Here is a 54,904-nt window from a genome sequence, read left to right on the forward strand (position 1 = left end):
ACCCGGCCGATCCGGCCGAATCCGGGGGCGGGCACCCCCCGGCTCCCCGGCGTGATCTCGTAGCCGCAGACCCGGGCCTCCAGCCGGGTGGACGCCCCCTGCCAGTCGCCGTCGGTGACCAACACCGTGCACCCCTTGCTGCGGGCCCGCGCCACCACCGCCCGCGCCCGGGTCTGCGGCACCCGGCGGCCGCCCAGGCCGAGGACCACCAGGTCCATACCGTCGACGAGCACCGCGGCCACCTCCACCGGATCGGTTCCGGGATCCGGTATCACCGCCAGCCGGCTCAGATCCGCCCCCATCTCCGCGGCGGCCAGCAATCCGATATCCGGCTGGCCGACGATTGCCACGTTGCCGCCCGCCGCCGTCACCGCGGCCACCACACCCAACAGCAGCGAGCGGGCGCCGGAGAGCACCGCCACCGTTCCGCGTGGCAGGGGCACGGGCAGCGACTCCGCCAGCCACGTCGGCAGGGCCAGTTGGGCTTCCGATTCCGGCAGCAGATCGTCGGCGCGGGCGGGGGCGGGCCCCGGCGCCTTGCCGGTGATCACGGCCATCCGCCGGCGAAGCGATTCGAGCTGCTCAGCGCGGGTTTCCCGGCCGGGATCGGTGGCGAAAGCCGCAGTCATGACGAGCCTCCTCCACCGCTGTTTTCGAAAGTATGTTCGACTGATTGAGAGTTAACACCCACCCTCCGACAACCGTCAAGAAACGTGAGAGGCTGCTTTATGCGGTCGATACTGGTGGGGCTGATGGTGCCTTTTTGCATCACTTTTCTCGCGCCGGCCCACGCCGCGCCCTGCCAACCTGCGGAGCTGTTCGCCGCCGACAACGCCGATCCCCTGTTCGAACCGCAGGCCGACATGACGATCGAGCTACACGGCGCGGCGGTGACGGGGTCGACCCCGCTCGACGGGGTGTACTGGTCGAGCGCGCTGCAGCGAACCACCCACGAGCGCTCGCGGGAATTTCATCTGTGCGGGGTCGACGGCTCGTCGCACACCGCCGCCGAGGCGCTGCGCCGCCAGTTCGACCAGGACGCGGTGCTGACCTTCGACTACCTGCCGCAGAACGCGCCGCGACAGAACGCGATCCTCATCGCCGTGCCGGGCGTCGACGTCGTGCGCCTCGGCGACGCGCTGGCGGCCGACCCGGTCGCCCGCGACCGCATCCGCGGCGGATCCGTCACCACGACCGACCACACCCTGATCCTGGTCGCCGAAGACGGCGACCGCGACATCGCCCGCGGGCTCGTCACCGCGGCCGGCGGAAACTGGGATGCGGCCATGATCACCTATGGCAGGCGTGAATTCGTCGAGTAGCCGCACACTCGCGGACTGGCTACTCCCACTCGATGGTGCCCGGCGGCTTGCTGGTGATGTCCAGCACCACGCGGTTGACCTCGGCCACCTCGTTGGTGATGCGCGTGGAGATGCGCTCCAGCACCTCGTAGGGCACCCGGGTCCAATCGGCCGTCATGGCGTCCTCGCTGGACACCGGCCGCAGCACGATCGGGTGCCCGTAGGTGCGGTTGTCGCCCTGCACTCCGACCGATCGCACGTCGCCCAGCAGCACCACCGGGCATTGCCAGATCAGGTTGTCGAGGCCGGCGGCGGTCAGCTCCTCGCGCGCGATCTCATCGGCCCGCCGCAACGTGTCCAGCCGCTGCGCGGTGACCTCACCGACGATCCGGATGCCCAGCCCGGGCCCCGGAAACGGTTGGCGCGCAACGATTTCCTCCGGCAGGCCGAGCTCACGCCCGACGGCGCGCACCTCGTCCTTGAACAGCAGCCGCAGCGGCTCGACGAGCTTGAACTTCAGGTCGTCGGGCAGGCCGCCGACGTTGTGGTGGCTCTTGATGTTGGCGGTGCCGCTGCCCCCACCGGATTCCACCACGTCCGGATACAGCGTGCCCTGCACCAGGAATTCGACGTCGGAGCCGCTCTCCCCCACGATGTCTCGCACCGCGCCCTCGAACGCCCGGATGAACTGGCGGCCGATGATCTTGCGCTTGCCCTCGGGGTTGGTCACCCCCGACAACGCCTGCAGGAAGGTATCCGCGGCGTCGACCGTGACCAGGTTGGCGCCGGTCGCGGCCACGAAGTCGCGCTGCACCTGATCCCGCTCGCCGGCACGCAGCAGTCCATGGTCGACGAAGACACAGGTCAACCTGTCGCCGATGGCGCGCTGCACCAGCGCGGCGGCCACCGCCGAGTCCACGCCACCGGAGAGCCCGCAGATCGCATGGCCGTCACCGATCTGTTCGCGCACCTGCTCCACCAGCGCGGTGGCGATGTTGGCCGGCGTCCACTCCGCGCCCAGCCCGGCGAAGTCGTGCAGGAAGCGGCTGAGCACCTGCTGCCCGTGCGGGGTGTGCATGACTTCGGGGTGATACTGCACACCGGCCAGTCGGCGGGCCCGGTTCTCGAAGGCGGCCACCGCCGCGCCCGCGCTGCTGGCCACCACGTCGAACCCGTCCGGCGCGGCCGTGACCGCGTCGCCGTGGCTCATCCACACCGGCTGCACGCTCGGCAGCCCCGAATGCAGTTCGCCCCCAGCGACTTTCAACTCGGTGCGGCCGTACTCACTGGTGCCGGTGTGGGCGACGGTCCCGCCGAGGGCCTGCGCCATGGCCTGGAATCCATAGCAGATGCCGAACACGGGCACGCCGAGGTCGAACACCGCCGGGTCGAGTTGCGGAGCGCCGGGCTCGTAGACGCTGGACGGCCCCCCGGAGAGCACCAGCGCCGACGGCTCCCGGGCCTTGATCTCGTCGATCGACGCGGTGTGCGGAATGACCTCGGAGAAGACCCGCGCCTCGCGGACGCGCCGGGCAATCAACTGCGCGTACTGCGCGCCGAAGTCGACGACCAGCACGGGCCGCGGCGGTGCCGCGGGCCCATCGACTTCAGCGGGTTCGGTCACGGCAGTGAGTCTAATAGTGGGCGCCAAACCCGCTGGCGGGCGCATCAGGGGGCTAAAGGTTCGATCCAGCTCCTGGTGTGGCTCAGCCGGGTACCTGCGGTTCCGTTGGTCTCGGGCATCAACTGGAATTCGACCGACATGGTCGGCAGGTGCGGGGCGTACTGCTCCCAGCACAACCGCCAGGGCGGTTCCAACGAGGTCACGCGGCACAGCGCGACGTCGTTGCGGCCGCCACCGTGACGAATCAGCCGAAACGACGTACCCACCTGGAGTCGTTCAACCTCAGCGGCGTGATCGACGGCGTCCCACGTGTCGTACCACTCCGCAATGCTCCTCACCGCGGTGATCAGGCCCCACACCTCGTCGGGCGGTGCGGCGAGGTAAATCGAGTCGGACAGCCTTTGGGTTTTGGGGCGATGGAAGATCATGTTCGCGGGCTTTCGGTGGGCGTCAGAATCGGAACGACTTCGGGCACTCGGGATCTCCGCGCCCGAGGCCGGACGCCTACCCGTCGCGGCCACCAGAACCAGCGTCCGAGCAGGGCGGCGATCGACGGCGTCATCAGTGACCGCACGACGAGCGTGTCGAACAGCAACCCGATGCCGACGGTGGTGCCAAACTGGCCGATGATTTGGAGATCGCTGAACACGAAGGACGACATGGTGAACGCGAACACCAGGCCGGCAGAGGTGACCACGGCCCCCGTTCCGCCCATGGCGCGGATGATGCCGGTTTTGATGCCGGCGCCCATTTCCTCTTTGAACCGCGAGACCAGGAGCAGGTTGTAGTCCGATCCCACGGCCAGCAAGATGATGACCGCCATCGCTATGACCAACCAGTGCAACGGAATACCGAGGATGTCTTGCCAGATGAGGACGGATAATCCAAACGATGCGCCCAGCGAGAGCACCACAGTCCCGATGATGACCAATGCGGCGATCACGCTTCCGGTGATGACCAGCATGATGATCAAGATCAGGCACGCGGCGGAGATCGCCGCGATCAGCACGTCGTATTTGGCCGCGTCGCTCATGTCCTTGTACGTCGCCGCCGTCCCGCCCAGGTATATTCTGGCGTCTTCCAACGGGGTCCCCTTCAGGGCGTGGCGCGCAGCCTTCTTGATCGCGTCGACGTGCGAGATGCCTTGTGGCGTCGCGGGATCCCCGTCGTGGGTGACGATGAGCCGGGCGGCCTTCCCGTCGGGCGAGAGGAACATCGCCAGGCCGCGTTTGAAGTCGGGGTTATCGAACACCTCGGGCGGCAGGTAGAAGGAGTCGTCGTTCTTGGCGCTGTCGAACGCCTGTCCCATCGCGGAGGCGTTCTGCTGCGCGGCGTCCATCTGATCCAGCAGGCCCGCGAAGGTGCTGTACATCGTCAACGTCATCGTGCGCAAGGTCGTCGTGGCGTCGATGATTGGCGGCAGGAGCGAGATTAGTTGCGGCATCAGGGCATCCAGCCGATCGGTATCGTTGACCAGGCCGCCAAGATCATCGGTGAGCTTGTCGACGCCGTCGAGCGCGTCGAAGGCCGATCGCAGCGCCCAGCAGACTCCGATGTCGAAGCAGTGCCGTTCCCAGTGCAAGTAGCCGCGCAGCGGCCGGAAGAAATCGTCGAAATCGGCGATGCGGTCGCGCACTTCGGTGGTGTCGGTAACGATCTGCTTGGTCTGGCCCGCTACGTCGTGTGTGGTTCCGGCGAGCTCGCGCATCAGCGTGAGCATGCGTTGCATGGTGTCGATGACACCGGTCATCTGATCCGCAATGGCCCGCATGTCCGCTATTCGGTCGTGCAGGTATTTCATGTTCTCGGTCAAGGTGGTGGCTTGCATGCTGATCTGGAAGGGAATGGAGGTGTGCGCGATCGGGGTGCCCAGCGGCCTGGTGATGGACTGGACCCGCGCGACACCATCGGCCCCGAAGACGCTTTTGGCCACCCGGTCCAGGACGAGCATGTCGGCGGGATTGCGCATATCGTGGTCGGTCTCGACGAGCAACAGGTCGGGATTGAGCCGCGCGGGCGAAAAATGCCGGTCGGCCGCGGCGTACCCGACATTGGATGGCGTGGTCCGGGGTAGGTAGTTGCGATCGTTGTAACTCGTCGTGAACGACGGCAGGGCCAACAGCCCGACCAACGCGGTCGCAAGGCTCGCCGCGAGTATCGGTCCCGGCCAGCGGACCACCGCGGTTCCCAGCCGTCGCCACCCCCGCGTCTTCATCTTGCGTTTGGGATCGAAAAGTCCGAAGCGACTGCCCAACGCGACGATCGCCGGACCCAACGTCAGGGCGCTCGCCACGATCGTGAGCATCCCGATCGCGCACGGCGCACCCAGCGTTTGGAAATAAGGCAACCGGGTGAAACTGAGGCAAAACATCGCGCCGGCGATGGTCAGCCCCGAGCCCAGGACCACGTGGGCGCTGCCGCGAAACATGGTGTAGTACGCGGCTTCTGCGTCCTGACCCGCCTGCCGGGCCTCCTGATATCGGCCAACGATGAAGATCGCGTAATCCGTGCCCGCGGCGATCGCGAGTATCGGGAGGATCTGCACCGCAAATGTCGATAGCCCCAGTAGGCCGTGACCGCCCAGGAAGGCGATCACGCCTTGCATTGCCGGCAGTTCGATGAAGACCATCAGAAGCGTCAGCACAACGGTGACCACAGAGCGATACACGATCAGCAACATCGCGACGATGACCGCGACCGTCACGCCCATCACCTTGCGGGCGCTCTTGTTACCGAATTCGAGCTGATCCGTGGTCACCGCTGCGGGGCCGGCGATGTAAGCCCTGACGCCGTCGGGCGCCTGGACGTTCGACACGATGCGCCGCACGGCGTCGACCGACTCGTTGGCCAGCGTCTCGCCTTGGCGGCCCACGAGGAAGACCTGAACGTAGGCGGCCCTGCCGTCGGCGCTCTGCGAGCCGGCCGCGGTGAGCGGATCGCCCCAGAAGTTCTGGATGTGCTCGACGTGCCGGTGGTCCTGCGCGAGCTTGCGGATCAGCTCGTCATAGAACCGATGCGCAGCATCACCCAGCGGGGCTTGGCCCTCGAGGACGACCATGACCGCGCTGTCGGAGTCGAATTCCTTGAACACCTCACCGACGCGCTTCATGGCCCGTATCGCCGGGGCATCGTCGGGGCTCATCGACACCGCGTGCGCCTCGCCGACCGCTTCCAGTTGCGGCACAGCGATATTGGTGACCGCGGCCAGCCCCAGCCAGAAAAGCAGGATGGGTACCGAAAGCCGGCGAACCGTGCGAGCGATCACGCGGACTTCACCAGGCAGAAAGTTTGGGGATGAATTCCCGCCACGGTTCGTTCGGCCCGAATGTCGCCGTTAACGGTGATCCGGCAACCGATGTTGTCGTCGTCGCCCTGCGCCACCACGTTGACGCTCACCGCGGGAGCGGTTGTGGCCACGCTGTAGGTCCACGGCAACCGGGTGCCGTCGACTCGTTGCGGCACGGCGTCGACGTCGAGGTAGTTGACGTCGGCCACGCTGCCAGCGGGGCCGAAGACCTCCAGCGTCACATGCTTGGGGTTGAAGGGTTTGATGTCATCGGCGCGGGCGCCGACGGCCGACGCGGTGGCCCGGGCACCGAAGGCACCGTGCAGCCGGTAGACGGCGAAACCCGCGACGACGACCAGGGCCAACACGACGAGCGGGATCCACGCACGTTTGACGATGGCCATCCTCCACCCCGCTCTTCCGACATAAGTTAGTTGCCCAACACATTAGGTCAACCGCCCCTCCAGCACAATAGCCGGATCGAACTGCGTATTTGCACCTCTCAAGCCAATCGCTTGCTTGATTGAGGTCGGCGATAGTAAGTTGTGTAACTAACGTGCTCATCCACGACGGCGCCGCGAACGGGCCACCAGAGAGGTCAAAACACCATGAGTATCAACACACATCGGTTCGGCCCCTGGGCGGTCGTGACTGGGGCGTCGTCAGGGATCGGGCGCGAATTCGCTCGCCAGCTCGCCACCGCGGGCATCAACGTGGTCCTCGTCTCGCGGCGCCTGACCGCGCTGGAGGAGCTTGGTGGCGCGCTGGCCCGGGAAAGCGGCGTCGACTTTCGCGCCGTCGGCGTCGACCTGTCCGACCCGGCGATGCTGACCCCAATCGCCAACGCCACCAACGACATCGACGTCGGCCTGCTGGTGTCGAACGCCGGCGCCGCCCTGCCCGGGCCGTTCCTAGACTCCGATCTTCAGGCGCAGCGGGCCATCCTGCGGCTCAACACCGCCGCGCACTTGGGCCTCACGCACCACTTCGGTGCACGGCTGGCGCGGCGCGGCCGTGGCGGCATCGTGCTGGTCTCCGCCCTGGGCGCGATACACGGCGTGCCGTACCTGGCGCACACCGCGGCGACCAAGGCGTACGTGGCCAGCCTCGGTGCCGGCCTGCACGGCGAGCTGGCCAAGCACGGGGTGCACGTCACGGTGCTGCACCCCGGGCCCACCCGCACGCCGGCGATCGCCCAACTCGGCCTCGACCCAGACAAACTGCCGATGCCGCCCATGGCCCCGGACGTTTGCGCCCGTGACGCACTGCGCGCGCTAGAGCGAAACCGGGCCCGTTGCATACCGGGCCGGCTCAACCGGGTGACCACCGCGCTAGTGCCCGCGACCGTCACCCGCTCGATGATGTCGCGCATGTTGGCGCGGCCCGCCGAGCTCAAAACGGCCGCCAATTAACATGGACAGGCCCATTTGTCTCGTCACCGGGGCCACCGATGGCATCGGCAAAGTCACCGCGACCGCGCTCGCCCGCGAGGGTTATGCCGTCGTGCTGGCCGCGCGCAGCGCGGCCAAGGCGGCGACCGTGACATCCGAAATCGTCGCGTCGACCGGCAACCGCGACGTCGACTACCTCACCGCGGATCTCGGGTCGCTTTCCCAACTGCGCGCGCTGGCCACGGCGTTCGCGGCGCGCTACCCGCGGCTGGACGTTCTGGTCAACAACGCCGGCGTCGTCATGCCGCAACGCGTGCTGACCGAGGACGGCTACGAGACGATGTTTCAGGTCAACTACCTCGCGCAGTTCTATCTCACCCAGTTGCTGCTCGACGCACTGGAGACGAGCCGGCAGGGCAGGGTCGTCAACCTGAGCTCGAGCGTGTACCGCGCCGGCAAGTTCGACCCGGACAACCTGCAAGGCGAGCGCCGGTTCTCCACCATCGGCGCGTACGCCTCGTCGAAGCTGTGCGTGCTGCTTTTCACCATCGAGCTGGCGCAGCGACTGGCGCCGACGCGCGTCACCGCGAACGCCGTGCACCCCGGGATCGTCAGGACGCCGATGATGCGTGAAGCGGAAGGGGTACTGCGCGCTATCTCTTTTGCGGCGCTGCCGTTTTCGCGGTCAGCGGACCGGGGTGCGGCCACGTCGGTGTTTCTCGCCGGCTCCCCCGCCGCGTCGCGGGTCTCCGGTCAGTACTTCACGAATGCCCCGCCGAAGAAGGTCAGGACCGCGTACAACACCCCGGAGTACCGCGACCACCTGTGGAACCTGAGCATGGACGCATGCCGTCTATAGTCCGTGAGTGATATGGCTGACTCAACCGGCAAGCGGGAGCGATTGATCGCCGCCGCGTGCGACCTGTTCTATCGCCAGGGCATAGCGGGCACCACACTGGCGCACATCGCCGAGGCCGCGCAGGTGCCCCTGGGCAACGTGTACTACTACTTCAAGACCAAAGACGACATCGTTGCCGCCGTAGCCGAGGCGCGCACCGAGGAGGTCCGATCCGCAACCGCCGCCCTGCAGCGCCGGCACGGCAGCCCCAAGGCGCGGCTCAAGGCACTCGTGGCGATGCTGGCGGAGTCGCGCCACACGATCGCCGACCACGGATGCCCGCTCGGAACACTGTGCACCGAACTCGCGAACCAGCCAGGCCGATCGCCCGACCTGACCGCTCCCATCATGCAGACGCTGCTGGACTGGGCCGAGCAGCAGTTCCACGCCATGGGCCGCCGCGACGCCCGCGAGCTGGCCCTCGAACTCGTCATCGCTTACGAGGGCAGCGCCGTTCTGACCAACGCCCTGGGGCAGCCCGAAGTGATGGCCCAACAAGCCCGCCGCCTCGAGAAGTGGATAACTGCACTGCAGGTGTGACGCGGCGCCATCACATCAGGTGTGTCGGTTGCGCGATGCCGAAGCGGGTGCCGGCGTAGCGCTTCAACGCCGCCGGACTGAAGTACACGTGCTGGCCGACCGTGTGCAGGTCCCGGAAGCATCGTTGCAGCGGGTGGTTCGCGTGCACCGCGTCGGCGCCGGTCAGGTGAAACGCCGCATCCACCGCGTGACGCGCCGCGCGCATCGCCTGTTGGGCGGCGAGCTGGAAGCCGGCGCGCTGCCCAAGCGTCGGCGGGTCGCCGGCGCACGCGCTTTCCCACAGGGCGGCGGCCTCGTCCAGAACGAAGGCCCGCGCCGCCCTCAAACCGGCTTCGGCACCGGCGAATTCGACCTGTGCGGCGGAATCCTGGGCGAGCGGCTCGAACGTGCCGGCACGCGTCTTCGTCGCCGCCAGCTCGGTGAATTCGTCCAGCGCGCGACGCGCGATCCCGAGCGGGACGCCCACGATCGCGACCCCGACGAGCGTGAAGAACGCCAGCCTCCACAACGGGCCGTCCTGGCGGGCCGGAGAGAAGAACGGGCTGATGGTGTGTTCCTCGTCGACCCGCAGGCCCCGGCCGACCAGGTCGTTGCTGCCGGTGGCGCGCAGCCCCAAAACGTCCCAGTTGTCGACGATTTCGGCTTCGGCGCGGGGGAAGAACGCCAGGCGCCAGTCGGGGCCCTGGTCGGGGATCATTCGCGGTGTGTCGCCGTCGAAGACGAACATCCCGGCCAAAACCCATTCGGCATGGCGACAGCCGCTGGCGAACGGCCACCGGCCGTCGACGGCGAAGCGCCCACGCCCGTCCGGGACGGCGCGCCCGGTGGGGGCGAACACCGTGGCCGCCAGGAAATCGGCGTCCGGCCCAAACAGCGCCGTGGCGGCGGCGGGTTCGAGCCAGGCGGTGAATGCCGGGCCGCCGGCGCCGATGGCCGCGATCCAGCCCGTCGATCCGTCGGCGCACGCCAGCTCCTCGATCATGTGGATGAATTCGGTTGGCGCCATTTCGAATCCGCCGAGCGAGCGCGGCTGTAGCGCCCGGAAGACACCGGCCGCACGCAGCCGCCCGACCAGATCGGGTGGCGTCGTCCCGAGCGCCTCCGCCTCGCCGGCGCGCCGGGTGATCTCGGGCGCCAGGGCACGCGCGACGTCCATGGGGTGGGCGCCTCCGGACAGGCCGACGGCGGGGCACGTTGCGGTGGTCATGTCATGCTCCTAATTCTGATACAGTAATCTGTAATAGATACAGGAGCATGTAACTAATTATGGGATCTGTCAAGGGCACGCCACCACGCCGCTACGACTCGACCCGCCGCCGCGAACAGGCGCAGCGCAACCGGGACGCGGTGCTTGCCGCCGCCCGGCGGCGATTTTTGGCCCAGGGCTACGCGACCACCACGATCGCCGAGATCGCGCGGGACGCCGCCGTGTCGGTCGAAACGGTGTACAAGGCCTTTGCGACCAAGGCGGGCGTGCTCAAGGCGCTGTTCGACGTCTCGGTGGCCGGCGACGACGAGCCGATCCCGATGGCCCAGCGCGACGTGATCCGCAACGTCATCGAGGCGACCGAGGCGGACCGCAAGCTACAGATCTACGCCGACCACCTGGCCGCCACCATGCCGCGCAGCGCTCCGGTGCAGCTGCTCGCGCGCGACGGCGCCGCGTCGTCACCCGACGCGCGCGAGGTGTGGCAGCAGATTCGGCAGGAAACTCTCAACGCCATGACGATGTTCGCGGCCGATCTGGCCCGCACGGGACGGCTGCGCGTCGGCTCGAAGCAAGCGCGCGACATCCTCTGGACGTATCACGCGCCGGAGCTCTACGAGCTCCTCGTGCTCGAACGGGGTTGGTCGGCCAAGCGATACGGCACGTTCATCGCCGACGCGCTCATCGGCGCGCTGCTCGAACCCGCGGATTGAGCGCTACAGCCCGAACGCCTGACGCACGCCGTCGACGGCCGCCGCATCGCCCGTCACCGCGATGCGCCGCGCCGCCGCCTTGCGCTTGGCCTCGCTCGCGCCGAGGCGGGCGGTCACCAGATCGGCCGCGGCGGCGGTGATCGTCGCCGACGGCTCACCACGCGCACCGGCCAGCCGCCCCTGCGTCACCGCGAAGTCGAAGCGCCGGCCGTCGATCTCGGCCCGGCACGTCGCCTCCAGCCCCGCGGCCTTGGCCGAGTCGAAGCCGAGCAGAATCCCGGCCAGAAACCCGTTGAGCGGAGAGACCGACTCGCCCTCGACCGGGTCCAGCCGGTCCAGGCCGAACCACGCGACGCTACGCAGCACGGGCAGCACCCGCTGCCAGCCCACGTCGCTGAGCGTGTACACGGTCCGCCCGATCGGGGCGGGCAGATCGGCGCGGTCGACGAGCCCCGCGTCCTGCAGTTCCTTGAGCCGCTCGGCCAGCAGATTCGTTGCGATGCCCGGCAATTCGGCGCGCAGGTCACTGTAGCGGCGGGGGCCGCCGACCAGCTCGCGCAAGATCAGCAGCGTCCACCGCTCGCCCAGGACGTCGAGCCCGAGCGCGATCGGGCAGTTCTGGTTGTAGGTCCGGCGGGTCGCCACCACCCCACCCTAGCACTTCAGACGCCTTTTTCAACTATTTGCTTGATTTTCTTGTCTACCAGCTTTAGGGTCTCGTCTATGCCCATCGCAAGCCGCGTCCGCAACCATCCGATAGCCGCGCTCGCCGTCATCTGCCTTGGTGTCTTCGTCATCAGCGTCGACGCCACCATCGTCAACGTCGCGCTGCCGACCCTGTCGCGCGAGCTCGGCGCCAACACCGCGCAGCTGCAATGGATCGTCGACGCCTACACCCTGGTGATGGCCGGCCTGCTGCTGTCGGCGGGCAGCCTGGCCGACCGATTCGGCAGGCTCGGCTGGCTGAACTCCGGGCTCGCGCTGTTCGCGGTCACCTCTGCCGTTGCGGCGCATACCGATTCGGCCAGCCAGCTGATCGCGGCGCGCGCCGCGATGGGGGTGGGCGCGGCGGTGATTTTTCCGACCACGCTCGGGTTGATCACCAACATCTTCACCGACCCGGTGGCGCGGGCCAAGGCGATCGGGCTGTGGGCGGCGATGGTCGGCGTCGGGGTGGCCGTCGGGCCGATCAGCGGCGGCTGGCTGCTCGAGCACTTCTGGTGGGGCTCGATCTTCATGGTGAACATCCCGATCGCCGTGCTGGCGATCGTCGGGGGCGTCCTGTTCGTGCCGACCTCGCGCGATCCCGCGGCGCCGCGCGTGGACGTCGGCGGCCTGATCCTGTCCGCGGCCGGCATCACGGCGCTGGTCTACACGGTCATCGAGGCGCCCACCTGGGGATGGACCAACGGCCGGACCGCGGGCGGGTTCGCCCTGGCCACAGCGATCCTCGTGGTGTTTGCGCTCTGGGAGCGGCGGACCCCCCAGCCCATGCTGGACATCTCGGTCTTCGCCAACCGGCGGTTCTCCGGCGGCAGCCTGGCGGTGACGGCCGGCTTCCTGACTCTGTTCGGCTTCATCTTCGTCATCACCCAGTACTTCCAATTCATCAAGGACTACACCGCTTTTCAGAGCGGGGTGCGGCTGCTGCCGGTCGCCGCATCCATCGCGCTGGCCAGCATCGCGAGCCCACGGCTGGTCGAGCGGGTCGGCACCACCGCCGTCGTCGCCGCCGGGCTGACCGTGTTCGCCGCCGGGCTGGCGTGGGCCTCCACGGCCGACGCAGCCACGCCGTACACCCAGATCGCCACCCAGATGCTGCTCCTCGGCGGTGGCCTCGGCCTGACGGTCTCGCCGGCCACCGAGGCCATCATGGGGTCGCTGTCCGCCGACAAGGCCGGGGTCGGCTCGGCCGTCAACGACACCACGCGCGAGCTCGGGGGCACGCTCGGTGTCGCGATCGCCGGCAGCATCTTCGCCTCGGTCTACTCGGGACACCTCGCCGCGTCGGCGTTGACCGGGCTACCCGCCGAGGCCATGCGGCAGTCGATGGCGCTGGCGCACAGCGTGATCGCGCAGCTGCCCGCGCAACGGGCGGTCGGCGTCCGCGCCGCGGTCGATCGCGCGTTCCTGGACGGCTTGCAGGTGAGCTCGCTGGTGTGTGCGGGCATCGCGCTGGGCGCGGCCATCGTCGTCGGCTGGTTATTGCCGGCACGCCAAGAAAGGGAGATTCGATGAGTAATCGGGTATTGGTAACCGGTGCCACGGGCAAGGTCGGCGGTGCCGTCGCCACCCAGCTGCTCGAAAGGGGCGTCCCAACGAGGGCGATGGTGCATCGCGACGACGCCCGCAGCGCTCAGCTGCGCCAGCTGGGCGCCGAGGTCGTGGTCGCGGATATGTTTGACATCAACCAGGTTTCGTCCGCGATGGACGGCGTCGACCGGCTGTATTTCAACCCTCCCTATCACCCCCACGCCCTGGACAGCGCGGTCGCGTTCGCGGTCGCCGCCCGGCGCGCCGGCGTGGAAGCGGTGGTGGCGCTTGGGCAATGGCTGGCCAGCCCCGAGCATCCCTCCCTGATGACGCGGCAGGCCTGGCTCACCGACAAGCTGTTCGAGCTCCTGCCGGACACCGCGCACGTGGCCGTCGACCCGGGCTACTTCGCCGACAACTACCTGCAGCTGATCGGAATGGCCGCCCAGCTGGGAGTGTTGCCGACGCCGACCGGGGGCCGCCGAAACGCCCCACCCTCCAACGAGGACATCGCCCGGGTCGCCGTCGGGGCGCTGCTCGACCCCCACCGCCACGACGGCCGCGCCTACCGCCCGACCGGACCGGCATTGCTGTCCGGCGCGGAGATCGCCGATGCCGTCGGGGAGGCGCTGGGCCGGCGCGTGCGCCACATCGACATCCCCCCGTGGATGTTCATGCGGGCGGTGCGCGTCAGCGCGCGGCGCCTCGGGGCCGACCTGTTCTTCCAGTCCGGCCTGCGCCACTACCTTCCGGAGTACGCGCTGGGAACGTGGGAGGTGGGTGGCCCGACGACGCATGTCCGCGACGTCGCGGGCGTCGAGCCCGAAGACTTCCTGACGATAGCGCGCCGCTACGCCACCGGTCCCGAAACACGCCGCACCCCAGCGAATTTCATCCATCAGCTGGGCATCTTCCTGTTGACCGGGCTGGTGCCGATGCGCCGGCTGGACAGGTTCGACCGGCTCCAACAACATCCACGCCCTGCACATCCCACATTCTCGGGCGAGTCCTTGGGGTGGCGACAAGAACACCTGGCGACATTCGAACCGGAAAGGGCGATAGCACGATGAACACCACACCGGCTGCCAGCGGCAGCACCTATGTCCTCGGCCATGCCGACGTTGAGGTGCGGCGGCTGCTCCTGCAGGGGCGGCTTTACAACGACTACACCGAGCACGCGCTGCGGCTCGCGGGCCTGCGCCCGGGCATGCGGGTGCTCGACATCGGCAGCGGCCCCGGCGACGTGTCGTTCATCGCCGCCCGGCTGGTCGGTCCGACCGGCAGCGTGCTCGGGGTGGACGCCGCACCCGACATGGTGGAGCTGGCCCGCGCCCGCGCCGCCGAACAAGGCATCGGCACAACGCGTTTCACCCAATCCGCGATCGACGCGATCACGCTGGACGAGCCGGTGGACGCGGTGATCGGCCGGCTGATCCTCATGCACCTGCCCGACCCGGCCGACACGCTGCGGCGCCTGAGTCAGTCCGTGCGGCCCGGCGGCGTCATCGCGTTCTCCGAGAACGACATTCAATCGGCGCGCAGCGACCCGGACACGCCGCTGTTCGGTCAGGTGATAGCGGGGATCGTGCGGGCCTTCGAGGCCATGGGCCTGTCCGCGCGGTTCGGCACCACGCTGCACACCATATTCGCCGAGGCCGGCCTGGGTTCGCCTGAGCTGACCGTCGGCGCCCCGATCGGCACGGCCGCCCGCACCGACATCCTGGCCTACGGCGCGGAAGTCTGGCGGCTGGTCTCCCCCATCGCGCAACAGGGCGGCTTCGCCATCGACGAGGTCGCCGACATCGACGAGTTCGTGCCGCGTTTCCGCGAGGAGGTGCTCGCGGCCAATGCCCTCATCACGATGCCGCCCATCATCACGGCATGGGTGCGCAAATGAGCAACGTCATCCAAGAGCAATACTCAACCGGCCTGTCGCGGAACAACATCGAGCGCGCGCTGGTCGTTGCCGGCAAGGACCTCGACCGCCTCGAACCCGCCGACCTGGCGCTGCTGGAGGACTTCCACACCATGGGCCGCATCGCCACCGCCCAACTGGTGGACCTGGTCGAGATCGGCGCTGAAAGCGAAGTGCTCGACGCCGGCAGCGGGGTCGGGGGTACCGCCCGCTACGTCGCCGCGCGCTACGGCTGCGCGGTCACCGCCGTCGATCTCACCGACGAATACTGCGACACGCACCGCTGGCTCAATCGCCTTGTCGGCCTGGATGACCGGATATCCGTCCACCGAGCCGACGTGACCGACCTGCCGTTCCCCGACGGGACGTTCGACGTGGTCCTGAGCCAGCACGTCCAGATGAACGTCGCGGACAAGGCGCGCCTCTACTCCGAAGCGCGCCGCGTCCTCAAGGCCGGCGGGCGGCTCGCCCTGTGGGACATCACGACGGGAGATCGCGGCCCGCTCGACTATCCGCTGCCGTGGGCCGACAACCCCGGGCGCAGCCACCTGGTCACCCCCGATCAGTTGCGCGCCGCCGTCGAGTCCGCGGGTTTCACCGTCGCGCACTGGAACGACCGCACCGACGAGGCGGTCGCGCTGATGCGGGCCCTGCTGGCACAGCCCGCCAACCCGCTGGGGCTGCACGCCTTCGTCGCCGACTTCGACACCAAAGTCCACCACCTCACCCAAGCGCTGGCCGACGGACGGCTGCGCGCCATCCAGGCCGTGTGCGAAGGCTGAAAGACGTGTCCCCCAACGAGATTGCCGACCGGCGCTACACGATGACGTGGAGCGGTGGTCGCGGCGAGGTGAAGTTTCTACGTCGCCGCGACGGATCGCGGTTGCGTTACTTCACGACGGGCACGGGGCCGCCGCTGGTTTTGCTGCACACCGTGCGGACGCAGCTCGACTACTTCCAGCGGGTGTTGCCCGAGCTGTGGGACGAATTCACGGTTTACGCGCTGGATCTGCCCGGGATGGGATGGTCGGACATCGTGCCGGGCGCGCGCTACGACCAACCGGAACTGTGCGGCGCCGTCGTCGAATTCGTCGAAGCCCTCGACCTGCGCGACGTCACGCTGGCCGGTGAATCGATGGGCGCCGCGATCGCGCTGCTGGCGTCGATGGACCTGACCGGTCGGGTGCGCAACGTGGTGGCCGTCAATCCCTACGACTACCCGGGCGGCCTGGAGCGCGGCAACTGGTTCGCCCGCGTGATCGGGACGGCCGTCCGCCTGCCCGGCACCGGACCCGTTTTCGCCCGGCTGGAAAACCGCCCGATCCTCGCCGGTGTGCTGGCCGGCGGCTTCGCCGACCGCCACGCGCTGCCCGGCGGGTTCCTCGCCGAGCTGCGCCGCAGCGGACGCCGCCGCGGCTACCCCCGGGTCAACCGGGCCATCATGCGCAGCCTCGCCGGATTCGTCGCCGCGCGAAGCCGCTACGCGCGGGTGAGCGTGCCCGTCACGCTCGTCTACAGCGAGCGCGACTGGTCGCGCGCGGCGGAGCGCGAGCACGTCGCCGCCCTGCTGACCGCGGACGCCGTTACCGTGCCGGGCGTCGGCCATTTCTCGGCCCTCGAAAGCCCGGGGGAAATGGCCCGCCTCATCCGGGAAAGCCGTCGGCGCACATAACAGGCGCCCAAGGTGGCGCGCGGATTGCTCGGCATGGTGGAGTGGGTATCGCTTACCTAGTCCGTCAGACACTAGAGAGCGAGGTCCGCCGGTGCATTCTTTGGGTCTGCCCGAGAAAGTGCATGCCTGTCTGTTCGACCTCGATGGGGTGCTGACCGATACCGCCAGCGTCCATACCAAGGCCTGGAAGACCATGTTCGACGACTTCCTGTCCGAACGGGCCAAGCGCACCGGGGAGGAGTTCGTTCCCTTCGACGCGGCCGCCGACTACCGCAAATACGTGGACGGCAAGAAGCGCGAGGACGGCGTCCGCTCGTTCCTGCAGAGCCGCGGCATCGATCTGCCCGACGGCAGTCCCGACGACCCGGACGACGCCGACACCGTGTACGGGCTGGGCAACCGCAAGAACGACGCGTTCCAGAAGGTGCTACGCAAGGACGGCGTCGAGGTGTTCGAGGGGTCGCGACGTTACCTGGAGGCGGTCTCGGAGGCGGGCCTGGGCATCGCGGTGGTGTCCTCGAGCGCCAACACCCGCGACGTCCTGGAGATCACCGGTCTGGACCGGTTCATCCAGCAGCGGGTGGACGGCGTCACGCTGCGCGACGAGCACATCGCCGGCAAGCCGGCCCCCGACTCCTACCTGCGGGGCGCCGAGTTGCTCGGCGTCGGCGCCGACGAAGCGGCCGTTTTCGAGGACGCCATCTCGGGCGTGCAGGCCGGCCATGCCGGTAATTTCGGCTACGTGGTGGGCGTCGACCGGGTGGGGCAGGCCGAGGATCTGCGGCGCAACGGCGCCGACGTGGTGGTCACCGACCTCGCCGAGCTGCTGCAGTCATGATCACCGACGAAGCCTTCCCCGTCGATCCATGGCTGGTCAGCGAAACCAAGCTCGACCTGAACCTGTTGGCACAGTCCGAATCGCTGTTCACCTTGTCCAACGGGCACATCGGGCTGCGCGGCAATCTGGACGAGGGTGAGCCCTACGGCCTGCCCGGCACCTACCTGAACTCCTTCTACGAAATCCGGCCGCTGCCCTACGCCGAGGCCGGGTACGGCTACCCCGAGGCCGGCCAGACAATCGTCGACGTCACCAACGGCAAGATCATCCGCCTGCTGGTCGAGGACGAGCCGTTCGACGTCCGCTACGGCGAATTGCTCTCGCACGAACGGGTTCTCGACCTGCGCGCGGGGACGATGGCCCGCCACGCGCATTGGCGCTCGCCCGCGGGCAAGGAAATCAAGCTGGTGTCCACCCGACTGGTGTCGCTGGCGCAACGCGGCGTGGCCGCCATCGAATACGTCGTGGAAGCGGTCGGCGATTTCGTCCGGGTGACGGTGCAGTCCGAACTGGTCACCAATGAGGACCAGCCCCAGACGTCGGGCGACCCGCGGGTGGCGGCCATCCTGGAAAGCCCCCTGGTGGCCGTCGACCACGAAAACACCGACACCGGGGCGCTTCTCATGCACCGCACCCGCAGCAGCGCCCTGATGATGTCCGCCGCGATGGATCACGAGATCGACGTTCCCGGTCGCGTCGAGTACAGCACCGACGCGCGCGAAGACCTGGCGCGAACCACCGTGATCTGCGGGCTGCGCGCCGGGCAGAAGCTGCGCATCGTCAAGTACCTCGCGTATGGCTGGTCGAGCATGCGCTCGCGCCCCGCGCTGCGCGACCAGGCCGCCGCCGCCATCCACAGCGCCCGCTACAGCGGCTGGCAGGGGCTGGTGGACGCGCAGCGCAAGTACCTGGACGAGTTCTGGGACTGCGCGGACGTCGAGGTCGAGGGCGATCCCGAGTCCCAGCAGGCCGTGCGGTTCGGGCTGTTTCACCTGTTGCAGGCCAGCGCGCGCGCCGAGCGCCGGGCGATCTCGGCCAAGGGACTCACCGGGACCGGCTATGACGGCCACGCCTTCTGGGACACCGAGGGCTACGTGTTGCCGGTGCTCACCTACACCGCGCCGCACGCGGTTGCCGACGCGCTGAAGTGGCGGGCGTCGACGCTGGACCTCGCCAAGGAGCGGGCCGCCGAACTCGGCCTCGAAGGCGCCGCCTTCCCCTGGCGCACCATCCGCGGGCAGGAGTGCTCGGCGTATTGGCCGGCCGGCACCGCGGCCTGGCACATCAACGCCGACATCGCCATGGCGTTCGAGCGATACCGCATCGTCACCGGCGACGAGGAACTGGAAAAGCATTGCGGCCTAGGGGTTCTCGTCGAAACCGCCCGCCTCTGGGTCACCCTCGGCCACCACGACCGGCATGGCGTCTGGCACCTCGACGGGGTCACCGGCCCCGACGAGTACACCGCGATCGTGCGCGACAACGTCTTCACCAACCTGATGGCCGCGCACAACCTGCGGACCGCCGCCGAGGCCTGCAACCGCCACCCCGAGGTGGCGGAGGCGCTGGGCGTCACCACCGAGGAGACGGCTTCCTGGCGCGACGCGGCCGACGCCGCCAACATCCCCTACGACGCCGGCCTGGGGGTGCATCAGCAGTGCGAGGGCTTCACCACGCTCGCGGAATGGAACTTCCAGGAGAACCACTCCTATCCGTTGCTGTTGCACGACCCCTACGTGCGGCTCTACCCCGCGCAGGTGATCAAGCAGGCCGACCTGGTGCTGGCGATGCAGTGGCGCAGTCACGCGTTCACCCCGGAACAGAAGGCGCGCAACGTCGACTACTACGAGCGGCGCATGGTGCGCGATTCGTCGTTGTCCGCGTGCACCCAGGCGGTGATGTGCGCCGAGGTCGGACACCTGGAACTGGCGCACGACTACGCCTACGAGGCCGGGTTGATCGACCTGCGCGACCTGCACCACAACACCCGCGACGGCCTGCACATGGCCTCGCTCGCGGGCGCGTGGACGGCGTTGGTGGGCGGCTTCGGCGGCCTGCGCGACGACGAGGGCATCCTGGCGCTGGATCCCGCACTGCCCGACGGCATTTCGCGGCTGCGGTTTCGGCTTCGGTGGCGCGATTTCCGGGTGACCGTCGACGTCAACCATTCCGACGTCACGTACACGGTGCGCGACGGGCCGGGCGGCCAACTCACCATCCGGCACGCCGGCGAGGATGTCACCCTTAGCACCGACGCGCCCAAGACCTTCGCGGTGCGCCAACGCAAACCACTGCTGCCGCCCCCGCAGCAGCCGCCGGGTCGCGAGCCGCTGCACCGCCGGGCGCTGACCCGCAAGAAGTGAGCATCAGCCGGGGTTGAGCAGCCGCCCCGCCTCGGCGGTCGCCGCCATTCGTATCTCGGCGTCCGTCAGCTCGTCGATTCCGGTCGCCGCGCGCAGGATCGGCGCGAACAACCGCCAGCCGAATTGCAGCGCAAGCGCGTTCGCGACGGCGCGCCGCGCCCCGGCCTCGTCGTCGTGATGGGGCAACACCGAGTCGAGTAACGCCGCGATGGCGGGAAAGCGCGTCTGCAGCTGACCCGCCGGATACCCGTCGAGCAAGGCCCTGGCCATCACGCGCATCTGCCGGTCCAAAGCCCGGTCCAGTTCGCCGGCGGGCGCGTCGGCGCTCAGCAGGGCGCCGACGTCGGCGCTGAGGTGATCCAGCACCGCGCCGATCAGTTGTTCCTTGGTACCGAAGTGGCGAAACAGCAGCCCGTGGTTGACGTTGGCTCGAGCGGCGATGTCGCGGATCGAGGTGGCCGCGGGTCCGCGCTGCGCGAACAGGTCGGTGGCGGCCGCCAGGATCGCGGCGGCGACCTCGGCCCGACCCGTCGGCATTTTCCCGGCGGCCCTTGCGGACGATGTAGTCATACGACTACAGTACTCTATGTAGTCAGATGACTACGCCCCTTTAACAGTAGGAATGATGAAAATGATCGGTCAGATAACCGTCACCAAGCTGGGCAGCCGCATCGGCGCCCGCGTCGACGGGGTGCGCCTCGGGGGCGACCTCGACGCGGCCGCGATCGAGAAGATCCAGCAGGCGCTGCTGGCCCACAAGGTGATCTTCTTCCGCCACCAGCACCAGCTCGACGACGAGCAGCAGCTGGCGTTCGCCGGGCTGTTGGGCACGCCCGTCGGCCACCCGGCCGCCGAGGCGCTCGCCGCCAAGCACGCGCCGGTGATCACCCCGATCAATTCCGAGTTCGGCAAGGCGAACCGCTGGCACACCGACGTCACGTTCGTCGCGAACTATCCCGCGGCCTCGATCCTGCGTGCCGTCACCCTGCCCCGCTACGGCGGTTCGACGCTATGGGCCAACACCGCCGCGGCGTATGAGGACCTGCCCGAGCCGCTGGCCTGGCTCGTCGACGACCTGTGGGCGCTGCACAGCAACCGCTACGACTACGTGACCGCCGAAGCCGTGGGCATGACCGACGCGCAGCGGACGTTCCGGCAGGCCTTCGAGAAACCGGACTTCCGCACCGAGCATCCCGTCGTGCGGGTGCACCCGGAGACCGGCGAGCGCACGCTGCTGTTGGGAGATTTCGTGCGCGGGTTCGTCGGCCTGGACAACTACGAATCAACCGTGCTCTTTGACATGCTGCAGCGGCGAATCACCATGCCGGAGAACACCATTCGCTGGAACTGGGCGCCGGGTGACGTCGCCGTCTGGGACAACCGGGCCACCCAGCACCGCGCCATCGACGACTACGACGACCAGCCGCGGCTGATGCACCGCGTGACCCTGATGGGCGACGTGCCCTTCAACGTGCACCGGCAACGCAGCCGGGTGGTCAGCGGCGCCCCGCTCGAGGCGATCGCGGGCTGACCGAAGCTAGCCGGCGTCGGCGGCGGAGCGCACCGGGGTGATCGGCAACCAGCGCAGCGCACCGGGCGCGGTTGCCGGCACCACGGGCTGCCTCGGTGCGATCGGGTCCAGCCGGCGGTACGCCTGGCCCTGCGGCGGACGCTGATCGTCCTCGCCCTTGTTGGGCCACAACGAGGCGGCCCGTTCGGCCTGGGCGGTGATGGACAGCGACGGGTTGACGCCCAGGTTCGCCGAGATCGCGGCGCCGTCCACCACGAACATCGTGGGGTAGCCGTAGACCCGGTGGTAGGGGTCGATGACCCCGTTGTCGGGGGCGTCGCCGATCGCCGCGCCGCCGAGGAAGTGCGCGGTCAGCGGGATGTTGAACAGCTCGCCCCAGGTGCCGCCGGCCACGCCGTCGACCTTTTCGGCGATGCGCCGGGTCACCCTGTTGCCGACGGGGTTCCAGGCCGGGTTTGGGTCGCCGTGCCCCTGCTTGCTGGTGTACCAGCGGATGCCGAGCTTGCCGCGTTTGGTGTAAGTGGTGATCGAGTTGTCCAGGTGCTGCATGACCAGGGCGATCAGGGTGCGCTCGCTCCATTGGTGGACGTTGAGCATCCGCATCATCCGGCGCGGGTCCTCGCGGGCCTGGTCCAGCAGTTGCTTCCAGCGCGGCACGTCGGTGCCCTCGGGACCGGTGCCGTCGGTCATCAGCGTCTGCAGCAGCCCCATCGCGTTGGAACCCTTGCCGTAGCGGCAGGGCTCGACGTGGGTGTCCGAGGTCGGATGGATCGACGACGTGATCGCCACGCCGTGGGTCAGGTCCAGGTTCGGGTCGACCTCGAGCTTGCCGGCGCCGACAATCGACTCGGAGTTGGTCCGGGTCAGCACGCCCAGCCGCTCGGAGAGCCGCGGCAGCTTGCCCTTGTCGCGCATCTTGAACAGCAGATGCTGGGTGCCCCAGGTGCCCGCGGCCAGGATCAGGTGCGTCGCGGTGTAGGTGCGCCGGTCCCTGCGCAGCCAGCTTCCGGTGCGCACGGTGCGCACCTCCCACACTCCGTCGGGACGCTGCTGGAATCCCTTGACGGTGGTCATCGGAATGACTTGTGCCCCAGCCGATTCGGCGAGGCCGAGGTAGTTCTTCAGCAGCGTGTTCTTGGCGCCGTACCGACAGCCCGTCATGCAGCAACCGCACTCGAGGCAGCCGGTGCGCTCCGGTCCCGCGCCGCCGAAGTATGGGTCGGGCACGGTCTTGCCGGGCGTCTTGGTGCCGTCCGGGCCGAAGAACACCCCCACCGGGGTGGGCACGAAGGTGTCACCGCAGCCCATCTCGTCGGCGACTTCCTTCAGGACGCGGTCGGCGTCGGTGAAGGTCGGGTTGGTGACCACCCCGAGCATCCGTTTCGCCTGCTCGTAGTGCGGCATCAACTCGTCGCGCCAGTCGGTGATGTGCGACCACTGCCGGTCGGCGAAGAACGGCTCCGGCGGCACGTAGAGCGTGTTGGCGTAGTTCAGCGACCCGCCGCCCACGCCGGCGCCGGCCAGGATCAGCACGTTCTTCAAGGGATGAATCCGCTGAATGCCGTAGCAACCCAGCCTGGGCGCCCACAGAAACCTGCGCAGGTCCCAGGACGTCTCGGCGAAATCCTCGTCGGCGAAGCGCCGGCCGGCCTCCAATACGCCTACGCGGTAGCCCTTTTCGGTCAGCCGCAGCGCGCTGACGCTGCCGCCGAAACCCGAACCGATGATCAGAACGTCGTAATCCGGCCTCATCGCACCAGTATGGCCTTACCGCCGGGTAATAAACCAGCGGCCGCGAGCCTCAGCTCCCGACGGTCAGCCCGACCTTCTGGAATTCCTTGAGGTCGCAGTAGCCGGCCTTGGCCATCGATCGGCGCAGGCCACCGACGAGGTTGAGGGAACCGAATGGGTCGTCGGACGGGCCGTTGAGCACCCGCTCCAAGGGCGGCCGCTCGCCGAGGGCGATCTGCAGCAACGCCCCGCGCGGAAGCGACGGGTGCGCCGCCGCGGCCGGCCAGAACCAGCCCTCGCCCAGCGCCTCGGCGCATTCGGCCAGCGGCGTGCCGAGCATCACCGCGTCGGCGCCGCAGGCGATCGCCTTGGCCAGCTCGCCGGAGGTGTGGATGTCGCCGTCGGCCAGCACGTGCACGTACCGGCCGCCGGTCTCGTCGAGGTATTCCCGCCGCGCCGCGGCGGCGTCGGCGATGGCGGTGGCCATCGGCACGCTGATGCCCAGCACCTCGTCGCTGGTGGTCACGCCCCGGGTGGAGCCGTATCCGACGATGACGCCCGCGGCGCCGGTGCGCATCAGGTGCAGCGCGGTCCGGTGGTCCAGCACGCCGCCCGCCACCACCGGGACGTCGAGCTCGGAGATGAAGGTCTTCAGGTTCAGCGGCTCGCCGTCGCTGGCCACGCGTTCCGCCGACACGATCGTGCCCTGGATGACCAGCAGGTCGATGCCGGCCTGCAACAGCACCGGGGTAAGCGCCTGGGCGTTCTGCGGGCTGACCCGCACCGCGGTGGTCACCCCGGCCTCCCGGATGCGCGCGACCGCCGACCCCAGCAGGTCCGGGTCCAGCGGCGCCGCGTGCAGCTCCTGCAGCAGCCGGATCGACGCCGACGGCTCGGGCTCCTTGCTGGCGGCCTCGACCAGCTGCGCGATCTTGGCCTCGACGTCGGCGTGCCGGCCTATCAGCCCCTCGCCGTTGAGCACGCCCAGCCCGCCCAGGCGGCCGAGCTCGATGGCGAACTCCGGGGAGACCAGGGCATCGGTCGGATGGGCGATCACCGGGATCTCGAAGCGGTAGGCGTCCAGTTGCCACGCGGTGGACACGTCCTGCGACGAGCGGGTGCGCCGCGACGGCACGATGCTGACTTCGCTCAGCTCATAGGTGCGACGGGCGTTGCGGCCCATGCCGATTTCGACCATGCCGCCCTCAGCGCGCAAAGTAGTTGGGCGCTTCGACGGTCATGGCGACGTCGTGCGGATGGCTTTCCCGCAGCCCGGCCGAGGTGATGCGGACGAACTGCGCCTGCTGCAGCGCCTCGATGGTGGGCGATCCGGTGTAGCCCATCGCGGCGCGCAGGCCGCCGGTGAGCTGGTGGATCACCGAGGACAGCGGCCCGCGGAACGGCACCCGGCCCTCGATGCCCTCGGGCACCAGCTTGTCCTCGGAGAGCGCGTCGTCGGCGAAGTAGCGGTCCTTGGAGTAGGACTTCCCCCCGCCCCTGCCCTGCATGGCGCCCAGCGAGCCCATGCCGCGGTAGCTCTTGAACTGCTTGCCGTTGACGAAGATCAGCTCGCCGGGGGCCTCGGCGGTGCCGGCCAGCAACGAGCCCAGCATGGCCGTCGACGCGCCGGCGGCCAGCGCCTTGGCGATGTCGCCGGAGTACTGCAGCCCGCCGTCGGCGATCACCGGCACGCCCGCCGGCCCGCACGCCGCGACCGCCTCTAGGATCGCCGTGATTTGTGGCGCGCCGACCCCGGCGACCACCCGGGTGGTGCAGATCGAGCCCGGTCCCACGCCGACCTTGACCGCGTCGGCGCCGGCGTGCACCAGCGCCAGGGCCGCCGACCGGGTCGCCACGTTGCCGCCGATCACCTCTACCTTCTCGCCGACCTCGGCCTTGAGCTTGCCGACCATGTCGAGCACCAGGCGGTTGTGCGCGTGCGCGGTGTCCACGATCAGCACGTCGGCCCCGGCGTCGACCAGCATCATCGCGCGCACCCAGGCGTCGCCGCCGACGCCGACGGCGGCGCCCACCAGCAGCCGGCCGTCGCTGTCCTTGGTGGCCAGCGGGTGTTGTTCGGTCTTGACGAAGTCCTTGACGGTGATCAGCCCGGTGAGCCGGCCGTGGCCGTCGACCACGGGCAGCTTCTCGATCTTGTTGCGGCGCAACAGCCCTAGCGCGGCGTCGGCGCTCACCCCCTCCTGGGCGGTGATCAGCGGCGCCTTGGTCATCACCTCGGCTACCTTGCGGGTCTGGTCGACCTCGAAGCGCATGTCGCGGTTGGTGATGATCCCGACCAGCGACCCGGAGTCGTCGACCACCGGCAGGCCCGAGATGCGGAAGCGGGCGCACAGCGCGTCGACCTGCGCCAGGGTGTTGTCCGGCCGGCAGGTGACCGGGTCGGTGACCATGCCGGCCTCCGAGCGCTTCACCATCTCGACCTGTCCGGCCTGTTCGGCGACGGGCAGGTTGCGGTGCAGGACGCCCATGCCGCCCGCCCGGGCCATCGCGATCGCCATCCGCGACTCGGTGACGGTGTCCATCGCCGAGCTGACCAGCGGCACTTTGAGCCTGATCTTCTTGGTGAGCTGGCTGGACGTGTCGGCGGTGGCGGGAACCACGTCGGAAGCGGCGGGAAGCAGCAGGACGTCGTCGAAGGTGAGGCCGAGCATCGCGACCTTGTGCGGGTTGTCGCCGCCGGTCGGCACCGGCTCGTCGACCAGTCCCCCGATCCGGGGGTCGCGCACGTAGGGGCTACCGACCAGGTCGGAGCTGTCTTCCAGGTGGGACATGCCACGGGTCATCGGTGGGGCCCTCCATACGATGCGGCGTGAGACCACCATCCTATCGGCACGCTCCCCCGGCGACCCGGGGCGCGCCGCGGACCCGAAACGCAGAAACGACGTGGGGCTTCCCTGCTGGCGTTATCCCGGCCGGGCTGCGTAGGCTAGTGTGCGTGCGCGATCACCTCCCACCGGGTTTGCCGCCCGATCCTTTCGCCGACGACCCCTGCGATCCGTCGGCGGCGCTGGAAGCCGTAGAGCCGGGCCAACCCCTGGACGCCCAGGAGCGGATGGCGGTCGAGGCGGATCTCGCCGACCTGGCGGTATACGAAGCCCTGTTGGCGCACAAGGGCATTCGCGGGCTCGTGGTGTGTTGCGACGAATGTCAGCAGGATCACTACCACGACTGGGACATGTTGCGGGCGAACCTGCTGCAGCTGCTGATCGACGGCACCGTCCGCCCGCACGAGCCGGCCTACGACCCGGAGCCGGATGCCTACGTCACGTGGGATTACTGCCGGGGGTACGCCGACGCCTCGCTCAACGAGGCCACCTCGGACGCCGACGGGTACCGGCGCTAAACACTGCTAGGGCGTGTTCGACGCCGACGGGCCGGGTGTCTGCTCGTGATGCCGGTGCTTGCTCCACGACTGGCTCGGCGACGGCGTGACCGATGAACTCGGGGCCGCCCCGGACGCCGTCGGCGCCGCAGTGGTGGGAGTCGACCACGCCGACGGGGTGTTCGCCGGGGCCGGCAGCGTCGCGTTCGGGTTGCGCGACTGGACGCGGACATTCAACAGATTCAGCTGATTCGTCAGCTCCTGTTTGCTGGCCGGGTCCTCGATCGACTGGACCAGGCTGCTCACCTCGGTCAGCTGATTCCGGGCCTGGTCCCACTCACCCCGGTCGATCGACTCCTGCACCTTGGCCAGGTCGGCCCGGGCCGACAGCAAGGCCTGATGCTTCTCGTTGACCCGCGGCTGGTCGAAGAACATCGCGTGCAGCCCGTAGAGCGTGGTGCCCGGACGGGCCTCGACCACCATGGCCCCGAATCCGCTCAGCACCAACAACGCCGCGGCCACCGATCCGATCGTCGCCATCCCGCGACGGCTGCGGCGGCGGTCGGCCAATCCGGTGCGCAGGGCCGTGACGGCCTCTTCGGCCGACACCAGCGCGCTGGCCGGCGGCCAGCGCAGGTTGTCGCGCCAGTCCTCCAGCAGGGTGGCCACCGCGTCCATGTCGGGGTCGCCGACGTGCACCGGCCGCCGCTCGGCGAGCGCGTCGAGAAGCAGGTCGGTGCGGGCGAATTCGTCCAGGGAGTCAGGCACAGTCACCTGCCGCGATCATTTCGGACTTGAGCCGCGACAGCGCCCGGTGCTGGGCCACCCGGACCGCTCCCGTGGTGCTGCCGACGGCGGACGCGGTCTCCTCGGCGGACATGCCGACGACGACGCGCAAAATCAGGATCTCGCGCTGCTTGGCGGGCAGGATCTCGAGCAGCTCGCTCATCCGGCTGACCGAATCCGCTTCGATGGCCCGCTGTTCGGGGCCGGCGTCGGAGGACCAGCGCTCGGGAAGCACCTCGGTGGGGTAGGACAGATCACGGCCGGCGGCGCGATGAGCGTCCGCGACCTTGTGCGCCGCGATGCCGTACAGGAAGGCCAGAAAGGGACGCCCCCGGTCCCGATACCGCGGCAACGCCGTGATAGTCGCCAAGCACACCTCCTGTGCGACGTCATCCGCTGACAGGCCACCCCGCTCGACTGTCCCGACCCGCGCCCGGCAATACCGCACGACAATCGGACGGATGGTCTCCAGCACCTCCCGTAGTGCGTTGGTGTCCCCCGCCACGGCCTTGGCAACCACAGCGTCGAGACGATCCCCTTGAATTGTCATCGACGGCGGTATCTCCAACGTTACGAACCGGACACATCGCGAGCTAACCGGGCTAACTAACGCAATGACAATAACGGGCGCGAGGCCATTTCAAGCGGAACGCCACGTCGCACCGGCGAGCCGCACTTGGCCTGCGCAGACATCGCGAATTTCCCGCAGCCGTTGTGCCGAAAACGTGACGCCTCCGAGATCGATCAGCAAGCACGCCAGCGCCCACCGCAGCGGGACGAGGCCGAGCCCGCCGGTGGCGTCCAGCGCCTCCTCCGCCACCGCCCGGGCGCGCTCGGCGGCCCCGGCGCTGCACAGGGCGGCCGCCAGCACCACCCGGCTTTTGACGGCGTGCCGCGCCGACGGGGCGGCCATGGCTCCGGCCAGGTCCACCGCTTCGTTCGCATGGCGGACGGCGATTTCGCCATCACCCCGAGCCATCGCCAACTCGGCGGCCACCCAGCCGCGGCGCACCGGCAGGCGGTCGGGCACCGCACCGGCGGCCAGCTCCGAGTCCGCGCGGGCCAACAGCGTCGCTGCGGCCGCGAAGCGGCCGACACCCAACGCGTCGGCCGCGAGCCCGATCAGGGCGTCGGCGCGCGCCTGGGCGTCCTCCCCGGCCAGCGCGAGCGCGCGCCCGTCCCAGCCGCGCGCCAAGGTGTGCCAACCGAGTTGGCGCAGGAACGATCCCTGCGTGCTGTGGGACAGCGAGACCAGCCGCCCGGCGGGCGCGCTGCGCCGCAGCTCCGCCAAATCGCGGTAGGCGCTGCCGTAGCGGCCCTGCCCGCCCGCCGCCACGGCGCGCAGCCACAGGTCCTCCGGCGTGACCGCCGTCGGAAGCGGCCAGGTGCCTGGCCGGTCACCGAAGGCGGCGGCGGCCAACCGCCCGCCAATCACGGAAGTGTGACGAGTTTCAATCACCACGATGGTAGTAAACACTTTGTGCAGTTCGCGTTACCGAACTGTTAATCACAATGGATTCTGTACTAACCGCGGTCGCCCCTCCGTCGGCCCATGAGCTGGGAAATCTCGTTTCGGTCAAGTGCCTGGTAGCACGGTGCATGTTTCACCATTGGGTGGCAGATGAACACGACGTTAATTCTTTTATAACCATTACATACTTTGTCGGGCTAAGTGGCTATTGACGCAAATTCACCGTCCGCCCTAACGTACGCATGACGGGTAGTCATCGGTGACGCCGCTTCATTTCAGTTGCACTATCGCTTCGCGATCCTGACCTTACTGGGCGTGCCGTGCAGAGAGGGAAACACCAATGCCACAGCCGGAGCAGCTACCTGGACCCAACGCCGACATCTGGAACTGGCAACTGCAGGGCTTGTGCCGCGGCGTCGACTCGTCGATGTTCTTCCATCCCGACGGTGAGCGCGGCCGGGCCCGCATGCAGCGCGAGCAGCGCGCGAAGGAAATGTGCCGGCAGTGCCCGGTCATTCAGGAGTGCCGCTCGCACGCCCTGGAAGTTGGTGAGCCCTACGGGGTTTGGGGCGGCCTCTCGGAATCCGAGCGCGACCTGCTGCTGAAGGGCGACATCGGTCGCGCCCGCGGCATCCGCCGCTCGGCCTAGGCGCCGATCCAGCCGCCCCGGTGGGGCGGCACGCCTCCCGCACGACGTCGTTGAACGATTCGCCGTCGCGATCCGTGTAACCGTCATGGACTAGGCCGCCGACCGGCCGAGTTCGCATCGAAGCGGCGCGAAACGGCGTCGCACCGATACAGAATTCGGGCGTTCCGTCGTGCAGGGGAGCCCGCGTCGGTTCGCTCACGCGCACAGGAGGTGCCGTGAAGCAACAACCACACGCAGGAGTGACCGCCCTGGGACGCCAGGAATGGCTGGATCGGCCGAGCTATCGGCTCGAGCACGGTCTGACATTCCTCTTCGCGGCCATGGGCCGGCACCGGGACCGGATCAGCAACGCGCTGCACGGCACCTGGCTGGGCCATCCGCTGCACCCGGCGCTGACGTCCGTGCCGACGGGGGCCGTGACGACGACGGTCGCGATGGACGCGGCCTCGCTGCTGCCCGGAAACGCCGGCCGGTGGCGGGACGCGTCGAAGTTCGCGCTCGGGGTCGGGCTCGCCGGCAGCGTCGGCGCCGCCGCGACCGGCCTGACCGACTGGCAGCACACCCACGAGGAGTCCCGACGGGTCGGCCTCATCCATGGCGTGGTGAACGGCGTCGCGACCGCGTTGTACGCGCTGTCGTGGTGGGACCGCGGCCACGGCCGCCGGCGACGCGGGGTGGCGAGCAGCGCGCTGGGCTATGGCCTGACCCTGGGCGGCGGCTATCTGGGCGGCGCCTTGGTGTTCGGATCGGGCACCGGGGTGGATCGTTCCGGCAGCCGGCTGAGCGAGAACCGGTGGACGCCGGTGCTGCCGGCTTCGGCCCTGGACGGCCGGCCCCGGCGGGTCGAGCTGAACGGCGTGGGCGTGGTGCTGTACCGGGACGACGAACGAGTGCTGGCCGTCGGCGCGCACTGCCCCCACCTGGGTGCGCCGATGGACGACGGCTGGATCGATCGCGATCGAATCGTCTGCCCCTGGCACGGCTCGCGCTTCGCCTGCGAGTCGGGGGAAGTGCTGCGGGGACCGGCGACGGCGTCGCTCCCCCACTACCCGGCGCGCATACGCGCCGGGTTGGTCGAGGTGCGGGGAGCCGCGAGATGAACGCCTACGACGTGCTTTTCGAGCACCACAAGGTCTTGCGCGGGTTCTGCGAGAAGATCACCGCGCTGCCCCCGGACAGCGACGAGCGCCAAGACGCCCTCGACGGCTTGCTGATCGAGCTCGACATCCACATGCGGATCGAGGACGACCTGTTCTATCCGGCGGTGTCGCAGGCGAGCACGCTGGTCGCCATCGCCCACGCCGAGCACCGGCAAGTCTGGGATCAGCTGGCCGTGCTGCTTCGAACACCGGCGTCGGCGCCGCAGTACGAGGACGAGTGGCATTCCTTCGTCACCGTCCTGGACGCGCACGCCAGCGAAGAGGAGCGTGACTTGTGTCCCGCCCCAATAGATTTGAGCGCCGAGATGCTCGACGCGCTGGGCGAGCGGATGCTCGAGCGGATGGATCGATTACGCCGGTCCACCATCAACACGCTGCGCGTCCGCGGCCGCGCGGCCATGCTGAGTTTGCTGTAATCGTTTCGATCGCCGCCAATCGGGGTACGACCGGCCCATGAAGAACAAGGGCGTATCCTTCAAGACCGCGGTGCTAGCCGCGGCCATTGCACCGTTGGCCGCATGCGCAAACCAACAGGGTGGCCAGGCCACCACGTCGCCGTCCTCCAGCGCGCCGCCCGGCAGCGAGCGGATGACCACGCAATTGAAGAGCGCCGACGGAAACCAGGTCGGCACCGCCACCATCGATTTCGCGAACGGCTACGCCACGGTGACCGTGGAAGCCGGCCCGAACCAGGTCCTGAGCCCCGGATTCCACGCGCTGATGATCCACTCGGTGGGCAAATGCGAGGGGGACTTCCAGTCCTCGGGGTCCGTCTACCAGGCGCCGAATCACACGGGCTTTCCGGCCAGCGGTGACCTGACCGCACTGCAGGTGCGCAACGACGGCTCGGCGAAGCTCGTCACCACCACCAGCCTGATCACCTCATCGGACCTGAGGAGCAGCTCGGGCACCGCGCTCGTCGTCCACCAGAACGCGGACAACTTGAGCGGCACCTCCACCGGCGATTCGGGCAAGATTGTGGCCTGCGGCGTCATCGCCGCCGCGTCGGCGACGACGACGTCGTCCACCTCGACGACCACCAGCGTCACGACGATCACCACCACGACCGAAGTGCCGCCGCCGTCGACGAGCACCAGCACCGTCACCGTCACCCCGAGCTACACGTCGTCGACCCTGCCGACCACGACGGTGACGACGCCGCCCAGCCTTCCGCCCGGAACCCGCTGATCCGGCGGAGCGACCCGGCGTGCTTGACGTGCAGACAATGCTCTTCACGCTCGGGTTGGTGCTGTTCCTGATCGGTCTGCTCACCGGGTTAGCGGTGCCGGCGCTGAAGAACTCGCGCATGGCCCTGTCGAGCCACCTGGAGGGTGTCTTCAACGGCATGTTCCTCGTGCTGCTCGGGTTGCTGTGGCCACACGTCCACCTGCCGACCGCCTGGGGCGTCGCGGCCGTCGTGCTGATCGTGTACGCCGCCTACGCGAACTGGCTGGCCACCCTGCTCGCGGCGGCATGGGGCGCGGGCCGCAGGCTGGCCCCGATCGCGGCGGCCGACCACGAGGCCTCGGCGCCGAAGGAGTGGATCGTCAGCTTCCTGCTGGTCTCACTCGCGCTGGCGATCGTCGTGGGCGTGGGCATCGTCATCGTCGGGATCTGATTTCGCGCCGGACGACGAGCGCTCGTGCTTAGGTCGGGTTGTGAAATCCCTCGCTGCCTTCTTTCGCGACACGGTCGCGGCCCGGATTGGGGTTGCGGTCGCGCTCGGCGTCGCCGTCGCGTTCGGGGTGGGTAACACCATCGGCTGGCGATTCGCGCTCGCCGGCTGGATCGTCACCGCGGGTGTCTACGTGCTGTGGACGAGGCTCATCCTGGGCGGAATGGACGCCGAGCAAACCTGCAGATACGTGACGAAGGAGGACCCCACCCGCTGGGTGGCCGACGCCGTCATCGTGTCGGCCAGCGTCGCGAGCCTGGGCGGGGTCGGTTACGTGGTGGCCGCGGCGTCGCACTCGGGCCCTGGAACCGTAACGGCCGCCGTCGTCGGCATCCTGACCGTCGCGGCATCCTGGTTCGCCGTGCACACGTTGTTCACCGTGCACTACGCGCGGCTCTATTACTCGGACGACCCCGGTGGCATCAACTTCCACGACCCGGAGCGCCCTTGTTTTCGGGACTTCGCCTATGTCGCGTTCACCGTCGGCATGACCTTTCAGGTGTCGGACACCGAGATCGGGCTGTCGTCCATCAGGGCGACGGTGTTGCGCCACGCGTTGCTGTCCTACCTCCTCGGCGCGGTCGTCTTGGCGGTCACCGTCAACCTGATCGCGGGATTGGGCTCGAAGCTATAACGCACGAAAACCGGTCACCTGTGCGCGAATTCGGCGAGCTTGGCATCGAGCGCCGCGGCGTCCGGGCTCGCGTAAACCTTCGGCTCGCGCTTGTTGACCCACACCATGAACGGGCAGCCGGTCACCGGACCATTCACCGAGCCCAGTTGTTCGATGCGCTTGCCGGTCCTCGCCTCGCGCAGTTCGACGTCGTACTGCACGGCGTAATAGTCGACGGTTACCCGCTCGCCCGAGTCGGTCTTGAGGTCACACGTGCGAGACTTCACCTCGCTCCCAGGCTTACGGGTCAGGCACGCAACCACATTGGTCGACTGGAAGTCCGCGGGATTCACCCGGTAGTCGGCGCGCGAGTCGAGTGTCACCTCGTTCCAGTGGGTGTTTGACAACTGGTTCATCGGGTTTGGCTCGTCGTTCGGAGCGAACGCCACAATCTTGTACGGCTTCCCGTAGGCCGCGGCGTTGCTGATGGACCCGCGCTCGCACACCACGTCAAAGCTTATGACCGAGGTGGCTTTCTGGACTCCGCCGCGCCCGTCGAGGCCGTCGCGGGCGATGTCGCGCACCACGTAGAAACCGACCAAGGCCACCGGCACCATGACGACGATCGCTGCGACCACGAGCACGACCACCAGCGCGACGTTGGTCTTGCGCGGCGGAGGAGCCGGCGGCGGGTACGGCGGAGGCCATTGCTGGGGGTGCTGCGGTGGTTGCGGCGGCCACTGCTGCGGATAGCTCACGCTCGCGCCCCCCACGTCATGGTGCGGCCAGCTTAGCAATACGCGCGGTTCGGAGCAGCCTCTGAATTTCACCAGAAACGACGTGAGAAGGCGTGCAGCAGTATTACGGTGCAATTTGGGCCTTGCGGCCAGCCGCAACGAATTTGATTCTGGTGGTGAACACATTGTCATCGAGGACGCAGACTCTGAGCAAAGCGATCAAACTCCTTGTGGCACCGGGGGTTACGTTGTGGGCAGTCCTCAATGCCCCGGCGGCCGGGGCCGGACCGGGCGGCAACATTCCCGGCCCCGGGGTGTGCGACTATCCCGGTGTCGGCGGAAGTACTTTCGAGGCGGGGGCCACGACGTACTATTGCGATTTTCCCATCGAGGAGAACAGCACCCACTGGCATTGCGAATACGGCGGCTGGAACATGGGTGGTCCAGGTGGTAACTCCATCATCGGCGGAACTTTCATGGGTTTTGGGTTGACCATCCCGGCAGGCGATTTCGGGGGCGCTTCCGGTGGTTGTTCATGGCGCTGGCCGGATAACACGATCGGCCCACCACCGAACCCACCGGGCGCGTGGCGGAACTACTTGGTGCCCAAGCCGCCACCGCCCGAACATCGGGCACAACCGACCCCACCGGCCGGGCCGGAGTCCGGGCCGGCGCCGGTGATTACTCCCGATGCCGGCCAGGAGCCCGAGACACCGGCCTACACCAACCCGGCGTTTCCGAATCCCGGCAGGACCCAGAATCCGCCATTTTAGGCTTGGTCGCGGCCGATGTGCCTGGAGTCCGGGCTAAGGGCACATGAAGCTGATCGGCGGGCAAGTCCTCCTGGTGATCGCCTCGATCGGCGGGTTGTCGCCATCCCAGATCGAGGTCGGCCGGCCCTGGCTGGTGACGTTGCCCATCCCGTAATTGGTCGGATACCAGGTGTGGCAGACGCTCCAGTCCCAGTCGATGTATTGGTTGACGATGTAGGGCATCTGCTTCGGGTCGCCGGGGCACCAGCGGTGCGGTTCCATCGTGTCCGCGTGGGCGACGCCCATACCCCACCCGGTCAGCGCGGTACCCCCCGCCAGCACGGCGGCGGCGGCGAGTCTCTTGGTCAACTGGGCAAACAGCATGATGGCGGTCCTTCCTGGTCTGTTCGTCACAACCAGTGCACAACCCCCGCGTCGCTACCGATCCCAACAGACCGCATCCGAAGAATCAACACCCCCGCGCTCGCGCGGCCCGCGGGTAACGCAGCGACCTACCCCGGGGCGGAAGCAACGAGCAAATGGTGTGGGACCGCCACGTCGGCGAGGCGACGCTGCTCTACATCCTCGAGGCCCGCTCTCCTCAAGGAGGCGACGACATCCGCGACCGGGCGAAGGGTGAACCCGTACGCGGTGAAAGGCAAGCGGGCCATCGCGTCGGGATCGCCGATCCCCAACACGGCCCGGCCACCGGGTCGCAGAACGCGGGCGAGTTCGGCGCAGGCCGCGTCGAGGTCGGTGATGAAGTAGACCGTGTTGACCGTGATCGCCGCGTCCAGCGACCCTTCGTCGATCGGCAACGCGGTCAGCGACCCATTTTCCAGTGTCAGTGTGCCGGCCGCGATCTGGGCGGCGAAGCGCGCCCGGGCACGCGCGAGCATGTCCTCGGCGACCTCGACGCCGTGGACCCTCCCCTGCGGACCGACTCGCCGCAGGAGCAGTTCAAGCCCGAGTCCGCCACCAAAACCGATGTCGGCCACCGCATTTCCGGCTGTGACCTCCGTCGCCTCGACGGCGCCGGCCACCGCCTGGCGATTGCCGCAATTGAGCAGTAGCGCCACTCCGCGACCGACAACACCATGCGGACGGCCGAGCTGCCCGGCAACCGCTGTCAGCACCGCCCGACGCAATCCCGCCACCGTATACCTCAGATCGAATCATCGGAGCGGCTGTCTTCCCGATCATGCCACCGTTCAACCGCCGAACGTGTACCGGCTGCGACATCCCGGCGGGTTTTTCGCACTGGTTGCACGCTCGCGATCGAGACGAAAACACCCCCGGCCCAACGGACCGGGGGTGTTTCGCGCTACTCGCTAGTGATGGTGGTGATGACCGTGCCCGTGGTCGTCCTCTTCGGCGGGCTTGTCGACGACGGCCGTCTCGGTGGTCAGCACCATCCGCGCCACCGAGGCCGCGTTGAGCACCGCGGAGCGGGTCACCTTGACCGGGTCGATCACGCCGTCGGCGAGCAAGTCACCATAGGTGAGCTTGTCCGCGTTCAGGCCGTGCCCGGCCGGCAACTCGCTGACCTTGCTCACCGCGACCGCGCCGTCCAGTCCGGCGTTGGTGGCGATCCAGTACAGCGGTGCCGCGAGCGCCTCGGCGAACACCTCGACGCCAGCCGCCTGATCGCCGGACAGCGACCCGCGCAGCTCCTGCAGCGCCGCGCGCGCCTGGATCAGCGCCGTGCCGCCACCCGAAACGATGCCCTCTTCGACGGCGGCCTTGGCCGCCGCGACGGCATCCTCGACGCTTTCCTTGCGTTCCTTGAGCGCAGTCTCGGTGGCGGCGCCCACCTTGATCACCGCCACGCCGCCGGCCAGCTTGGCCAGCCGCTCCTGCAGCTTCTCGCGGTCCCAGTCGGAATCGCTCTTCTCGATCTCGGCGCGCAGCTGCTTGATCCGGTCGGCGACCGCGTCCTTCGAGCCGCCGCCGTCGACGATGATGGTGTCGTCCTTGCTGACCACCACGCGACGGGCCGAGCCCAGCACCTCGGCGCCGACCTCGCGCAGCAGCAGGCCGGCGTCGGGGTTGATCACCTGGCCGCCGGTGACCACCGCCAGGTCCTCAAGGAACGCCTTGCGCCGGTCGCCGAAGAACGGCGCCTTCACGGCGACCGCCTTGAGCGTCTTGCGAAGCGAGTTGACCACGAGGGTCGCCAGGGCCTCGCCCTCGATGTCCTCGGCGATGATCAGCAGAGGCTTACCCGACTCGGCCACCTTCTCCAGCATCGGCAGCAGGTCGGGCAGCGAGCTGATCTTCTCCTGGTGCAGCAGGATCACCGGGTCGTCCAGCACGGCTTCCTGCGAATCGAAATCGGTGACGAAATACGCCGACAGGAAACCCTTGTCGAAGCCGACGCCCTCGGTGAACTCCAGCTCGGTGCTCAGCGTCGAGGATTCCTCGACGCTGACGACGCCGTCGGCGCCGACCTTGGTCATCGCCTCGCCGACCAAGGCGCCCAGCTGCTGATCGCGCGACGACACCGTCGCCACCTGAGCGATCCCGTCCTTGCCGGACACCGGGGTGGCCGCCGCCAGCAGCGCCTCGGACGCCGCGTCGGCCGCCTTGGAAATTCCGAGGCCGAGCTCGATCGGGTTGGCACCGGCCGCAACCAGGCGCAGACCGCCCTTGACCAACGCCTGCGCCAGCACCGTCGCGGTGGTGGTGCCGTCGCCGGCCACGTCGTTGGTCTTGGTGGCCACCGACTTCACCAGCTGCGCGCCCAGGTTTTCGAACGGGTCTTCCAGCTCGATCTCACGCGCGACGGTGACGCCGTCGTTGGTGACCGTCGGCCCGCCAAATGCCTTGGCCAGCACCACATGCCGGCCGCGGGGGCCCAGCGTCACCCGGACCGCGTCGGCGAGCGCGTTGACGCCGGCCTCGATGGCGCGGCGCGCGGTCTCGTCGTACTCAATAACCTTGCTCATCAGGCTCCTTGTTTGATACCCGCTAACGCATGCCGCCCCGGAAATCACCCGCGCATGCGCGGGGATCGCCGGGGCGGAACACGGTGCTTACTTCGATACGACGGCCAGCACGTCGCGCGCCGACAGGATCAGGTACTCCTCGCCGTTGTACTTGATCTCGGTGCCGCCGTACTTGCTGTAGATCACGGTGTCGCCTTCCGAGACGTCCAGCGGGATCCGCTTCTCGCCGTCCTCGTCCCAGCGGCCGGGACCGACGGCGACGACGGTGCCTTCCTGCGGCTTCTCCTTGGCGGTGTCAGGAATGACCAGACCGGACGCGGTCGTGGTCTCGGCCTCGTTGGCCTGCACGAGAATCTTGTCCTCGAGTGGCTTGATGTTCACCTTCGCCACGATTGGAGCCCTCCACTAGTTAGATCGGGTCCGGGGTGGGTCCCCCGGAATTATCAAGGGATTCGGCAGTCGTCCGTGCCCAAGGGCCGTCGTCGCGGGTGCCGGCACAGGGTTTGGCCGATTGCCACCTAGCACTCTATACACGAGAGTGCTAGCACTCAAGGGCGGCCCGGTGCGTATCGGGTTTTCGCTACCAGCGATCAGCTGACCTGGGCTTTTACCACCGGGAGGCCCGGGTCGGTGGGCGCGTCCAGCGGCGAGGGGGGCGCCCCGGCGGCCACCAGGTGCGCGGCGAAGGAGGCGATCATCGCCCCGTTGTCGGTGCAGAGCCGCGGCCGGGGGATCCGCAGCGTCAGCCCCGCCGCCGCGCAGCGCTGCTCGGCCAGCTCCCGCAGCCGCGAATTGGCGGCCACTCCCCCGGCGATCAGCAGCGTCGAGACGCCAAGCCCGGTCGCCGCCCGCACCGCCTTCATGGTCAGCACGTCGGCGACGGCTTCCTGGAACCCGGCGGCGACGTCGGCGTTGACCGCGTCCGGGTGACTCTCCAGATAGCGCGCCACGGCGGTCTTGAGCCCGGAGAAGCTGAAGGCGTACGGGTCGTCGGCGGGGCCCGTCATGCCGCGCGGGAAGGTGATGGCCTCGCGATCGCCGGTGCGGGCCAGGTCGTCGAGTACCTTGCCGCCGGGGTAGCCCAGCCCCAGCAGCCGCGCGACCTTGTCGTAGGCCTCGCCGGCGGCGTCGTCGACGGTGCTGCCCAGCTCGACGATCGGTTCGCCGAGGGAGCGCACGTGCAACAGGTGCGTGTGCCCGCCGGACACCAGCAGCGCCACGCATTCGGGGAGCGGGCCGTGCTCGTAGACGTCGGCGGCCAGGTGCCCGCCCAGGTGGTTCACGGCGTAGAACGGCACCCCCCACGCGGCCGAATACGCCTTGGCGGCAGCGACTCCCACCAGCAGGGCACCGGCCAGTCCGGGCCCGATCGTGGCGGCGACGATGTCGGGCTTGGCCACGCCGGCCGTCGCGAGCGCCCGGCGCATGGTGGGCCCGAGCGCCTCCAGGTGCGCCCGCGACGCGATCTCGGGGACCACGCCGCCGAAGCGGACGTGTTCGTCGACGCTGGACGCGACCTCGTCGGCCAGCAGCGTCACGCGGCCGTCATCGTCGAGCCGGGCGATGCCGACTCCCGTTTCGTCGCAAGAGCTTTCGATGGCCAAGATGATCATTGGGCACCCCGCCGCATCGTGTAGGCGTCGGCGCCGCTCGCTTTGTAGTAGCGCCGGCGCAGGCCGATCTGTTCGAAGCCGACGCTGCGGTACAGGCCGATCGCCGTCTCGTTGTCGGTGCGCACCTCGAGGAAGACGACGCCCCCGCCGGCGAAGGCCAGCAGCTCGTCGAGCAGCCTGCGCCCGATGCCGCGGCCCTGATAGTCGGGGTCGACGCCGATGGTGTGCACCTCGTATTCGAACGGCGGCGTGCGGCCCAGCCGCGAGATTCCGGCATAGCCGACGAGCGTGCTACCCACCCGTGCGCCGACGTAATGGTTGTGCCGGCTGGCCAATTCGCGGTTGAAGGCCGCCGCGGGCCACGGGTCGTCACCGTCGAACAGCTGACGTTCCAGCTCGGCGCAGCGCGCCGCGTCGGCGGGCGTCAAGGCGCCGAGCGTCACGGGCTCGCTGGGCGCGGTCATCGTGGGGCCGCCATCGGTTTGGCGTCCGGGCGGCGAAGATACAAGGCCACCAACGGCAATGGGCGCTGCGACCAGTCGGGCACCGCGGCCACCAGGCCGCCCGGCGTCGGGTGGGTGGGCCCGGTCACCGGCAGGCCGAACAGCGCGGCGTGCTCCGGCGACCCGGCGACGGCGCGCGCGGGGCCGGGGTCCACGTCGGCCGGGGCGTTGACGCCCGGACCCGCCATCCGCAAGCCGTCGCGGTAGCGGGCCCAATAGACCTCGCGGCGGCGGGCGTCGGTGACCACCAGCACGTCGCCCGTGGTGCGCACCCCGATCGCGTCCAGGCTGCACACCCCGCGCACCGGGATGCCCAACGCGTGCCCGTAGGCGGCGGCCGTGGCCATCCCGGCCCGCAGGCCGGTGAACGGCCCGGGTCCGCAGCCGACCACGACGGCGTCCAGGTCGGTCATGGACAAGCCCGCATCCTCAAGGGCGGCAAGCACATTCGGGGTCAGGCGTTCGGCGTGCGCCCGGGCGTCGACGGTGACGCGTTCGGCCAGCACCGTCAGGTCGGCGCGGCGCACGATCCCCGCGGTGACGGCCGGGGTGGAGGTGTCCAGGGCCAGAATGCGATTCACGACCGGCTCCACTGCCACGACGCGATCCGCACGTCGGATCCGCTGAGGCGCTCCAGGCGAACGTCGAGGTGCCGCTCGGCGAGGCGCTCGACGAGACCCTCACCCCACTCGACCACCACGACCGCGTCGTCGAGCTCGGTGTCGAGGTCCAGCGAGTCGAGCTCACCCAGCAGGTCGGCGCCGTCGGTATCCAACAGCCGGTACATGTCGACGTGAATCATCGCCGGTGCGCCCGGCCGCCGCGGCGGGTGGACCCGCGCCAGCACATAGGAGGGCGAGGTGACCGGGCCGTCGACGTCCATCGCCGCGGCAATCCCCTTGGCCAGCACCGTTTTTCCCGCTCCCAGCGGACCGGTGAGCACCACGACGTCGCCCGCACACAGCTGCGCGCCGAGCCGCGACCCGAACGCGATGGTGTCCTCGACGCGTTCGAGGGTGGCCGTGCCGCCCGACTCAGCCACGACGGCGCAGCCTCTCGCGCAGCCACCGGGCCGCCAGCGCGGTGCGGCCCGGGGTGGCCCGCTTGACCAGCCGGACCAGCCCGTGATTGATCGCCTCGGGCTTGTCCAGCAGCGCGAGGTGGCTGGCCCCGCGAACGATGACCAGCTCGGACTGCGGCAGTGATGCCGCCATCTTGCGGGAGTATTCGTCCGGTGTCAGCAGGTCGTGGTCACCGCAGGCGATCAGGGTGGGGATGCGCAGCAGGGTCCACAGCCCGGCGGTCTCGTCGTGGGCCTCCAGGGCGTCCAGGAACTCGACCATGGTCGGGATCGGGGTGCCGTTCATCATCCGCTGCGAAAAGGCGTCCAGGCTCCGGCTCACGTGCAGGTCGCTGTAGGAGGCGGCCCGCAGGATCGGGCCGATCAGCGACCGCGACACGTTGCGGCCGCGGTGCATCAGCTTCGGCGCGGACCGCGCGGTGAACCGAAACGCTTCCAGCGCAGGGTTTTTCAAGATTTCGCCCAGCGGTGAGCGGGCGACGCCCTCGGCCGCCGAGCTGATCAGCGCGGCCCCCACGATCCGCCGCCCGTACTGGTCGGGGAATTGGCGCGCGTGCGACAGCACCGTCATGCCGCCCATCGAGTGGCCCACCAGCACCACCAACCCGCGCGGTGCGACCACCTGCAGCACGCTTTCCAGGTCTTTTCCGAGCTGGGTCAGCGTGTAGCTCTCGGGCGGGGCCTCGTCGGATTTGCCGTGCCCGCGCTGGTCGTAGAACACCATCCGGACGCCGGGGCCAAGGTGGTGGGGCAGCCGCGTCCGCTGAAAGTGGAAGGCGCCCATCCGAAGACAGAAGCCGTGGACGAAGACCATGGTCAACGGGGCGTCCGCCGGGCCGGCCTCGCGGATGGCGAGCGACACGCCGTCGGGGGTGGTGACCACCGAGCGGCGGTCGTCGTCGATCCGGTCGAAATCCTCGTCGGCGTACGGGTCTTCGGCGCCGTGGGTGCGCTGGATCATCGAACGGCGGGCGGAGGCTCCGACGATGGTGGCGAGGGCAGTCACCCCCGCCCCTCCCGCAAGCCATGCCCCCTTCTGGCGCCTGCGGGCTCTCTCACGGCTCAATGGTTCGCGCCTCGCGGTAGGTCCGGGTGATGCGCCCGCGCGGGCTGGTCACCACTTCGTAATGGATGGTGCCAAGCAGGTCGGCCCAGTCCTGCGCGGTGGGTTCCCCGCGGTTGCCCGGGCCGAACAGGATGGCCTCGTCGCCCTCGGCCACGTCGGGCCGGCCGGGGCCGAGGTCGACGACGAACTGGTCCATGCAGATTCGCCCCACCCCGGGCCGTCGCTTGCCGTTGATCAACACCTCCAGCCGCCCCCCCAACGAGCGGAAGATGCCGTCCGCGTAGCCCACCGGCAACAGCGCCAGATTCGTGTCACGCTCCGCGGTCCAGGTGTGCCCGTACGAGACGCTCTCACCGGCGCTGATCGACTTCACAAGCGCCACAGGGCATTTCACCGTCATCGCCGGGACCAGCCCCATGTCGCCGAGCTCGGGGACGGGGCTCAGGCCGTACACGGCGACGCCGGGCCGCACCAGGTCGAAGGCCAGATCGGGACGCGACATGGTGGCCGACGAGTTGGCCAGGTGGGCGACCTCGAACCGCACCCCCTGCTCGCCCGCCTGCGCCAGCATGTCGCTGAAGCGTTGGGCCTGAAGGTCATTGACGGGGTTGGCCGGTTGGTCGGCGAACACCATGTGGGACATCAGCCCGCGCAGCCGGATGGCCTCCTCGGCGACCGCCCGGCGCAGGGCGGTCAGCATCGACGGGTACCGCGCGGGGTGCACGCCGTTGCGGTTCAGCCCGGTGTCGACCTTGAGGGTCACGGTCCCGGTGCGGCCCGTGCGGCGCGCGGCGTCCAGCAGCTCGCCCAGCTGGCGCTCGGACGACACCGCGATCTCCACGTCGGAAAGCAGCGCGGGCCCGAAGTCGATGCCGGGCGGGTGCAGCCAGGCCAGCACCGGCGCGGTGATGCCGTCGGCGCGCAGCGCCAGCGCCTCGGCGACGGTGGCGACGCCCAGCTCGACCGCCCCGCCGGCGAGCGCCGCGCGGGCGGACTGGCTGGCGCCGTGGCCATACCCGTCGGCCTTGACGACCGCCATCACCTGCGCGCGCCCCGCGTGCTCGCACAACACCCGCGTGTTGTGCTCAATGGCGCCCAGGTCCACCAGGGCCTCGGCGAGGACGCCCGGGGTCAGGGATATCGGGGTAACGGCCACGGCGGCCATTGTCCCAGAAGTGCCGAACCGCCCGTCGAGCGTCGACTTGTTGGCGAACATCCGGCCTGGTCAGCCCAACAAGTCGACGTTGGGCGCGCAACCTAGTGCGCGAAGTGCTGCGCGTCGTAGTGCCCGCCCGGCTTGACCTTGTCCAGCGACGCGAGCGCCGAGGTGGCGTCGTCGTGCAGCGCCCGGGCCAGGTCGGCGGACAGTCCCTCGCGCACCACGATGCGCAGCACCGAGACGTTCGTGGCGTTGTCGGGCATCGTGTAGGCGGGCACCTGCCAGCCGTAGGTGCGCAGCTCGTGGGAGACGTCGAACTCGGTGTAGCCGCGGTCCTTGGCCAGCCGGAAGGCGACCACGGGGATCGCAGAGCCGTCCGAGATCAGGTCGCAGTGATCGCTGACCCGCAGTTGCTCGCCCAGCCAGCGGGCCGTCCCGGACAGCGCCTGCATCACCTTGGTGTAGCCGTCGCGGCCCAGCCGCAGGAAGTTGTAGTACTGGCCGACCACCTGGTTGCCCGGGCGGGAGAAGTTCAGCGTGAACGTCGGCATGTCGCCGCCGAGGTAGTTGACCCGGAACACCAGCTCCTCGGGCAGGTGCTCCTTGCTGCGCCACACCACGAACCCGACGCCGGGGTAGGTCAGCCCGTACTTGTGCCCGCTGACGTTGATGGACACCACCCGGGGCAGCCGGAAGTCCCACTTGAGCTCCGGGTGCAGGAACGGCACCACGAACCCCCCGCTGGCGGCGTCCACGTGCACGGGCACGTCCACGCCGCCGTCGGCCGCCAGCTTGTCCAGCGCGCCGCAGATCTCGGCGACGGGTTCCAGCTCGCCGGTGTAGGTGGTGCCCAGGATGGCCACCACGCCGATGGTGTCCTCGGCGCCGGCGTCGACGACCTGCTCGGGGGTGATGACGTAGCGCCCCTCCTCCATCGGCAGGTAGCGCGGCTCGACGTCGAAGTAGCGGCAGAACTTCTCCCAGACCACCTGGACGTTGGATCCCATCACCAGGTTGGGGGTGCGGCCCTTCCATTCCTTGCCGGCCCTCTGCCGCCACCGCCACTTCATGGCCAGCCCGCCCAGCATGACCGCCTCGCTGGAGCCGATCGTGGACACCCCGCAGGCGCTGTAGGGGTCGGCGTCGTTCAGGCCGTCGGCGTGGAACAGGTCGGCCACCATGCACACGCAGCGCTGCTCGATGGCCGCGGTCGCCGGGTACTCGTCCTTGTCGATCATGTTCTTGTCGAACGTCTCCGCCATCAGCCGCCCGGCCTCGGGGTCCATCCAGGTGGTCACGAAGGTGGCCAGGTTCAGCCGCGAACTGCCGTCGAGCATCAACTCGTCGTGGATGAAGCGGTAGGCGGCCTCCGGGTCCATCGATTCGTCGGGCATCCGCAGCGCGGGCACCGGCGCGGTGAACAGCCGGCCGGTGTAGGCGGGGGCGATGGCGTGCGCGGGCAATGAAGGATGTTGGGGCACTTGGGATCCTCTCGTTATAGGGCGGCCAGCGCGGCCCTGATGTGCGGCACGATCCGGGACGCCGACGTCGGCGCGTCACCGGGGCCCGGGTCGGCGGCCGACAGCGCCGCGGCCCGCGCGTGGACGAACGCGGCCGGGGCCGCGGCCTCCGCGGCCGGCAGGCCCGCCGCGAGCAGCGCGCCGATCATGCCGGACAGCACGTCGCCGGAACCGGCGGTGGCCGCCCAGGATTGGCCGGCCGGGTTGAGGTACACCGGGCCGCCCGGATCGGCGATCACGGTGACGTTGCCCTTGAGCAACACCGTGACACCGAGGGCGTCGGCCAGCTTCCGGCACGCGCCCACCCGATCGTCACCGGGCGGATTGCCGGCCAGGCGGGCGAATTCACCCGCGTGCGGGGTCAGCACGGTGGGCGCCTGGCGGCCCGCGACCAGGTCGGGGTGCGCGGCCAGAATGGTCAGCGCGTCGGCGTCGACGATCACCGGCAGGTCGGTCTCCAGCGCGAACCACAGCGCGGCGGCGCCGGTGTCGTCGGTGCCCAATCCCGGTCCCACGACCCAGGATTGGACCCGCCCGGCCGACGCCGGGGTGGGTGACGCGATCACCTCCGGCCAGTGCGCGAGCACCTCCCGGTGCGCGCTGCCGGCGTAGCGGACCATGCCGGAGGTGGCCGCGACGGCGGCGCCGGTGCACAGCACGGCGGCGCCGGGATAGGTCGACGAGCCGGCCATCACGCCGGTCACGCCCTGGGTGTACTTGTCGTCGTGGGGGCCGGGCACCGGCCAGCGCGCGGCCACGTCGGCCGCCTCGAAGCCCACCAAGTCGGTGTCCGGCAGATCGAGCCCGATGTCGATCAGCTTCACCCGCCCGCAGTCGGCGAGCGCGTGCACGGGTTTGAGCCCGCCGAAGGTGACGGTGAGCACGGCGCGCACCGCCGGGCCCGGGATCGCCCCGGTCGCCGCGTCGACGCCGCTGGGGATGTCGACCGCGACCACCGGGATACCCGCGGCGTCGACCGCGGCGAACACCTGCGCCGCGGCCGGCCGCAGCGCCCCGGAGCCGGAGATGCCGACCACCCCGTCGATGACGAGATCGGTTGTGGGCGAGACGCTTTCGACGACACGGCCGCCGGACTTGATGAACGCCGCCAGCCCTTTGGCGTGGGTGCGTTCCGGATTGAGCAGCACCGCGTCGGCGGCGGCGCCGCGCCCGCGCACGAAGGTGGCGGCCCACAGCGCGTCGCCGCCGTTGTCACCCGAGCCGACGACCGCGCACACCCGGCGGCCGGACACCCCGCCGGCGCGGGCCCGCAGTTCGGCGACGATCTCGGCGGCCAGGCCGAAGGCCGCGCGCCTCATCAGGGCCCCGTCGGGCAGGCTGGCCAGCAGCGGCGCCTCGGCCTGGCGGATAGCGTCTACGGAGTAGTAGTGCCGCACCATTGCCACATTACGGGTCGGCGGCCGCGCGGATCAGGCCGATGCCTCGGGCGAGCGGCGCCGCCGCATCGCGGCCCGCAGCCGGGCCGGGCTGAGCTGCCGGGGGTCCATGTGCCGCGTCATCGGGTAGAAGCAGAGCCCGACGAGGATCGAGGTGAAATGCCCGATTGCGGTGAAGTTCAGCTCAATACGGTCCATCGTGATCAACGGAAAGCCGAAAATGATGAACAGCACGGCCAGATAGCCCCACCGCCACGGCGGCGCGATGTGATAGGCCAGCACCGCCATCACCCCGACCAGGAAGTAGCTCACGCCGATGTCGCGGGCGTTCACCAGCCGCTCCGACGCGTCGCGTTGCTCGATCGCCAGATACAGCAGACCCTCGCTGAAATAGGTGGACAGGATGTGGGCACTCAATCCCACTGTGAGCCAACGCAATTGACCGAGCCAGTGTTCGGCCGGCGCCAGGAACAGCGTGAACAGCAGCAGGTAGGGCGTCAGGTTGTACCCGTCGATCCACAACAGGCTGGAGAACAGCACGTCGAGCGGATCGCGCGCCAGCCCGTGGATGTTGGTGGAATGGTGCATCAGCATCTTGTGCAGTTGCCGCTGGGGCAGCCAGTGCTGCAGGAGCGTCGTGATCAGCAGGACGATGAGCCACCCGTAGGTCAGGGGCGCGCCGCTGACGTAGTGCCAGACCGCGAGGCCCATGCTGCGCAGTCGGGACCGCACCGGTGCATCCGTCACGTCATCACCTTCGCACGCTCGCGACGCGCCGTCCCGGTTAGACGGCAAACGCGTCAGGCCGACTTCGCCGGTGGTTCGGCGTCGGGACGCAGATGCCGCCACCAGCAGGTGATGTAGAGCAGCATCGAGATCACCAACACGACGAGCACCCAGAGCACGATCGTGATGTCGATCCAGCCGCCGAACGGCGGCGAGCCGGGAAGCGCGTTGCGCAGCGGCACCACCGCGAAAAGCATCGCCGCATACCACGTCGTCATCGGGGGCTGAAACTTTCGCCGGTTGCGCGCCGTCTGAACCGCGACGAACAGGCCCAGAGCGGCAATGGCGATCAGCACGCCGCAGATCACGACGCCGAACGCCGCAGCGCTCAGGGATCGTTGCAGGCTCACCCGGTACGGGCCGAGCCCGCCGCCGTTGTTGGCGTGGACCTGCCAGCCGGGAAGGTGGTTGACGAACGTCGCGGGCAAGCGCTCGGGGACGCCCCCCTCGCCGCCGTGCAACAGCTCGACCTCGATCGGCCCCGACTCGTAGCGGTCGAAGGGCCAGCGCTCGATCTCCCCGGCGATGGTCACCGGGACCGGAAACACCCCGGGCAGCATGCCCTTGGTCCAGCTGCGCCGGACCGGCGTCGCCGCGGACCGGACCCACAGGCTGAGGTCTTCATTGAGGTGCTGCGTCTGCGGGTCCAGCATGGACGATCCGGGCGAGATGGACAGGTTGAGCACCAGCACGCTGTAGTTCGATTGCACGTCTTCGACCGAAAACGTTGCGGTACTGGTGCTGCCCGCCGCCGGGACTTCGGCCCGGTGATGCGCCGTCCGGCTGTGGGCGTACAGCGCAACCGACGCGACGTATGCCGCGATGAGGGACGCGATGACACCGACGACGGCGAACCTCATGCTGGGTTCGCCGGCGCCGCGGTCACCTCGGGTCGCAGATGGCGCCACCAGCAGGAGATGTAGAGCAGCATGGACAACACCAGGACGACGAGCACCCAGAGCACCAGGGTGATGTCGATCCAGCCGCCGAACGGCGGCGAGCCGGGAAGCGCGTTGCGCAGCGGCACCACCGCGAAAAGCATCGCCGCGTACCACGTCGTCATCGGGGGCTGAAACTTCCGGCGGTTGCGCGCCGTCTGAACCGCGACGAACAGGCCCAGCCCTGCGATGGCGACGAGCACGCCGCAGATGACGAGGCCGAACGCCGCGGCGCTCAGCGAGCGGTGCACGCTCACCCGGTAAGGACCGGCCCCCTCGGTGGACACCTGCCAACCGGAAAGGTGGTTGACGAAGGTCACCGGCAGCCGTTCGGCGACGGTTTCGCTGCCGCCGCGCATGAGCTCGATCTCGACCGGCCCCGACCCGTAGCGGTCGAAGGGCCAATTCTCGATCTCCCCCGCGATGGTCAGCGGAACGGGAAAAACCCCGGGCAGCATGCCCTTGGTCCAGGTGCGGCGGGTCGGCGTCGCCACGGATCGCACTCGCAGACTGAGGTCTTGGTTGAGGTGCTGGGTCTCCGGATCCAGCAGGCCCGACGCGGGCGAGATGGACAGGTTGGCCATCAGCACGCTGTAGTTCGATTGAATGTCCTCGATCACCAGCGTGGCCGTGCTTCGGTCACCCGCCGCGGCGGTGTCCCGGTGGTGATGGTGTCCCCCGCTGTTGGCATACAACGCGACCGAGGCGACGTACGCCCCGACGACCCCCACGATCAGAGCCACGACGCCGAACTTCACGACCACCCCCTACTCGATTATCGAAAAACGTTGCAGCGAACGGGATTTCAACCCGAAGGCGCCGGGACCGGGTCGGGCGGCGGGGCGGGAACCTCGGGCTTCAGGTGCCGCCACCAGCAGACGATGTAAATCAGCATCGCGGTCACCAACGCGACGATCACCCAGAGCACGATCGTCACGTCGATCCACGCCCCGAAGGGTGGCAGGCCGGGCAGCGCGTTACGCAGGGGCACCACGGCGAACAGCATCGCCGCGTACCACGTCGTCATCGGGGGCTGGAACTTGCGGCGGTTGCGCAGCGTCTGGACGGCGACGACGACGGCGAGGCCGGCGATCGCGATGAGCACGCCGCAGATGACCATGCCGAACACCGCGGTGCTCAGCGCGCGCCGCACGTGCATGCGGTACGCCTCGTGGCCCGGGATCTTGGACATGGTGACCTTGAAGCCCGACAGGTGGTCGATGAGTCTGACCGGAATGAGTATGGGGGGCTTAGTCGTATCTCCACCGGGAAAGAGTTGCACCTCGATCGGCCCCGACTCGTAGTTGTCGAAGGGCCAGCGTTCCAGGTGACCGGCGATGGTCAGCGGCAGCGGGAAGACGCCGGGAAGCATGCCCGGCGAATAGTCCTTGCGACTGGGCTGGGCCGACGATCTGATTCGCAGCACCAGATCTTCCTTGAGGCGGTGGGTGACCGGATCCAGCAGCGAGGGCCCCGGTGCGACAGCCACATTGGCGACGACGGCGCTGTAGTTGGACTGCATCTCCTCCACGGTCAGGGTCGCCATGCTCTGGCTGGCGGTCTCCGCGTTGTCGCTCAGGGTGCCGGGGGCGGACCCTTCGACGGTGTCCTTGTAGAGGCCGATCAGCGCGATGTATGTCCCGAGAACGAGCACGATGATTCCCACCGTGGCGAGCCTTCTGACCGCCGGTCGCATGCTGCTCCTCACCCCATGGAGTTGCTGTTCCAGAGGGCAATCTAATGGAATGGCCGCGCATCTCGCGGCGATACGGCCGAAGCCGTTCGTTTGTCGGCGCCTATTCGACGGCCCCGATTGTCTCGTTCCTCCTCGCCGCGCAAGCGCGACGCATCGTCACTCGACGGTAACGGACTTGGCCAGGTTGCGCGGCTTGTCCACGTCGTAGCCGCGGGCCTGGGCCACCGACGCGGCGAACACCTGCAGCGGGATGGTCGACAGCAACGGCTGCAGAAGCGTTGACACCGCTGGAATTTCGATCAGGTGGTCGGCGTAGGGCCGCACGGTGTCGTCGCCCTCTTCGGCGATGACGATGGTGATCGCGCCGCGCGCCTGGATCTCCCGAATGTTGGACAGCAGCTTGGCGTGCAGCGTGGCCTGCCCCTTGGGTGAGGGCATGACGACGATCACCGGCAGGTCGTCCTCGATCAGCGCGATCGGGCCGTGCTTGAGCTCGCCGGCGGCGAACCCCTCGGCGTGCATGTAGGCCAGTTCCTTGAGTTTCAGCGCGCCCTCGAGCGCCACCGGGTAACCGACGTGGCGTCCCAGGAACAACACGGTCGAGGACTGGGCGAACCGATATGCCAGCGCGGCCACCGGCTCGATCATCGCGAGCACCCGCGCGACCAGGTCCGGCATCGACTCCAGCTCCTGGTACTCCCGCTCGACCTCGTCGGGGTATTTGGTGCCGCGGGCTTGGGCCAGCGCCAGCCCCACCAAGTAATTGGCGGTGATTTGGGCCAGGAACGTTTTCGTGGAGGCCACGCCGATCTCGGGGCCGGCGCGGGTGTAGAGCACGGCGTCACACTCGCGCGGGATCTGCGAGCCGTTGGTGTTGCAGATCGCCAGCACCTTGGCCTTCTGCTCCTTGGCGTGCCGGACGGCCTCCAGGGTGTCAGCGGTCTCCCCGGACTGGGAGATGGCGACCACCAGGGTGCTGCGGTCCAGCACCGGGTCGCGGTAGCGGAATTCGCTGGCCAGTTCCACTTCGACCGGCAGCCGGGTCCAGTGCTCGATCGCGTACTTCGCGAGCAGCCCGGAGTGATACGCGGTGCCGCAGGCCACCACGAACACCTTGTCGATCTCGCGCAGCTCCTGATCGGAGAGCCGCTGTTCGTCCAGCACGATCCGGCCGTCGACGAAGTGCCCCAGCAGGGTGTCGGCCACCGCGGCGGGCTGCTCGGCGATCTCCTTGAGCATGAAGTACTCGTAGCCGCCCTTTTCCGCGGCGGCCAGGTCCCAGTCGATGTGGAACTCGCGGTACTCGACATCGGCGTTGCCGTGGAAGTCGGTGATCCGGTAGCCGTCGGCGGTGAGCACCACGGCCTGGTCCTGGCCGAGTTCGATGGCGTCGCGGGTGTGCGGGATGAACGCCGCGACGTCGGAGCCGACGAACATCTCCCCGTCGCCGATGCCGAGCACCAGCGGGGTGGAGCGGCGGGCGGCCACGATGGTGCCGGGCTCGTCGGCGTTGGTGAACACCAGGGTGAAGTGGCCCTCCAGCCGGCGCAGCACGGCCAGCACCGAGGCGGGGAAGTCGCCGGCGGTCTCGCCGTGCCGGTACGCGTGCGCCACCAGGTGCACGGCGACCTCGGTGTCGGTGTCGCTGACGAATTCGACGCCCTCGGCCTCCAACTCGTGCCGCAGGCTGGGGTAGTTCTCGATGATGCCGTTATGGACGACGGCGATCTTGCCGGCGGCGTCGCGGTGCGGGTGCGCGTTGCGGTCCGTCGGGCGCCCGTGGGTGGCCCACCGGGTGTGGCCCAGGCCGGTGGTTCCGCCAAGCGATTCGGCCGGCATCTGGGCGACCGCGTCCTCCAGGTTGGCCAGCCGGCCGGCCCGGCGGCACACGGTCAGCGTCCCGGCGCCGTTGACCAGTGCGATGCCCGACGAGTCGTAGCCGCGGTACTCCATCCGGCGCAGCGCATCCATGACGACCTGGCAGGCAGGCTGCTGCCCGACGTAGCCGACAATTCCGCACATTTGAACCAGGGTAGTGCAGGCCGCACCCCCAGCCCGCACTCCGCGGGTAGGGTTAGGCCGCCCACCTGCGCGAAAGGCCCGATTTGAGCGACCCGTACCGCCAGTTCTCCGTCCGGCTCACCGAGCACATCGGCGCCCTCGTGCTCTGGTATAACCGTCGCTACACCTTCACCGGCACACTCGAACAGTGCGAACGCGCATACCGCTCGGCGCAGACCCTCAACTTGCTGGCGGGTTGGTGGAGCCTGCTGTCGGTGCTGGTCATGAACTGGATCGCGCTGATCTCGAATTGGAACGCGATCCGGGAGGTGCGCAGGCTGGCCGCGCAGCCCGCCCCCGCCGGCTACGGCGCCGGGCCCGCCGCCGGCTACATCCCGGCCCCGCCCGCCGCCGGCCACATCCCGGCCCCGCCCGCCGCCGGCCCGCCGCCGGGTTGGTATCAGGACCCGTCGGGGCCCGGACAGCGCTACTGGGACGGGGCCCGGTGGACGTCGTGGACGCATCCGCCCGGTTTTCCGGCGCAAGGACGCTGAGCTTCCGCTTCACACCGTCTTCATAAACGGCAGAAACGTTTTTCACCTGATGTATTTGTGGCGTTTTCGCATGCGTCATCGCTCTAGCAATTCAGCTACTTAGAATTCTGCTTATCGGCTAGGACTGGCTCCCACCGAAGTCAGCAGAAAGGACGGCTCGTTGACGCCCGCAAGATGATCACCACCTGGGGAATCGCAGATCCACCGGTGAGAACGCGCGCAGCGCAACCATATCTTCTTCCACAATAACCGTTTAATACAGACATCAATGCCGATTGTCTAGCTACCCGGTAATCGCGTTTAACGCCTCGCCGTTAATTCGGCTTGGCCAGAAAATTCAAACTACGCGTAAACCGCTTGTTCATAACTGTTAATCCGAAATTCTGTATTCCTTCAAGGGGAGAATCATGACTGCTGTCCTGTTCGACGACGTGGTAACCAGCTCGCCCGCGCCCGCCCTGACGCTGGCTCCCGCGCCCACGACCACGCCCGCGCCCCGGCGCCGTCACCGTGCGCCGCTCAGCAGCGGCGACCCGATGGTGGACGCCGCGGCCCGGGTGCTGAGCATCCCGTTGCGCCACATGTACGCGGCGCTGTGGCGGGTGGGTGTGATCGAAGTCAGGGCCTAGCCGCGATGCGCTAACGTCGACGCGTGGCCCGCACCCGCAAGCTCTTCGCAGCCCTGCAACGCCGTGGCCCGCATCGCGTTTTGCGCGGTGACCTGGCGTTCGCCGGGCTGCCGGGGGTGGTGTACACGCCGGAGGCGGGGCTGAATCTGCCCGGGATCGCGTTCGGCCACGACTGGCTCACCAAGGCCGCCCGCTATGCCGGTCTGCTCGAACACCTGGCGTCGTGGGGCATCGTCGCCGGCGCACCCGACACCGAACGCGGCCTGGCCCCGTCCGTGTTGAATCTCGCCTACGACCTCGGCACCGCGCTGGACATCGTGTCGGGCGTGCGCCTGGGCCCGGGCAAGATCAGCGTGCATCCGGCCAAGCTCGGCGCCGTCGGGCACGGTTTCGGCGGGTCAGCCGCCGTGTTCGCCGCGGCCGGCATGCCGAACAAGCTGGCCGCGGCGGCGGCCCTGTTTCCCGCCGTCACCAGCCCCCCGGCCGAAGATCCGGCCCGGACGCTCAAGCTGCCGGGGCTGATCCTGACCGCGCCGGGCGATCCGCACTCGCTGACCTCCAACGCCCTGTCGCTGTCGCGCGCGTGGGACGCGGCCACGTTGCGCATCGTCAGCAAGGCCCAGCCCGGCGGACTGGTCGAGGGCCGGCGGCTGACGAAGGTGTTCGGCCTGGCTAGCCCGCACCGGCGCACGCAGCGGACCGTGCGCGCCCTGCTGACCGGTTACCTGCTCTACACGCTGGGTGGCGACAAGACCTACCGCGACTTCGCCGATCCCGATGTGCAGCTGCCCAAGACCGACGCGCTGGATCCCGAGGCGCCGCCGGTCGCGTTGGAAGAGAAGATCGTCGCGCTGTTGAAGTGACGCGGCATCTGGGTAATTGCCCAACTGTGCCGAACCGGATCGTCGAGGAAACCCGAAACGCCGCCCGTCGGTGCGGTCGTGGTATCTGTCGTTGATGCGAATCGGGATCGCTCTGGATTATTCGGGCGGCTTTCATCAGGCCGTGGACCGCGTGGTGGAACTCGAGAAGGCCGGCATCGACATCGCCGTGGTTGCCGAGGCGTACGCGTTCGACGCCGTGAGCCAGCTCGGCTATCTGGCCGCCAAGACGAACACCGTCGAGTTGGCCTCGGGGGTGTTTCCCATCTACATCCGCACGCCGTCGCTGCTGGCGATGACCGCCGCGGGCCTGGACTTCGTGTCCGACGGGCGATTTCGGCTCGGCATCGGCACCTCCGGGCCGCAGGTGATCGAGGGCTTCCACGGCGTGGAGTTCGACGCCCCGCTGGGCCGCACCCGCGAGATCGTGGAGATCTGCCGCAAGGTGTGGCGGCGGGAAAGGCTGCAGCACAACGGCAAGCAATACCAAATCCCGCTGCCCGCCGACCGCGGGACAGGTCTGGGCAAGTCCCTGCAGCTCATCAATCACCCCGTGCGCGAACGCATTCCGATCACGATCGCCGCGCTGGGCCCGAAGAATGTCGAGCTCACCGCCGAGATCGCCGAGGGCTGGCAGCCCGTGTTCTACCTGCCGGACAAGGCCGCGTCGGTCTGGGGCGACGCGCTGGCGGCCGGCGCGGCCAAGCGGGATCCCGCGCTGGGGCCGCTGGACGTGATGGTGCACGCGTCGGTGGCCATCGGCGACGACGTCGACGACCGGCTGGCGTGGGTCAAGCCGCAGCTGGGGCTGTATCTCGGCGGGATGGGCGCCAAGGGCCGCAACTTCTACCACGCCCTGGCCACCCGCTACGGGTTCGGCGACGTGGCCGACCGTATCCAGGAGCTGTACCTGTCGGGCCGCAAGAAGGAGGCGATCGACGCGGTGCCGGACGAACTGGTGCGCGGCATGTCGCTGGTCGGCCCGCGCGGATACGTCGCCGAACGCCTGGCCGCCTTCGCCGAGGCCGGCGTGACGACCATGTTGCTCAGCCCGCTGGGCAACGACCGCGCCGAATCCCTGCGTTTTATCGAGGAAATCCTGCAGCTGCGCCCCTCCTGAGCGGTCACTGCCCCGCCTGCGGCAGCTGGTCGGCGGCGATCTCGCAGGGCGTCTTGCCATCGGTCCCCGGCGGAGGCGGTTCGCCCGCCGGCGCCGCATCCGGCGCGGGCGCCCCCGGCGGCGGGGCCTCCGGCACCGGCGCGTCCGCCGGCATGGGCGCGTTCTCGGGCACCGGCACCTCCTCGGGCATTGGTGCACCCTCCGGCGTCGCCGCTTCGACCGGCTGCACCGCCCCGTCGGGTGTGGCCTCTCCTTTCTCCGCGGGCTCGTCGTCCGCGTCGTCGGGCTGAAAGGGGTCCTCGTCGAAGGCATCCCCGTCGTCGAGGGCATCCCCGTCGTCGAGGGCATCGGTAACCCCCGACCCGTCGCCCGTCGAGCCGATCAGCCCACCGACCGCATCGACGATCCTGCCGGCCAGCCCGAGCAGGCCGTCCCCGCCACCGCCGAGCCCGCCGGTGGATCCCGCGCCGACCGCCACGGGCGATGCGCTGGGCGGGGCCGGCCGCGGCGGCTGGTATCCGGGCCCGAGATCGCCCGGGGAGTCGAAGCGGGCGGTCGGACCT

At 69.0% G+C, this 54,904-nt stretch carries 57 protein-coding genes and 1 pseudogene; 25 read left to right on the plus strand and 33 right to left on the minus strand.

Annotated features, from left to right (window positions below; genetic code table 11):
- The coding region (locus A5680_RS14595; protein ID WP_067820425.1) for a hypothetical protein at nt 1-629 on the minus strand (629 nt) is incomplete at its 3' end.
- A gap of 99 nt (nt 630-728) precedes the next feature.
- Between A5680_RS14595 and A5680_RS14600 the strand changes: the two genes are divergently transcribed.
- Nucleotides 729-1,322 (plus strand): hypothetical protein, encoded by a 594-nt coding sequence (locus A5680_RS14600; protein WP_369827665.1) that lies wholly within the window; start codon nt 729-731, stop codon nt 1,320-1,322.
- A 19-nt stretch (nt 1,323-1,341) separates the two neighbouring features.
- On the opposite strand, the gene guaA is transcribed toward A5680_RS14600, so the two are convergent.
- The 4 genes from guaA to A5680_RS14620 all read right to left on the minus strand — a co-directional run bounded on the left by guaA (nt 1,342) and on the right by A5680_RS14620 (nt 6,615).
- Nucleotides 1,342-2,877 carry a glutamine-hydrolyzing GMP synthase gene (gene guaA / locus A5680_RS14605; RefSeq protein ID WP_067820429.1) on the minus strand — a complete coding sequence of 512 codons (1,536 nt, stop codon included), beginning with the start codon at nt 2,875-2,877 and terminating at the stop codon, nt 1,342-1,344.
- A 92-nt stretch (nt 2,878-2,969) separates the two neighbouring features.
- Nucleotides 2,970-3,353 (minus strand): SRPBCC domain-containing protein, encoded by a 384-nt coding sequence (locus A5680_RS14610; protein ID WP_067820432.1) that lies wholly within the window; start codon nt 3,351-3,353, stop codon nt 2,970-2,972.
- A complete protein-coding gene (locus tag A5680_RS14615) occupies nt 3,350-6,208 on the minus strand; it encodes an MMPL family RND transporter (protein ID WP_197499797.1) in 2,859 nt (952 codons plus the stop codon). The genes A5680_RS14610 and A5680_RS14615 overlap by 4 nt, the downstream gene beginning before the upstream one ends.
- Nucleotides 6,187-6,615, minus strand: a complete 429-nt coding sequence (locus A5680_RS14620; protein WP_055401323.1) for an MmpS family transport accessory protein — start codon at nt 6,613-6,615, stop codon at nt 6,187-6,189. Before A5680_RS14620 ends, A5680_RS14615 begins: the two co-directional genes overlap by 22 nt.
- Nucleotides 6,616-6,819: 204 nt before the next feature.
- Between A5680_RS14620 and A5680_RS14625 the strand changes: the two genes are divergently transcribed.
- Genes A5680_RS14625 through A5680_RS14635 form a run of 3 tightly spaced genes read left to right on the plus strand, consistent with a single transcriptional unit; the run spans nt 6,820 to nt 9,040 of the window.
- Nucleotides 6,820-7,623, plus strand: a complete 804-nt coding sequence (locus A5680_RS14625; RefSeq protein ID WP_067820437.1) for an SDR family oxidoreductase — start codon at nt 6,820-6,822, stop codon at nt 7,621-7,623.
- Nucleotide 7,624: 1 nt separating this feature from the next.
- Complete coding sequence (locus A5680_RS14630; RefSeq protein ID WP_067820440.1) at nt 7,625-8,461, plus strand: SDR family oxidoreductase; 837 nt, start codon at nt 7,625-7,627, stop codon at nt 8,459-8,461.
- Between the two features lie 12 nt (nt 8,462-8,473).
- Nucleotides 8,474-9,040: a TetR/AcrR family transcriptional regulator gene (locus A5680_RS14635; RefSeq protein WP_055401329.1), complete on the plus strand. Its 567-nt coding sequence runs from the start codon at nt 8,474-8,476 to the stop codon at nt 9,038-9,040.
- A 10-nt stretch (nt 9,041-9,050) separates the two neighbouring features.
- Here the strand turns inward: A5680_RS14635 and A5680_RS14640 are convergent, their stop codons facing one another.
- Nucleotides 9,051-10,247 carry an acyl-CoA dehydrogenase family protein gene (locus A5680_RS14640; protein ID WP_197499795.1) on the minus strand — a complete coding sequence of 399 codons (1,197 nt, stop codon included), beginning with the start codon at nt 10,245-10,247 and terminating at the stop codon, nt 9,051-9,053.
- 59 nt (nt 10,248-10,306) lie between these two features.
- Here A5680_RS14640 and A5680_RS14645 point away from each other — a divergent pair, with 59 nt between their 5' ends.
- Nucleotides 10,307-10,960, plus strand: a complete 654-nt coding sequence (locus A5680_RS14645) for a TetR/AcrR family transcriptional regulator (RefSeq protein WP_067820447.1) — start codon at nt 10,307-10,309, stop codon at nt 10,958-10,960.
- A gap of 3 nt (nt 10,961-10,963) precedes the next feature.
- Here the strand turns inward: A5680_RS14645 and A5680_RS14650 are convergent, their stop codons facing one another.
- Nucleotides 10,964-11,605 carry a helix-turn-helix domain-containing protein gene (locus A5680_RS14650; protein ID WP_067820492.1) on the minus strand — a complete coding sequence of 214 codons (642 nt, stop codon included), beginning with the start codon at nt 11,603-11,605 and terminating at the stop codon, nt 10,964-10,966.
- Between the two features lie 78 nt (nt 11,606-11,683).
- Between A5680_RS14650 and A5680_RS14655 the strand changes: the two genes are divergently transcribed.
- From A5680_RS14655 to A5680_RS14685, 7 genes are all read left to right on the plus strand, one after another.
- Nucleotides 11,684-13,198, plus strand: a complete 1,515-nt coding sequence (locus tag A5680_RS14655) for a DHA2 family efflux MFS transporter permease subunit (RefSeq protein WP_067820450.1) — start codon at nt 11,684-11,686, stop codon at nt 13,196-13,198.
- The gene (locus A5680_RS14660) at nt 13,195-14,283 is read left to right on the plus strand and encodes an NmrA family NAD(P)-binding protein (RefSeq protein ID WP_067820452.1); all 1,089 of its coding nucleotides are present in this window, start codon (nt 13,195-13,197) and stop codon (nt 14,281-14,283) included. Before A5680_RS14655 ends, A5680_RS14660 begins: the two co-directional genes overlap by 4 nt.
- On the plus strand, nt 14,280-15,110 hold the full coding sequence (locus A5680_RS14665; protein ID WP_067820455.1) for a methyltransferase domain-containing protein: 831 nt from the start codon (nt 14,280-14,282) through the stop codon (nt 15,108-15,110). The genes A5680_RS14660 and A5680_RS14665 overlap by 4 nt, the downstream gene beginning before the upstream one ends.
- Entirely contained in the window at nt 15,107-15,910 is an 804-nt protein-coding gene (locus A5680_RS14670) for a class I SAM-dependent methyltransferase (protein ID WP_082970377.1), read from the plus strand. The genes A5680_RS14665 and A5680_RS14670 overlap by 4 nt, the downstream gene beginning before the upstream one ends.
- A gap of 5 nt (nt 15,911-15,915) precedes the next feature.
- Entirely contained in the window at nt 15,916-16,800 is an 885-nt protein-coding gene (locus tag A5680_RS14675; RefSeq protein ID WP_231965028.1) for an alpha/beta fold hydrolase, read from the plus strand.
- 91 nt (nt 16,801-16,891) lie between these two features.
- Nucleotides 16,892-17,638: a beta-phosphoglucomutase family hydrolase gene (locus tag A5680_RS14680; RefSeq protein WP_197499796.1), complete on the plus strand. Its 747-nt coding sequence runs from the start codon at nt 16,892-16,894 to the stop codon at nt 17,636-17,638.
- Nucleotides 17,635-20,001 carry a glycoside hydrolase family 65 protein gene (locus A5680_RS14685; RefSeq protein WP_067820462.1) on the plus strand — a complete coding sequence of 789 codons (2,367 nt, stop codon included), beginning with the start codon at nt 17,635-17,637 and terminating at the stop codon, nt 19,999-20,001. Before A5680_RS14680 ends, A5680_RS14685 begins: the two co-directional genes overlap by 4 nt.
- A gap of 3 nt (nt 20,002-20,004) precedes the next feature.
- Here A5680_RS14685 and A5680_RS14690 read toward each other — a convergent pair whose 3' ends face one another.
- On the minus strand, nt 20,005-20,571 hold the full coding sequence (locus A5680_RS14690; protein WP_067820465.1) for a TetR/AcrR family transcriptional regulator: 567 nt from the start codon (nt 20,569-20,571) through the stop codon (nt 20,005-20,007).
- Nucleotides 20,572-20,632: 61 nt separating this feature from the next.
- Here A5680_RS14690 and A5680_RS14695 point away from each other — a divergent pair, with 61 nt between their 5' ends.
- On the plus strand, nt 20,633-21,532 hold the full coding sequence (locus A5680_RS14695; RefSeq protein WP_067820498.1) for a TauD/TfdA family dioxygenase: 900 nt from the start codon (nt 20,633-20,635) through the stop codon (nt 21,530-21,532).
- A 6-nt stretch (nt 21,533-21,538) separates the two neighbouring features.
- Here A5680_RS14695 and A5680_RS14700 read toward each other — a convergent pair whose 3' ends face one another.
- Genes A5680_RS14700 through guaB form a run of 3 tightly spaced genes read right to left on the minus strand, consistent with a single transcriptional unit; the run spans nt 21,539 to nt 26,067 of the window.
- Nucleotides 21,539-23,284: a GMC oxidoreductase gene (locus tag A5680_RS14700; RefSeq protein ID WP_055401351.1), complete on the minus strand. Its 1,746-nt coding sequence runs from the start codon at nt 23,282-23,284 to the stop codon at nt 21,539-21,541.
- A gap of 49 nt (nt 23,285-23,333) precedes the next feature.
- The gene (locus A5680_RS14705) at nt 23,334-24,461 is read right to left on the minus strand and encodes a GuaB3 family IMP dehydrogenase-related protein (protein WP_055401353.1); all 1,128 of its coding nucleotides are present in this window, start codon (nt 24,459-24,461) and stop codon (nt 23,334-23,336) included.
- A 7-nt stretch (nt 24,462-24,468) separates the two neighbouring features.
- Nucleotides 24,469-26,067 carry an IMP dehydrogenase gene (gene guaB / locus A5680_RS14710; protein ID WP_055401355.1) on the minus strand — a complete coding sequence of 533 codons (1,599 nt, stop codon included), beginning with the start codon at nt 26,065-26,067 and terminating at the stop codon, nt 24,469-24,471.
- A gap of 152 nt (nt 26,068-26,219) precedes the next feature.
- Here guaB and A5680_RS14715 point away from each other — a divergent pair, with 152 nt between their 5' ends.
- A complete protein-coding gene (locus tag A5680_RS14715; protein ID WP_046186907.1) occupies nt 26,220-26,627 on the plus strand; it encodes a DUF5319 domain-containing protein in 408 nt (135 codons plus the stop codon).
- A 6-nt stretch (nt 26,628-26,633) separates the two neighbouring features.
- Here A5680_RS14715 and A5680_RS14720 read toward each other — a convergent pair whose 3' ends face one another.
- From A5680_RS14720 to A5680_RS14730, 3 genes are all read right to left on the minus strand, one after another.
- Nucleotides 26,634-27,380, minus strand: a complete 747-nt coding sequence (locus tag A5680_RS14720; protein WP_197281159.1) for an anti-sigma-D factor RsdA — start codon at nt 27,378-27,380, stop codon at nt 26,634-26,636.
- Nucleotides 27,367-27,942: a sigma-70 family RNA polymerase sigma factor gene (locus A5680_RS14725; RefSeq protein ID WP_055401359.1), complete on the minus strand. Its 576-nt coding sequence runs from the start codon at nt 27,940-27,942 to the stop codon at nt 27,367-27,369. The genes A5680_RS14720 and A5680_RS14725 overlap by 14 nt, the downstream gene beginning before the upstream one ends.
- 90 nt (nt 27,943-28,032) lie before the next feature.
- Nucleotides 28,033-28,851 (minus strand): hypothetical protein, encoded by an 819-nt coding sequence (locus tag A5680_RS14730; protein WP_156675119.1) that lies wholly within the window; start codon nt 28,849-28,851, stop codon nt 28,033-28,035.
- Between the two features lie 352 nt (nt 28,852-29,203).
- On the opposite strand from A5680_RS14730, the gene A5680_RS14735 reads away from it, so the two are divergent.
- From A5680_RS14735 to A5680_RS14760, 6 genes are all read left to right on the plus strand, one after another.
- Entirely contained in the window at nt 29,204-29,512 is a 309-nt protein-coding gene (locus tag A5680_RS14735; RefSeq protein WP_055401363.1) for a WhiB family transcriptional regulator, read from the plus strand.
- Nucleotides 29,513-29,727: 215 nt separating this feature from the next.
- A complete protein-coding gene (locus A5680_RS14740) occupies nt 29,728-30,612 on the plus strand; it encodes a Rieske 2Fe-2S domain-containing protein (RefSeq protein ID WP_067820471.1) in 885 nt (294 codons plus the stop codon).
- The gene (locus tag A5680_RS14745) at nt 30,609-31,088 is read left to right on the plus strand and encodes a hemerythrin domain-containing protein (RefSeq protein ID WP_055401367.1); all 480 of its coding nucleotides are present in this window, start codon (nt 30,609-30,611) and stop codon (nt 31,086-31,088) included. Before A5680_RS14740 ends, A5680_RS14745 begins: the two co-directional genes overlap by 4 nt.
- Nucleotides 31,089-31,125: 37 nt before the next feature.
- Entirely contained in the window at nt 31,126-31,860 is a 735-nt protein-coding gene (locus A5680_RS14750) for a superoxide dismutase family protein (protein WP_055401369.1), read from the plus strand.
- A 28-nt stretch (nt 31,861-31,888) separates the two neighbouring features.
- Nucleotides 31,889-32,290, plus strand: coding sequence for a hypothetical protein (locus tag A5680_RS14755; protein ID WP_055401371.1), 402 nt, complete (start codon nt 31,889-31,891; stop codon nt 32,288-32,290).
- 40 nt (nt 32,291-32,330) lie between these two features.
- On the plus strand, nt 32,331-32,981 hold the full coding sequence (locus A5680_RS14760; protein WP_055401374.1) for a DUF1345 domain-containing protein: 651 nt from the start codon (nt 32,331-32,333) through the stop codon (nt 32,979-32,981).
- Between the two features lie 14 nt (nt 32,982-32,995).
- Here A5680_RS14760 and A5680_RS14765 read toward each other — a convergent pair whose 3' ends face one another.
- On the minus strand, nt 32,996-33,856 hold the full coding sequence (locus tag A5680_RS14765) for a hypothetical protein (RefSeq protein ID WP_231977632.1): 861 nt from the start codon (nt 33,854-33,856) through the stop codon (nt 32,996-32,998).
- A 17-nt stretch (nt 33,857-33,873) separates the two neighbouring features.
- Here A5680_RS14765 and A5680_RS25765 point away from each other — a divergent pair, with 17 nt between their 5' ends.
- A complete protein-coding gene (locus A5680_RS25765) occupies nt 33,874-34,470 on the plus strand; it encodes a hypothetical protein (protein ID WP_156675118.1) in 597 nt (198 codons plus the stop codon).
- 33 nt (nt 34,471-34,503) lie between these two features.
- On the opposite strand, the gene A5680_RS14770 is transcribed toward A5680_RS25765, so the two are convergent.
- The 17 genes from A5680_RS14770 to glmS all read right to left on the minus strand — a co-directional run bounded on the left by A5680_RS14770 (nt 34,504) and on the right by glmS (nt 51,178).
- Nucleotides 34,504-34,833, minus strand: coding sequence for a hypothetical protein (locus A5680_RS14770; RefSeq protein WP_055401376.1), 330 nt, complete (start codon nt 34,831-34,833; stop codon nt 34,504-34,506).
- A gap of 128 nt (nt 34,834-34,961) precedes the next feature.
- Nucleotides 34,962-35,585 carry a methyltransferase domain-containing protein gene (locus A5680_RS14775; protein WP_231633737.1) on the minus strand — a complete coding sequence of 208 codons (624 nt, stop codon included), beginning with the start codon at nt 35,583-35,585 and terminating at the stop codon, nt 34,962-34,964.
- A 195-nt stretch (nt 35,586-35,780) separates the two neighbouring features.
- Nucleotides 35,781-37,397 carry a chaperonin GroEL gene (gene groL, locus A5680_RS14780; RefSeq protein ID WP_055405728.1) on the minus strand — a complete coding sequence of 539 codons (1,617 nt, stop codon included), beginning with the start codon at nt 37,395-37,397 and terminating at the stop codon, nt 35,781-35,783.
- Between the two features lie 87 nt (nt 37,398-37,484).
- A complete protein-coding gene (gene groES / locus A5680_RS14785; protein WP_007167930.1) occupies nt 37,485-37,787 on the minus strand; it encodes a co-chaperone GroES in 303 nt (100 codons plus the stop codon).
- Nucleotides 37,788-37,987: 200 nt separating this feature from the next.
- The gene (tsaD, locus tag A5680_RS14790; RefSeq protein WP_055404794.1) at nt 37,988-39,010 is read right to left on the minus strand and encodes a tRNA (adenosine(37)-N6)-threonylcarbamoyltransferase complex transferase subunit TsaD; all 1,023 of its coding nucleotides are present in this window, start codon (nt 39,008-39,010) and stop codon (nt 37,988-37,990) included.
- The gene (gene rimI / locus A5680_RS14795; RefSeq protein ID WP_055404793.1) at nt 39,007-39,474 is read right to left on the minus strand and encodes a ribosomal protein S18-alanine N-acetyltransferase; all 468 of its coding nucleotides are present in this window, start codon (nt 39,472-39,474) and stop codon (nt 39,007-39,009) included. The genes tsaD and rimI overlap by 4 nt, the downstream gene beginning before the upstream one ends.
- On the minus strand, nt 39,471-40,094 hold the full coding sequence (gene tsaB / locus A5680_RS14800) for a tRNA (adenosine(37)-N6)-threonylcarbamoyltransferase complex dimerization subunit type 1 TsaB (protein WP_067820502.1): 624 nt from the start codon (nt 40,092-40,094) through the stop codon (nt 39,471-39,473). The genes rimI and tsaB overlap by 4 nt, the downstream gene beginning before the upstream one ends.
- On the minus strand, nt 40,091-40,555 hold the full coding sequence (tsaE, locus tag A5680_RS14805; RefSeq protein WP_067820474.1) for a tRNA (adenosine(37)-N6)-threonylcarbamoyltransferase complex ATPase subunit type 1 TsaE: 465 nt from the start codon (nt 40,553-40,555) through the stop codon (nt 40,091-40,093). Before tsaE ends, tsaB begins: the two co-directional genes overlap by 4 nt.
- Complete coding sequence (locus A5680_RS14810) at nt 40,548-41,600, minus strand: alpha/beta fold hydrolase (protein WP_197281303.1); 1,053 nt, start codon at nt 41,598-41,600, stop codon at nt 40,548-40,550. Before A5680_RS14810 ends, tsaE begins: the two co-directional genes overlap by 8 nt.
- A 49-nt stretch (nt 41,601-41,649) precedes the next feature.
- Nucleotides 41,650-42,816, minus strand: a complete 1,167-nt coding sequence (gene alr, locus A5680_RS14815) for an alanine racemase (RefSeq protein WP_197281302.1) — start codon at nt 42,814-42,816, stop codon at nt 41,650-41,652.
- A 101-nt stretch (nt 42,817-42,917) separates the two neighbouring features.
- Complete coding sequence (locus tag A5680_RS14820; RefSeq protein WP_067820477.1) at nt 42,918-44,300, minus strand: glutamate decarboxylase; 1,383 nt, start codon at nt 44,298-44,300, stop codon at nt 42,918-42,920.
- Between the two features lie 14 nt (nt 44,301-44,314).
- The gene (locus A5680_RS14825; protein ID WP_067820505.1) at nt 44,315-45,736 is read right to left on the minus strand and encodes an NAD(P)H-hydrate dehydratase; all 1,422 of its coding nucleotides are present in this window, start codon (nt 45,734-45,736) and stop codon (nt 44,315-44,317) included.
- A gap of 33 nt (nt 45,737-45,769) precedes the next feature.
- The gene (locus A5680_RS14830) at nt 45,770-46,447 is read right to left on the minus strand and encodes a rhomboid-like protein (protein ID WP_067820480.1); all 678 of its coding nucleotides are present in this window, start codon (nt 46,445-46,447) and stop codon (nt 45,770-45,772) included.
- An 89-nt stretch (nt 46,448-46,536) separates the two neighbouring features.
- On the minus strand, nt 46,537-47,382 hold the full coding sequence (locus tag A5680_RS14835; protein WP_067820483.1) for a DUF4436 domain-containing protein: 846 nt from the start codon (nt 47,380-47,382) through the stop codon (nt 46,537-46,539).
- Nucleotides 47,379-48,218, minus strand: coding sequence for a DUF4436 domain-containing protein (locus A5680_RS14840; RefSeq protein ID WP_067820508.1), 840 nt, complete (start codon nt 48,216-48,218; stop codon nt 47,379-47,381). Before A5680_RS14840 ends, A5680_RS14835 begins: the two co-directional genes overlap by 4 nt.
- Nucleotides 48,219-48,265: 47 nt before the next feature.
- Nucleotides 48,266-49,156 (minus strand): DUF4436 domain-containing protein, encoded by an 891-nt coding sequence (locus tag A5680_RS14845; protein ID WP_055404796.1) that lies wholly within the window; start codon nt 49,154-49,156, stop codon nt 48,266-48,268.
- Between the two features lie 156 nt (nt 49,157-49,312).
- Complete coding sequence (gene glmS, locus A5680_RS14850) at nt 49,313-51,178, minus strand: glutamine--fructose-6-phosphate transaminase (isomerizing) (protein ID WP_055404787.1); 1,866 nt, start codon at nt 51,176-51,178, stop codon at nt 49,313-49,315.
- 83 nt (nt 51,179-51,261) lie between these two features.
- Between glmS and A5680_RS14855 the strand changes: the two genes are divergently transcribed.
- From A5680_RS14855 to A5680_RS14870, 4 genes are all read left to right on the plus strand, one after another.
- Nucleotides 51,262-51,711, plus strand: coding sequence for a DUF2510 domain-containing protein (locus A5680_RS14855; protein ID WP_055404786.1), 450 nt, complete (start codon nt 51,262-51,264; stop codon nt 51,709-51,711).
- Between the two features lie 407 nt (nt 51,712-52,118).
- Nucleotides 52,119-52,340, plus strand: coding sequence for an Rv1535 family protein (locus A5680_RS14860; protein WP_055404785.1), 222 nt, complete (start codon nt 52,119-52,121; stop codon nt 52,338-52,340).
- 23 nt (nt 52,341-52,363) lie between these two features.
- On the plus strand, nt 52,364-53,203 hold the full coding sequence (locus tag A5680_RS14865) for a dienelactone hydrolase family protein (RefSeq protein WP_055404784.1): 840 nt from the start codon (nt 52,364-52,366) through the stop codon (nt 53,201-53,203).
- A 94-nt stretch (nt 53,204-53,297) separates the two neighbouring features.
- The gene (locus tag A5680_RS14870; RefSeq protein ID WP_055404795.1) at nt 53,298-54,341 is read left to right on the plus strand and encodes an LLM class F420-dependent oxidoreductase; all 1,044 of its coding nucleotides are present in this window, start codon (nt 53,298-53,300) and stop codon (nt 54,339-54,341) included.
- Nucleotides 54,342-54,345: 4 nt separating this feature from the next.
- Here the strand turns inward: A5680_RS14870 and A5680_RS26050 are convergent.
- Nucleotides 54,346-54,904, minus strand: a pseudogene (locus A5680_RS26050) (hypothetical protein); the annotation flags it as partial.

Source organism: Mycobacterium sp. E2989 (genome assembly GCF_001667595.1).
GTDB lineage: Bacteria > Actinomycetota > Actinomycetes > Mycobacteriales > Mycobacteriaceae > Mycobacterium.

Excerpts from the sequence above, each read along its gene's own strand:
- tsaD (WP_055404794.1), bottom strand. The coding sequence starts at position 39,010 with ATGATCATCTTGGCCATCGAAAGCTCTTGCGACGAAACGGGAGTCGGC.
- A5680_RS14665 (WP_067820455.1), top strand. The coding sequence starts at position 14,280 with ATGAACACCACACCGGCTGCCAGCGGCAGCACCTATGTCCTCGGCCAT.
- A5680_RS14660 (WP_067820452.1), top strand. The coding sequence starts at position 13,195 with ATGAGTAATCGGGTATTGGTAACCGGTGCCACGGGCAAGGTCGGCGGT.
- A5680_RS14705 (WP_055401353.1), bottom strand. The coding sequence starts at position 24,461 with ATGGTCGAAATCGGCATGGGCCGCAACGCCCGTCGCACCTATGAGCTG.
- A5680_RS14870 (WP_055404795.1), top strand. The coding sequence starts at position 53,298 with ATGCGAATCGGGATCGCTCTGGATTATTCGGGCGGCTTTCATCAGGCC.
- A5680_RS14640 (WP_197499795.1), bottom strand. The coding sequence starts at position 10,247 with ATGACCACCGCAACGTGCCCCGCCGTCGGCCTGTCCGGAGGCGCCCAC.
- A5680_RS14630 (WP_067820440.1), top strand. The coding sequence starts at position 7,625 with ATGGACAGGCCCATTTGTCTCGTCACCGGGGCCACCGATGGCATCGGC.
- A5680_RS14750 (WP_055401369.1), top strand. The coding sequence starts at position 31,126 with ATGAAGAACAAGGGCGTATCCTTCAAGACCGCGGTGCTAGCCGCGGCC.
- A5680_RS14700 (WP_055401351.1), bottom strand. The coding sequence starts at position 23,284 with ATGAGGCCGGATTACGACGTTCTGATCATCGGTTCGGGTTTCGGCGGC.
- A5680_RS14735 (WP_055401363.1), top strand. The coding sequence starts at position 29,204 with ATGCCACAGCCGGAGCAGCTACCTGGACCCAACGCCGACATCTGGAAC.
- A5680_RS14860 (WP_055404785.1), top strand. The coding sequence starts at position 52,119 with ATGACTGCTGTCCTGTTCGACGACGTGGTAACCAGCTCGCCCGCGCCC.
- A5680_RS14770 (WP_055401376.1), bottom strand. The coding sequence starts at position 34,833 with ATGCTGTTTGCCCAGTTGACCAAGAGACTCGCCGCCGCCGCCGTGCTG.
- A5680_RS14690 (WP_067820465.1), bottom strand. The coding sequence starts at position 20,571 with ATGACTACATCGTCCGCAAGGGCCGCCGGGAAAATGCCGACGGGTCGG.
- A5680_RS14695 (WP_067820498.1), top strand. The coding sequence starts at position 20,633 with ATGATCGGTCAGATAACCGTCACCAAGCTGGGCAGCCGCATCGGCGCC.
- A5680_RS14845 (WP_055404796.1), bottom strand. The coding sequence starts at position 49,156 with ATGCGACCGGCGGTCAGAAGGCTCGCCACGGTGGGAATCATCGTGCTC.
- A5680_RS14625 (WP_067820437.1), top strand. The coding sequence starts at position 6,820 with ATGAGTATCAACACACATCGGTTCGGCCCCTGGGCGGTCGTGACTGGG.
- A5680_RS14600 (WP_369827665.1), top strand. The coding sequence starts at position 729 with ATGCGGTCGATACTGGTGGGGCTGATGGTGCCTTTTTGCATCACTTTT.
- A5680_RS14685 (WP_067820462.1), top strand. The coding sequence starts at position 17,635 with ATGATCACCGACGAAGCCTTCCCCGTCGATCCATGGCTGGTCAGCGAA.
- A5680_RS14830 (WP_067820480.1), bottom strand. The coding sequence starts at position 46,447 with ATGGGCCTCGCGGTCTGGCACTACGTCAGCGGCGCGCCCCTGACCTAC.
- glmS (WP_055404787.1), bottom strand. The coding sequence starts at position 51,178 with ATGTGCGGAATTGTCGGCTACGTCGGGCAGCAGCCTGCCTGCCAGGTC.
- groL (WP_055405728.1), bottom strand. The coding sequence starts at position 37,397 with ATGAGCAAGGTTATTGAGTACGACGAGACCGCGCGCCGCGCCATCGAG.
- A5680_RS14835 (WP_067820483.1), bottom strand. The coding sequence starts at position 47,382 with ATGAGGTTCGCCGTCGTCGGTGTCATCGCGTCCCTCATCGCGGCATAC.
- A5680_RS14655 (WP_067820450.1), top strand. The coding sequence starts at position 11,684 with ATGCCCATCGCAAGCCGCGTCCGCAACCATCCGATAGCCGCGCTCGCC.
- A5680_RS14635 (WP_055401329.1), top strand. The coding sequence starts at position 8,474 with ATGGCTGACTCAACCGGCAAGCGGGAGCGATTGATCGCCGCCGCGTGC.
- A5680_RS14670 (WP_082970377.1), top strand. The coding sequence starts at position 15,107 with ATGAGCAACGTCATCCAAGAGCAATACTCAACCGGCCTGTCGCGGAAC.
- A5680_RS14725 (WP_055401359.1), bottom strand. The coding sequence starts at position 27,942 with ATGACAATTCAAGGGGATCGTCTCGACGCTGTGGTTGCCAAGGCCGTG.
- A5680_RS14645 (WP_067820447.1), top strand. The coding sequence starts at position 10,307 with ATGGGATCTGTCAAGGGCACGCCACCACGCCGCTACGACTCGACCCGC.
- A5680_RS14610 (WP_067820432.1), bottom strand. The coding sequence starts at position 3,353 with ATGATCTTCCATCGCCCCAAAACCCAAAGGCTGTCCGACTCGATTTAC.
- guaB (WP_055401355.1), bottom strand. The coding sequence starts at position 26,067 with ATGACCCGTGGCATGTCCCACCTGGAAGACAGCTCCGACCTGGTCGGT.
- A5680_RS14745 (WP_055401367.1), top strand. The coding sequence starts at position 30,609 with ATGAACGCCTACGACGTGCTTTTCGAGCACCACAAGGTCTTGCGCGGG.
- A5680_RS14620 (WP_055401323.1), bottom strand. The coding sequence starts at position 6,615 with ATGGCCATCGTCAAACGTGCGTGGATCCCGCTCGTCGTGTTGGCCCTG.
- rimI (WP_055404793.1), bottom strand. The coding sequence starts at position 39,474 with ATGACCGCGCCCAGCGAGCCCGTGACGCTCGGCGCCTTGACGCCCGCC.